The organism is Mesorhizobium sp. M0478 (genome assembly GCF_040321305.1).
Classification (GTDB): Bacteria; Pseudomonadota; Alphaproteobacteria; order Rhizobiales; family Rhizobiaceae; genus Mesorhizobium.
In genome coordinates this window covers 673,107-730,777 of the sequence record NZ_JAMYRH010000002.1, presented here as the reverse complement: position 1 = coordinate 730,777, position 57,671 = coordinate 673,107, and the positions used below count along the sequence as shown (strand labels likewise).

At 60.2% G+C, this 57,671-nt stretch carries 49 protein-coding genes (2 of these 49 cut by a window edge); 19 read left to right on the top strand and 30 right to left on the bottom strand.

Going from position 1 to position 57,671, the window contains the following annotated elements; genetic code table 11:
* Positions 1-212, bottom strand: the 5' portion of a protein-coding gene (locus tag NKI64_RS07935; RefSeq protein ID WP_352667373.1) for a hypothetical protein. The gene continues 82 nt to the left of window position 1, outside the view; 212 of the gene's 294 nt are visible here — the first part of the coding sequence; it begins with the start codon at positions 210-212; the stop codon falls past the left edge of the window.
* Positions 199-495, bottom strand: a complete 297-nt coding sequence (locus NKI64_RS07930) for a hypothetical protein (protein WP_352521950.1) — start codon at positions 493-495, stop codon at positions 199-201. Before NKI64_RS07930 ends, NKI64_RS07935 begins: the two co-directional genes overlap by 14 nt.
* Before the next feature lie 179 nt (positions 496-674).
* Here NKI64_RS07930 and NKI64_RS07925 point away from each other — a divergent pair, with 179 nt between their 5' ends.
* On the top strand, positions 675-1,187 hold the full coding sequence (locus tag NKI64_RS07925; RefSeq protein ID WP_023753040.1) for a response regulator: 513 nt from the start codon (positions 675-677) through the stop codon (positions 1,185-1,187).
* Between the two features lie 1,129 nt (positions 1,188-2,316).
* Here NKI64_RS07925 and NKI64_RS07920 read toward each other — a convergent pair.
* On the bottom strand, positions 2,317-2,580 hold the full coding sequence (locus NKI64_RS07920) for an aminotransferase class I/II-fold pyridoxal phosphate-dependent enzyme (RefSeq protein WP_352667421.1): 264 nt from the start codon (positions 2,578-2,580) through the stop codon (positions 2,317-2,319).
* Positions 2,581-3,265: 685 nt separating this feature from the next.
* Between NKI64_RS07920 and NKI64_RS07915 the strand changes: the two genes are divergently transcribed.
* Complete coding sequence (locus NKI64_RS07915; RefSeq protein WP_023701100.1) at positions 3,266-4,696, top strand: coiled-coil domain-containing protein; 1,431 nt, start codon at positions 3,266-3,268, stop codon at positions 4,694-4,696.
* 289 nt (positions 4,697-4,985) lie between these two features.
* Here NKI64_RS07915 and NKI64_RS07910 read toward each other — a convergent pair whose 3' ends face one another.
* The 9 genes from NKI64_RS07910 to NKI64_RS07870 form a co-directional block, all read right to left on the bottom strand.
* A complete protein-coding gene (locus NKI64_RS07910) occupies positions 4,986-6,323 on the bottom strand; it encodes an HlyD family type I secretion periplasmic adaptor subunit (RefSeq protein WP_023714701.1) in 1,338 nt (445 codons plus the stop codon).
* A 26-nt stretch (positions 6,324-6,349) separates the two neighbouring features.
* Positions 6,350-8,062 (bottom strand): type I secretion system permease/ATPase, encoded by a 1,713-nt coding sequence (locus NKI64_RS07905; protein ID WP_023689787.1) that lies wholly within the window; start codon positions 8,060-8,062, stop codon positions 6,350-6,352.
* Between the two features lie 334 nt (positions 8,063-8,396).
* Positions 8,397-9,311, bottom strand: a complete 915-nt coding sequence (locus NKI64_RS07900) for a class I SAM-dependent methyltransferase (protein ID WP_023714702.1) — start codon at positions 9,309-9,311, stop codon at positions 8,397-8,399.
* Positions 9,312-9,382: 71 nt separating this feature from the next.
* Positions 9,383-10,642 (bottom strand): polysaccharide biosynthesis/export family protein, encoded by a 1,260-nt coding sequence (locus tag NKI64_RS07895; protein ID WP_023714703.1) that lies wholly within the window; start codon positions 10,640-10,642, stop codon positions 9,383-9,385.
* Complete coding sequence (locus NKI64_RS07890) at positions 10,629-11,906, bottom strand: hypothetical protein (RefSeq protein WP_352667368.1); 1,278 nt, start codon at positions 11,904-11,906, stop codon at positions 10,629-10,631. Before NKI64_RS07890 ends, NKI64_RS07895 begins: the two co-directional genes overlap by 14 nt.
* On the bottom strand, positions 11,903-12,907 hold the full coding sequence (locus NKI64_RS07885; protein WP_023691489.1) for an SDR family NAD(P)-dependent oxidoreductase: 1,005 nt from the start codon (positions 12,905-12,907) through the stop codon (positions 11,903-11,905). The genes NKI64_RS07890 and NKI64_RS07885 overlap by 4 nt, the downstream gene beginning before the upstream one ends.
* Before the next feature lie 44 nt (positions 12,908-12,951).
* Complete coding sequence (locus tag NKI64_RS07880) at positions 12,952-13,596, bottom strand: sugar transferase (protein WP_023670905.1); 645 nt, start codon at positions 13,594-13,596, stop codon at positions 12,952-12,954.
* A 26-nt stretch (positions 13,597-13,622) separates the two neighbouring features.
* Entirely contained in the window at positions 13,623-14,774 is a 1,152-nt protein-coding gene (locus NKI64_RS07875; RefSeq protein ID WP_023681042.1) for a DegT/DnrJ/EryC1/StrS family aminotransferase, read from the bottom strand.
* 49 nt (positions 14,775-14,823) lie between these two features.
* The gene (locus NKI64_RS07870) at positions 14,824-15,552 is read right to left on the bottom strand and encodes a nucleotidyltransferase family protein (protein WP_023681041.1); all 729 of its coding nucleotides are present in this window, start codon (positions 15,550-15,552) and stop codon (positions 14,824-14,826) included.
* 633 nt (positions 15,553-16,185) lie between these two features.
* On the opposite strand from NKI64_RS07870, the gene NKI64_RS07865 reads away from it, so the two are divergent.
* Complete coding sequence (locus NKI64_RS07865; RefSeq protein ID WP_023681040.1) at positions 16,186-16,863, top strand: LuxR C-terminal-related transcriptional regulator; 678 nt, start codon at positions 16,186-16,188, stop codon at positions 16,861-16,863.
* 96 nt (positions 16,864-16,959) lie between these two features.
* Here NKI64_RS07865 and NKI64_RS07860 read toward each other — a convergent pair whose 3' ends face one another.
* Positions 16,960-18,678 (bottom strand): sensor histidine kinase, encoded by a 1,719-nt coding sequence (locus NKI64_RS07860; protein WP_023689782.1) that lies wholly within the window; start codon positions 18,676-18,678, stop codon positions 16,960-16,962.
* A 254-nt stretch (positions 18,679-18,932) separates the two neighbouring features.
* Here NKI64_RS07860 and NKI64_RS07855 point away from each other — a divergent pair, with 254 nt between their 5' ends.
* Positions 18,933-19,610, top strand: coding sequence for a helix-turn-helix transcriptional regulator (locus NKI64_RS07855; RefSeq protein ID WP_023689781.1), 678 nt, complete (start codon positions 18,933-18,935; stop codon positions 19,608-19,610).
* 160 nt (positions 19,611-19,770) lie between these two features.
* Positions 19,771-20,907, top strand: a complete 1,137-nt coding sequence (locus tag NKI64_RS07850) for an NAD-dependent epimerase/dehydratase family protein (RefSeq protein WP_352667363.1) — start codon at positions 19,771-19,773, stop codon at positions 20,905-20,907.
* A 49-nt stretch (positions 20,908-20,956) separates the two neighbouring features.
* On the opposite strand, the gene NKI64_RS07845 is transcribed toward NKI64_RS07850, so the two are convergent.
* The 6 genes from NKI64_RS07845 to NKI64_RS07820 form a co-directional block, all read right to left on the bottom strand.
* Positions 20,957-22,162, bottom strand: coding sequence for an acyltransferase family protein (locus NKI64_RS07845; protein WP_081731308.1), 1,206 nt, complete (start codon positions 22,160-22,162; stop codon positions 20,957-20,959).
* A gap of 221 nt (positions 22,163-22,383) precedes the next feature.
* Complete coding sequence (locus tag NKI64_RS07840; RefSeq protein WP_352667360.1) at positions 22,384-24,552, bottom strand: polysaccharide biosynthesis C-terminal domain-containing protein; 2,169 nt, start codon at positions 24,550-24,552, stop codon at positions 22,384-22,386.
* Positions 24,553-24,621: 69 nt separating this feature from the next.
* Entirely contained in the window at positions 24,622-26,823 is a 2,202-nt protein-coding gene (locus tag NKI64_RS07835; protein WP_352667357.1) for a GumC family protein, read from the bottom strand.
* 1 nt (position 26,824) lies between these two features.
* Entirely contained in the window at positions 26,825-28,822 is a 1,998-nt protein-coding gene (gene asnB / locus NKI64_RS07830) for an asparagine synthase (glutamine-hydrolyzing) (RefSeq protein ID WP_352667354.1), read from the bottom strand.
* Between the two features lies 1 nt (position 28,823).
* Positions 28,824-30,083 (bottom strand): O-antigen ligase family protein, encoded by a 1,260-nt coding sequence (locus tag NKI64_RS07825; protein WP_352667351.1) that lies wholly within the window; start codon positions 30,081-30,083, stop codon positions 28,824-28,826.
* Positions 30,080-31,306 (bottom strand): glycosyltransferase family 4 protein, encoded by a 1,227-nt coding sequence (locus NKI64_RS07820; protein ID WP_023824738.1) that lies wholly within the window; start codon positions 31,304-31,306, stop codon positions 30,080-30,082. Before NKI64_RS07820 ends, NKI64_RS07825 begins: the two co-directional genes overlap by 4 nt.
* Before the next feature lie 1,009 nt (positions 31,307-32,315).
* Here NKI64_RS07820 and NKI64_RS07815 point away from each other — a divergent pair.
* Positions 32,316-33,794, top strand: coding sequence for a M10 family metallopeptidase C-terminal domain-containing protein (locus NKI64_RS07815; protein ID WP_352667348.1), 1,479 nt, complete (start codon positions 32,316-32,318; stop codon positions 33,792-33,794).
* Between the two features lie 87 nt (positions 33,795-33,881).
* Positions 33,882-34,094, top strand: a complete 213-nt coding sequence (locus NKI64_RS07810) for a DUF768 domain-containing protein (RefSeq protein ID WP_023670889.1) — start codon at positions 33,882-33,884, stop codon at positions 34,092-34,094.
* A 79-nt stretch (positions 34,095-34,173) separates the two neighbouring features.
* On the opposite strand, the gene NKI64_RS07805 is transcribed toward NKI64_RS07810, so the two are convergent.
* Positions 34,174-34,899, bottom strand: a complete 726-nt coding sequence (locus tag NKI64_RS07805; RefSeq protein ID WP_352667344.1) for an AAA family ATPase — start codon at positions 34,897-34,899, stop codon at positions 34,174-34,176.
* A 338-nt stretch (positions 34,900-35,237) separates the two neighbouring features.
* Between NKI64_RS07805 and NKI64_RS07800 the strand changes: the two genes are divergently transcribed.
* Genes NKI64_RS07800 through NKI64_RS07780 form a run of 5 tightly spaced genes read left to right on the top strand, consistent with a single transcriptional unit; the run spans position 35,238 to position 42,867 of the window.
* Positions 35,238-37,988, top strand: coding sequence for an AMP-binding protein (locus NKI64_RS07800; RefSeq protein ID WP_502901368.1), 2,751 nt, complete (start codon positions 35,238-35,240; stop codon positions 37,986-37,988).
* The gene (gene nadE, locus NKI64_RS07795; protein WP_280790896.1) at positions 37,985-38,965 is read left to right on the top strand and encodes an NAD(+) synthase; all 981 of its coding nucleotides are present in this window, start codon (positions 37,985-37,987) and stop codon (positions 38,963-38,965) included. The genes NKI64_RS07800 and nadE overlap by 4 nt, the downstream gene beginning before the upstream one ends.
* A gap of 6 nt (positions 38,966-38,971) precedes the next feature.
* Entirely contained in the window at positions 38,972-40,999 is a 2,028-nt protein-coding gene (asnB, locus tag NKI64_RS07790; protein ID WP_352667338.1) for an asparagine synthase (glutamine-hydrolyzing), read from the top strand.
* Positions 40,989-42,545, top strand: coding sequence for a class I adenylate-forming enzyme family protein (locus tag NKI64_RS07785; RefSeq protein ID WP_352667335.1), 1,557 nt, complete (start codon positions 40,989-40,991; stop codon positions 42,543-42,545). The genes asnB (NKI64_RS07790) and NKI64_RS07785 overlap by 11 nt, the downstream gene beginning before the upstream one ends.
* 55 nt (positions 42,546-42,600) lie before the next feature.
* Complete coding sequence (locus NKI64_RS07780; protein WP_023701118.1) at positions 42,601-42,867, top strand: acyl carrier protein; 267 nt, start codon at positions 42,601-42,603, stop codon at positions 42,865-42,867.
* Positions 42,868-42,920: 53 nt separating this feature from the next.
* Here the strand turns inward: NKI64_RS07780 and NKI64_RS07775 are convergent, their stop codons facing one another.
* Positions 42,921-43,613: a N5-glutamine methyltransferase family protein gene (locus tag NKI64_RS07775; RefSeq protein WP_023697126.1), complete on the bottom strand. Its 693-nt coding sequence runs from the start codon at positions 43,611-43,613 to the stop codon at positions 42,921-42,923.
* Positions 43,614-44,099: 486 nt separating this feature from the next.
* Here NKI64_RS07775 and NKI64_RS07770 point away from each other — a divergent pair, with 486 nt between their 5' ends.
* Positions 44,100-44,471, top strand: coding sequence for a response regulator (locus NKI64_RS07770; RefSeq protein ID WP_023670881.1), 372 nt, complete (start codon positions 44,100-44,102; stop codon positions 44,469-44,471).
* Between the two features lie 372 nt (positions 44,472-44,843).
* Positions 44,844-45,047: a hypothetical protein gene (locus NKI64_RS07765; protein WP_155921622.1), complete on the top strand. Its 204-nt coding sequence runs from the start codon at positions 44,844-44,846 to the stop codon at positions 45,045-45,047.
* A gap of 173 nt (positions 45,048-45,220) precedes the next feature.
* Here the strand turns inward: NKI64_RS07765 and NKI64_RS07760 are convergent, their stop codons facing one another.
* From NKI64_RS07760 to NKI64_RS07720, 9 genes are all read right to left on the bottom strand, one after another.
* Positions 45,221-45,406, bottom strand: a complete 186-nt coding sequence (locus tag NKI64_RS07760) for a hypothetical protein (protein WP_023681021.1) — start codon at positions 45,404-45,406, stop codon at positions 45,221-45,223.
* Between the two features lie 188 nt (positions 45,407-45,594).
* Complete coding sequence (locus NKI64_RS07755; protein ID WP_023697124.1) at positions 45,595-45,789, bottom strand: hypothetical protein; 195 nt, start codon at positions 45,787-45,789, stop codon at positions 45,595-45,597.
* Positions 45,790-45,997: 208 nt separating this feature from the next.
* Positions 45,998-46,552 carry an NAD(P)H-dependent oxidoreductase gene (locus NKI64_RS07750; RefSeq protein ID WP_352667330.1) on the bottom strand — a complete coding sequence of 185 codons (555 nt, stop codon included), beginning with the start codon at positions 46,550-46,552 and terminating at the stop codon, positions 45,998-46,000.
* A 34-nt stretch (positions 46,553-46,586) separates the two neighbouring features.
* The gene (locus NKI64_RS07745) at positions 46,587-47,642 is read right to left on the bottom strand and encodes an aldo/keto reductase (RefSeq protein ID WP_023670876.1); all 1,056 of its coding nucleotides are present in this window, start codon (positions 47,640-47,642) and stop codon (positions 46,587-46,589) included.
* A gap of 20 nt (positions 47,643-47,662) precedes the next feature.
* The gene (locus NKI64_RS07740; RefSeq protein ID WP_352667327.1) at positions 47,663-48,610 is read right to left on the bottom strand and encodes an ABC transporter ATP-binding protein; all 948 of its coding nucleotides are present in this window, start codon (positions 48,608-48,610) and stop codon (positions 47,663-47,665) included.
* The gene (locus tag NKI64_RS07735; RefSeq protein ID WP_352667324.1) at positions 48,588-49,586 is read right to left on the bottom strand and encodes an ABC transporter ATP-binding protein; all 999 of its coding nucleotides are present in this window, start codon (positions 49,584-49,586) and stop codon (positions 48,588-48,590) included. The genes NKI64_RS07740 and NKI64_RS07735 overlap by 23 nt, the downstream gene beginning before the upstream one ends.
* A gap of 2 nt (positions 49,587-49,588) precedes the next feature.
* Positions 49,589-50,587: an ABC transporter permease gene (locus tag NKI64_RS07730; RefSeq protein ID WP_023815047.1), complete on the bottom strand. Its 999-nt coding sequence runs from the start codon at positions 50,585-50,587 to the stop codon at positions 49,589-49,591.
* Positions 50,588-51,574, bottom strand: a complete 987-nt coding sequence (locus tag NKI64_RS07725) for an ABC transporter permease (RefSeq protein WP_352667321.1) — start codon at positions 51,572-51,574, stop codon at positions 50,588-50,590.
* Between the two features lie 157 nt (positions 51,575-51,731).
* Positions 51,732-51,890 carry a hypothetical protein gene (locus tag NKI64_RS07720; protein ID WP_352667318.1) on the bottom strand — a complete coding sequence of 53 codons (159 nt, stop codon included), beginning with the start codon at positions 51,888-51,890 and terminating at the stop codon, positions 51,732-51,734.
* On the opposite strand from NKI64_RS07720, the gene NKI64_RS07715 reads away from it, so the two are divergent.
* The 5 genes from NKI64_RS07715 to NKI64_RS07695 form a co-directional block, all read left to right on the top strand.
* The gene (locus NKI64_RS07715; RefSeq protein WP_352667315.1) at positions 51,889-53,499 is read left to right on the top strand and encodes an ABC transporter substrate-binding protein; all 1,611 of its coding nucleotides are present in this window, start codon (positions 51,889-51,891) and stop codon (positions 53,497-53,499) included. The genes NKI64_RS07720 and NKI64_RS07715 overlap by 2 nt on opposite strands.
* A gap of 63 nt (positions 53,500-53,562) precedes the next feature.
* Complete coding sequence (locus NKI64_RS07710; RefSeq protein WP_023727397.1) at positions 53,563-54,747, top strand: LLM class flavin-dependent oxidoreductase; 1,185 nt, start codon at positions 53,563-53,565, stop codon at positions 54,745-54,747.
* Positions 54,748-54,756: 9 nt separating this feature from the next.
* Positions 54,757-55,794: an ABC transporter substrate-binding protein gene (locus NKI64_RS07705; RefSeq protein WP_023727398.1), complete on the top strand. Its 1,038-nt coding sequence runs from the start codon at positions 54,757-54,759 to the stop codon at positions 55,792-55,794.
* Positions 55,795-55,809: 15 nt separating this feature from the next.
* The gene (locus NKI64_RS07700; RefSeq protein ID WP_023727399.1) at positions 55,810-57,027 is read left to right on the top strand and encodes an acyl-CoA dehydrogenase family protein; all 1,218 of its coding nucleotides are present in this window, start codon (positions 55,810-55,812) and stop codon (positions 57,025-57,027) included.
* 8 nt (positions 57,028-57,035) lie between these two features.
* On the top strand, positions 57,036-57,671 hold the 5' portion of the coding sequence (locus NKI64_RS07695) for an FAD-dependent oxidoreductase (protein ID WP_352667310.1). It continues 627 nt past the right edge of the window; 636 of the gene's 1,263 nt are visible here — the first part of the coding sequence; it begins with the start codon at positions 57,036-57,038; its stop codon lies beyond the right edge, outside the window.

The following is a 57,671-nucleotide window of genomic DNA, read 5'->3' as shown; positions in this document are numbered from 1 at the left end:
GGCAGCTTCGTCGACCTCGGCTGCCATGTCTCGTCGTTGACGGTCTTGGTCTTGCCAAAACCGTCCATCGCCACACCGTCAAAGCCCTGCAGCCACGCGTCGGCATGTTCCTGCCAGTAAGCTGGCACCTCACGCTCCTTGCCATCCTTGCGCGCTTGGGCGCCGTACATGGCGTAGGTGGCGAGTTCCTGATCTTTCTTAAAAATGGCCATTTGCATCATCCTCCCGGAAATCCAGCAGCCTTGCGTGCCGCAGATTCTCTTCGCCTTTGAGGGTCTCGACCCAGCCAACCAGTCGGGGCTTCAGCCACTCGGCCTTTTCCTTTTTATGTCCCTTCGGGACCGGGCCGCCAACCTTGCCCTGGACACGATCCCAAAGCGCTTGCCGCTCATCGGCATTGAAGTTGACGAGTGCGCCGCCTTTGTAGAGGCCCTTTTCAGCCATGATCACCTGGGTAGCTTTGCCGCGCTCGCGCTGTGCACCGATGATTTGCATTTCCTTTTCCTCAAAGCACTTGATCTTGCGCCAAGCGCTCGTTTGCCGCTGCGATATGGACTGCCCTTGAGCTTCGAGACCATGCCTTCTAGCTCGTCTCGTCGACCAGGTGGCAAACGGCGTCACCAGTGCGGCATCGCTCCGCTGAATTGAATGCGCCCGCCGGCAGGGATCATTTCGTGCAGGATCTCGCCGCGATCTTCGGTCGGCATCCCGCGCAGGTCATGATGCGTGGAACCCTGCCGGTTGCTGACCGTTCTCCGTCAATGGAAGCCCCGAACCAACAGAGCCAAACGATCCTCGTGGTTGACGGCGACGTCATCGCCCGATGCGTCATCGCGGACTATCTCCGCCACTGTGGCTACAGGGTGATTGAGGCCCATTTCGCACGTGAGGCGCAACAAGCGTTGAACTATGCGGAGTTCGGTGTGGACACCGTCTTGTGTGACGTTGACCTGCCGGGCAACATGAACGGGTTCCAACTGTCGAAGTGGGTTCGCGAGAACAAGCCCGAGGTCAAAATAGTGCTTTCTGCCGCAGTAGAACGAACTGCGATCGCGGCGGGCGACCTTTGTCAGGAAGGCCCGCACCTTGCGAAGCCGTATGAGCCGGCCAACGTAGTGGACCATATCAGGCGACTGCAGCGTGTTTGGAGCTTACGATCCAGGAACCCTGGTGCAAAGCGCAATTGATCTCTGTCCAGACGCCGAGAGGCTCGTCTGCATACCAATGGTGATTTAGCCCTGCGAACTGGACGCCGCTCAAAGGAAGAACGGCGTATAAGCCGCAGTCCTGCGTGCGGCCGCAACAGTGGACGGTTGTCGCGCGCAGGACGGAGGAAATTCGCCCTCCTGCGCGGGCGGTGAACGGGATACCGTAGGAGCGTCAGCATAGCGCCGGCCACAGGATGGGACGCGGCACCGACTGTCCCCGTCCGGTAGTCCGCATGTTTTGGTCGAAGCCGACCGGCTGAGATCGTGCGCATTTTGGTTCTCGATGGTACGGCCGCTGATCGACGATGATGCGAGGACCGAGTTGCCTGGAAGAAATCGATCTGGTCTTGCACCTTTTTTGCTTCCTCATTCGCGGGGCAGCTTGTGATTTTCCAGCCTGACAGACCCTCCCCTGTCTATAAGAAATTTCCCGACGCATGAGCGCACGTCCAACACAGTGCGGGCTCCAATGCTCACCGGCAGCGCGAGAATGGTAACCACCTACCTTGAGGGGAGCGCCACGTGCGTATTCAACGATGCAGGCGCTGCCAACCTCGGCATCCCCGGGAATAGCAGGCTTATAAATGAATATATCGTTGATCAACGCTATCGGCGCAGCCGCCGGGAGATGGACAGACCGCGTTCCAGCTAGGGGGATCGATGTTCCAGGCTAAAGGCATTGGCATGCCCGAATTAGAAAAAAGACCTGAATCCCGTAAAGCAGCAACAAAATGCCGAAAGCTATCCAGAAGCCGGGTCGCGTAAGCAATGCCAGATCTTTTCTTAGCTGCTCCATTCACATCAACTAACATGGCCAAGCGTCGTTCCCGTCCGCTGGGGACAAATTTCAACTAAGCTGATCGTCGCATAATGGCCGCGCCACTGCGGATCGAGACACCTCAGCGCCCCGCATGAGCACGCGCAACTCGATCGGAGGCGCAAGGAGAAAGTTCGGAACGGTTCCAAGAACCCCAAGCAAATTGAGCGCCGCAGCGGACGATAAGGTTCACGCATATCCCCGGCGAACATCCGCACAGCATTGGTCAACATCAACGGCAGAAGGGCGTCCGAAAAGAAACGCATCTCTGCGTCACCGCCTCATCGAGAGTCACCGCTGCGGCATCCTGAATACGGTCGGCGATCCGAAGAGCATGCATTGCGCAAGATTTTCCAGATGAACTGATGCCGAGACCGGCCCAAGCGTCCACCCTAGCCTCCAGCCGGTCATTGCATGAGACTTCGACAGGCTGTTCACAATTATCGTCCGCTCTCTCATTCCGGGGATGGATGCTATTGAGAGGAACTCGCCGTTGAATATTGTGCTGCGGTAAACCTCATCGCTGATGATCCATAGATTGTGCCGCTCGGCAATGTCGCAATGGTTTCCAGATCCTCCTTGCCGAACACATATACGCCGGGATTGTTTGGGAGTTCAGCAAGATCGCCCGCCTTCGATCTCATACCGCTGATTGGACAATATTCTCGGATATCTCTGCCGCGCATTTTGCAGCGCTAGTTTGACGGGTCGGGCCACTGCTCCGCCGGCGCGTATTGCCGCTTCGTATGTAGATACCAAGGCTCAAGGCAAAGCACCTCGTCGCCAGCTCCGGCAACGGAAGCTTAGTGTGATTGGGCGGCCAGGCGGCCGGTCCCCAATTCGTTCGAATGATGCGCTTGCCTCGCCAAGGTCGCATGGTGAGTCAGCCGGCAAACCAAAACACTCAACCGCCGGTTAGGCCCGGCCGCCTGATGCGCCCCACAAGAGGCTGTGCCGGGCCGTTCGTCGGGGCTTCTGCACCTGAGCGTTAATGTGCCCAGGCAACACACCATCGACGCCAAGACGATGGCAAGAAGGGGAGTCGCGCAGTCCTCAAGAATAAGTCAGCAGGCACCTAGACCGATGTAGGGCCTTCCAATCGCAGCTCTCGGCTCCTCGCGGCGCCGGCGCCCTGGCATCGTTTGATTGAACGAAGACGCTGAGTTGAGCTCTCGATACAAAAGCATCTCAGTCCTCGTGCCTCAATGGTTCCGGGCATGCGGCTGCAGGGGATGAAGTCATGAAGTTCAGGGATTTGATCAGACGCGCCGAGGACAATGTGGAGAGGTCGTTCGACGATCTCGAAGCTGACTTGGCTAACGCTGTCGACCAGTGCCTCGATTTGGAGGATGTCGCCGACGTGCCAAACATGGCAGGCGACAACAACGAACAGGATGACAGCGTACGGAGTGAGGGCGGTGCCGGCGACGACGATGATAGCTCGCCGATACCAGCGCATCGGCTGACCTCACACACGCAGAGCCGAATTGCTGCCGTGAGCTCGTTTAACGGCTTGTTCCACGATGCCAAGCTCCATTTCGAGGACATCAACGCAAAAATCTCCGAAATTACAGGCACATGTCAACTGACGTTCGAGTTTTTTCACATCCTTCACGCGGACATTCTCCGTGCGAACGAACTGGAGCTGGCGAATCAAAATCTGATCGCAGATCAAAGGAACTTGTCGGAAACACTCAATGACCTGAACAGACGGTACTGTGAGCGTCAAGGCACCGTCGAGACATTGCAGCAGCGCCAGGCAAGCCTTGTTCAGGAGTGTGAAGTGCTCCGTGGCGCGTTGGCCGCGGCAAGGCTGGAGCTGGTCGAAGCGGCGAACACCACCACAAAGAACGAAGCGGAATTTGGCGACCTCACGAACATGCTTGCCGCCGCAAATGTCGAGGCCGACAGGCGCTCCCGAGAGAACAAACAGCTGCGTGAAAAGAATGTGAGCCTGTCTATTGACCTGGAAAAGGCCATGAAGCGGGAGGAAGAGGCACGGCATAGGCTGGATGCCTTCTCCACGATCCATGCCAACGAAGCTGCGCGAAATTCCGAAATGCTGAGTGCGCTCGGCAAGAGCGAAAAAGAGGCAATCAAATTGCACACCTCACTCGAGGTTGCGCAGGCGAAGCTATGGGAGGTGACCGAAGCAGCCAGGATTATGCAGGCGGACATGGATGGCGAGCTTAAACGCTGCCAGGCTGAGAACCGAGGATTGCGCTCAGAAATTCAAAGTCTCCAATCGCGCTTCGAACTCGCCTCAAACGCAAACAACGAGGCCGCGGCCGAGATCGCCAGGCTCCAGCTACAATGGAGCGACGCCCTGGCCGAAAAACAGGTGACCGACGAAAGGTTGGCCGCACTCACCGAGGAGGCCGAAACCAACAAGGTGAACCTTTCCAAGATCGCCGCAGATTTTGCACAGCTGTCCATGCAGCAGGCGTCCGATCAGATTGAACTCGATGTGAGACGGCAGGAATGCGAGGACTTGCGGGTCGAGATTGCCTCGGTCAATGCTCGGGTCAGGGAATTGCTGCCCTACAAGAGGTCGCATGGAAGCGCGAACGCCTTGCCGCATACATCTGACGTGGCAAATGTAGCGGTGACTGCAGACCGAACGGTGCATGCCGCACGCCGTGTCCGCCGCAGGGCCCTCGCCGCGTCGTAGGAGCAAAGAACCTCTCCTCGTGAGGCAATTGCCCATGTCGATGATCGTGGAACGGTATGCGCTGTTTGTTGCGCAAAAGATGACAGGACACTAACGCTGTTGTCGGGGCAGGACTTGGTGAGGCGGCCAGGAAAATCCTGTTGGGGCATCCTTGTAGCCGGGACAATGTCCCAGACGAGCCTCGCGCGTCGGCCGCAGGCGTCACCCCTGTGGCATCACGTCGCCTACCCTAATATGTCAGCAAGCACGCCTGCCGTGTTCCCGCGGTCGACCGCTCACAGCCGCCATGTCATTCCCGGAAAGCCCTCGACATCTGGTCGGTAAGCGGCTTCAGCAGATAAGACCAGACGCTGTGTTCGTCCGTACTTATGTGAACCTCCGCTGGCATACCGGGTTTGAGCACTTTGGCATCGGTCAGACAGGTGGACTTGTCTTCGACATTGATGCGCGCCGAGAAATAAGAAAGCTGGCGCTGTTGATCTTTTATCAGGTCCGCCGAGATGCGCTTGACAGACCCTTGGCAGGCAGGCGTAGTGCCGGCGTCGAAAGCCGGAAACCGGATCGAGACCCGCTGACCTGGACGAACGTCATCTATGCGCGACGGCGCAATCAGCGCGTCGACGACAAGGTTGCCGGTGTCAGGGACAATCATCATGAGAACCTCGCCCGCGGCAATCACGCCGCCGATCGTGTGAATGGAAGATTCCTGTACGGTTCCCGATTGCGGCGCGCGGATGGTGGTTTTGGCCAGTTCGTCCTGTGCCACAACCTTGCGCTCGCTGAGTTCGGTTTGCTTGGCTTCCGTTTCACGAAGTTCGCTCGTTACGTCACTACGCCTTTGTTCATCGAGCTGAAGAATCTGCAATTCGGTCTCGCTGATCCGGGCCTGCGCCTCGGCAACTGCCGCCGCGAGGCGCCCTGATTCTCCGTGCGCCCGGGTGGCATCCAGTCTGATGTTGCTAAGTCGCTCTTTGGACACCAGTTTCTTTGTAAAAAGCGCCTGTACATCGACAAGATCGCCATCCAGCAGGACCACGGATTGTTCTTCCGCGGTCTGTTGCGCCTTGAGGCCCTCAACTTGGCGTTCGAGTTGCTTTGAGCGGCTTTGCAATTGTGCCTTCTGCCCGTTGAGGGCCGTAGCGCGGCTGTCGAACAGCGTGCGCTCGCCGTTCACCAGCGCAGCCAGCTCCGGCTCGCCCATTCGCGCTTGAAGGCTGAACGGAAGCTGCATCTCCGACAGGCCTTGCCGCTCTGCCTCCAGCCGCACAAGCCGAACCGTTGCCCGATCAAGATCCTTGCTAATTATCAGCAGATTGGCCCGTGTCAGTGTGTCGTCCAACCGTGCCATCACATCGCCGGCCCGTACATGATCCCCGTCTTGCGCGAAGATGCCACCTATCGTGCCGCCCGTCAGATGCTGCACCTTCTTTATGTTGCTCTCGACCACCACGGTCGCCGGCGCAATTACCGCGCCAGCAATCTTGGTCAGACCGAGCCAGAGCCCGCCGCCGGCAAGCAACATAACCGTGACCGCCGCACCCAGGATCAGGTTGGCCCCGATTCCATCGCGCGTGCCCGAAATCGCGTTGCGCCGGCTCCCATTGCCGATCGGGGCCGATGGAGCCATCGTCGCCTCAGACAAAAAAATATCCCTCATGCGTGACCGCTCACCCCTTTGTGCATCGCGACGGCCGCTGCCGGGCGTTCAACCGGCGCAGCAAAGGGGCGGATGACGTTGGCCAGGACCTCCTCGCGTGAGCCGAAGGCGTGAAGCATCCCATTGGACATTACGAGTACCCTGTCGATGTTGGTAAGGGCAGAAGGACGGTGCGCAACTACGATGACGATGCCTCCACGTCTGCGCACTGCCAGGATCGCGCCGGCCAAGGCGGTATCGCCATCGACGTCCAGATTTGAATTCGGCTCGTCCAGAACGACGAGAAACGGATCGCCGTAAAGTGCCCTGGCAAGCCCTACGAGTTGCCGCTGTCCAGCCGACAACGCTGTTCCTCCCTCGCCCATGCGAGTTTGAAAACCGTTCGGCAATCGCAGGATCATTTTGTCGACGCCCGCTGCCTTGGCAGCTGCGAGCACGCCCTTGGCGTCGCCCTTCCCGCCAAATCGCGAAATGTTATCGGCAACCGTTCCATCAAACAGTTCGACGTCCTGGGGCAGGTAGCCAATATGTGCGCCAAGACGTTCTTGGTCCCATTGGTCAAGCGAGGCGTCGTCCAGCCTCACCGTGCCGCGAAGTGGCTGCCAGACGCCCACCAGCGCGCGCACAAGCGTGCTTTTGCCAGAACCGCTCGGGCCGACAACGGCCATTCCCGTCCCTGCAGCCAGGCGGAAGCTGACATTGGCTACCGTGGGTTTTTGCTGGCCCGGTGGCGCTATAGTCAGGTCCTCGACCGCAAGCTCCGCTTGGGGGCGCGGAAGTTCCATATGTTCGTCCCGGTCAGGAAAAGCGGCCAGGGCCGTTGCCAGTTGCGAATAGCTTTGCCGGAACGCGGCGAAGCCTCGCCAGTTCGCGATAGCGGCGTCAACAGGAGCCAATGAGCGGCCCAGCAAGATGGAGGATGCGATGATCACGCCTGGCGAGGCTTCGCCTCCTATCACCAGGTAGGCACCCAGTCCGAGAACGCAGGACTGCAAGGCCAAACGCAGTGCCCTAGAGAGTGCCCCGGTGGCGCCGACGACGTCGGAAAGCTTCTCTTGGTGCCTCAGATATGCGTTATTGATCTCGCCCCAGCGGTGGGCAAGCCGTGCGGAAAGGCCCATCGCGCGTACGACCTCCGCGTTGCGGCGTCCGGATTCGGCGAGATTGCGCTGCGACACCAGCGTCTCGGACGCGCGTGTCACCGATGTGCGGCCAAGAACTTCCGCCATGACCGTGAGCAGCACGACAATGATCGCACCGCTTGTGGACAACACACCGAGCGCGGGATGCAGGAAATAGATGATCAGCAGGTAAAATGGAATCCACGGCGCGTCGAAGATGACAGTCGGCCCCATTCCGGAAAGGAAGCCGCGTAGCTGATCGAGATCACGGAGGGGCTGTATCCGGTTCGCATCCTGCCCGCCAAAGAGCGGCAAGGACAGCGAGAGGCCGAACACCCTCTGCTTCAAATTCCTATGGACACGATTGCCCACTCGAACCAGCAGGCGCAGCCGCACGAAATCCAGCAGCCCGTAGACAGCGTAAAGACCCAGCATTCCGATGGTGAACCCGACAAGCGTCGGAACGCTCTGCGAAGGTAAAACGCGATCGTAAATTTGCAGCATATAGACCGAGCCGGTCAGGGCGAGAAGGTTTATGACTGCCGAGAAGACGCCGACGCCTACCAGGCCAGGCACGGTCCCAAGCATTGCGCCTCGCAGATCCGACGAACTCCTTCCACCAGGGTTCATGGGTTTCGACCTCCCGTGAGAGATCGTTGCGCAAGCTCACTGGCCCCACTGGGCACGGACATTCTCTTGCTGTTCAGGAGCGTATCCCCTTAGCCTTCTAATATTACGCCCCACTAACATGATTGGACTTTAGTCAAAATGTAGCAAAATCGTGGCGCTGACCCGAGAAACCCGGAACCCACATATTAAATCGGGGGAAAACTGCCGTTCCACCGTATTTAGACGGGGTTTCATGCCGGGCGAGCCACCCCAAGAAAACCGCTGCCTGCCGTTTTCGGGGCTTTCTCGGGATTTAGCGCTTCCTCGCAACAACCAGGAAGTGTTGCGCCAGCTGGCCAGGAACGCAAAGCCTTCTGCAGGCCTTCTCGACAGGCTGCATCATCATTTCACAGAACCCTGGCAACAGGTTTCCCGGCCGAGGCAGGTAACCGTACGGTATCGTCTGCTCGACGGTGAATCCCGAGGCAGTCAGGAGGGCCTTGAACCTCGCTGCGCTCAGCGTGTGGCGAATTGTGCGTCCAGACACTCGATTGAGCAGCCGGCACGCCAGGCCGACGGGCGACGTCGCATTCATGTGAACGTTGCACACAAGCCGCCCGCCATCTTTCAGGTGCTCATTGATCGCTTTCAGTGCATGCCATTTCAGTTCATCCTCTGCGTTCAGGAAAAAACGAAATGCGGTTACCACATCGAACGTCATACCCAACTGCTCCCTTGTAACGTCGACGTGACGCAAACTCACATTGGGCGGTACTTGAGCGCTGTCGAGCATAGTTCTGGAAACGTCGGCGCCAACCACCTCGCTGAAGAGGCCGGCGGCTACCTCGGCGATGCGACCTGTTCCGCATGCGAAATCGAGGCAGTTTCGGCTCGCTCCGCTCAAGGGGCGAAGAACGTCGAGGATCAGGGGCTTTTCGATGTTCCCCCAAAGCGCGCCATAATAGCCGGAACTGTGCGTTTTGTTGTAATGTAGGCCGTAGCCGGGCGCGCAATGGCTGGTCCTGTAGCCGTCCGACACCCAGCCGCCCTGCGCATTGCTCTCCTTGCTGGACGTAAATTCATGCCAATTTCCGGACTCACCGGCGCGCGACCTGGACCGCACAATTCGCGCTGACGGCATATGGGAAGCATAACTTGCAGACTGCGTCATCTGATCCGCGTTCGTTGAGGGTGTCAGGGTCGCTCCCTGGTTGAAAATGCGCCTCACCTTGGATCTCCGTTCAGTTGGGTTCGCCCCCCGATAGAACAGTAAGCTCCGCACGGACTGCGGCTGACGCCCTATTGGACCGCCACACTTTGCAGTTCACTGCTGAATCTGGCTTCGACAGTATCCCCCGGCAGCACAATGGCATCTTCGTCAGCCAACAGCTTGCGCCATTCATTGCCGATCTTGCGCACGATGGTCACCTGGGCCCGTACCGTTTCGCCGGCAATCGGCAATGGCTGTGTGGATGCTCCAGTCGGCTGCAGCTTCTCGCTGGCGGCATGGAGCCTGGCGGTGACATCCGCCAGCCGGGCGTTGGTGTCCTTCAGATCCGTCAGCAAGCCAATCCTCCTTTGATTGTCGTTGCGTTCGTGCTGTCTGACAAAGTCCTCCTGCTGGCGCCGCGCCCTCATCAGCTCGACCGAGGTTTGAAGCGCGCCGCTTGAAGACAGAAGCAACGCGCGCCTGACATCCGCGAGCCGGGTGTTGGTCAGATTGCCTGCATCGAATGCCTTCGTCACTCGCGCCAAATCTTGCTCATCCGCCTTCACGCTCTCGCCCTCTACTCGTTCGCGTTTCTGCAAAACGTCAATCTGCTCGGCAGCGTCCGTCCGGCCCTTCTCCAGAAAATCCTGTTCCTGCCGGAAATCGCTCAGCGCAACCTTCAGCGCCTCTGCTTCAGCCTGTGCCATCGCGGCTACAACGCTCGGCGAAAGAGGTGATCCCTGTGGTGTCTTCTTGTCGAAATCCGCCTGGCCCTGAAGCTCGGCGCGAATGCGGGCAGCGTGAAGGTATTCTTTCGTGTAATCTCCCCAGAGCATTTCGTAATCGCGCTTGAGATCAACCGGATCAGGCCCGGCCTGGCCTGCCCGTGATCGCAAAAGACTGAAGCCGCCGGAAACGGCCAGCGCCTGCCGTACAGTCATGAGCGGACGGTAGGCCTGTTGTCCCGGGGTGAGCACATCGCCCGTTACATAGATCGGGCGATAGTCCGCTATGATCGCTGTGACATCGTCGGGCTCGACAGTAACTGTCTGCTCCCGCCCATCAGTCAGACGCACGTGAAAAATCTTGCTTGGCAAGACCTCTTGCATGCGCCTTTGCAGTTGGGACGCCGTCAGGCCTGCGACCATGATCATTCCAGCCTCCGGAAGGGCGATATTGCCATCCATCTGGACTACGGCGCGCTGCGTCCGATCAGGGATCGGCGCTATTCCTATCTCGACCGTATCGCCAGGTGAGAGTTGATAGGGCTCGACCTCGCCTGCGCAAGCCATCGAGGTTAGCGACATCATCACGACTGCGCCAAGAACGTATCGTCTACTGAAGGTCATTTGCGACAATCTCCTCCCGGTCGAACACCGGCTTCAAAGGCCATTCAACACGACTAACGAAATCATATACCGGGCCACCGGGCACGCCCCAGTTGCTGGACCAGACCACCTGGGAGCCGTCCGGAGAGGGAGAGGCATGCGTCTCGCTCCAGTAGTCGAAGGGCGCGTTGTGCGTGTCTGCGACACGGCGGACCTCTCCACTGCCGTCTAGACGCAGAGCAATGACTTGCTGAGCGTAAGGCGCCCAATCCGGGTGCTGCGATAGTTCGGCTGGCGTGCCGCCATAACTCAGAAACACCCAGCCGGGCCTGCCGAGCGACCTGAGTGACGCATGCATGGCCTCGCCATATTTCATCAGCGAGGTAGCCTTGCCATCAGCCAAGCGGCGCTTGATCACCTGATATTTGTCAGGATCCGATTTGCTGATCCCGACATAGATTTCGCTTCCGTCGGAATCGACCGTCATGTCGCCATGGCCTGGTCGATGGTGCTCCATCCACTTCTGGCGCAATATGCCGTCTATGGAGAAGACGAAACTCGCTTCAATTCCGTCCGGTAATTGCTGGGAACACACTATGTTGATTCCGAGTGGTGAGATTGAGCAGGAGCCGGTTGTTCCCGGGAATTCGGCAAGATCGATATCGGGGAATTTCCGCCGTAGCTTTAGATCGTAGCCAAAGACCACCGCTCTGCCGTCATTGTTCGTTGCACGCACCGCAATCCGGCTGCCGTCGCGGCTCGGATTGCCTTTGTTGGGTCCAAATTTGAGGTTGGAGTACGCTGCGGAGGCAAACACGACGTCCTCATGATCGGTACGTGGGGCCCATGTCGCAATCTGCCGGCCCCCGACACAGATCATCAACTCGGGATCAGTGGGATGCCATTCGCATTCGGTCGCGCGGTTGCGGTGGAACAAAGGCAAGTAGGTTTGTCCGTCGAGAAAGCACAGGCCACCGCAGCCATTGGCGATCAGGAGCAGGCTCTGGTCGGCATTCCAAGCCTGTGCGCTTGAGTAACGGTGGGTGCAGTACTTCTTCCCGCATACACCCGCCCCGCCGAGAACGCCCGGTCTGGTGATCCGTGCGAAAACCATGCCAGACCAAGGATCCCTTGTTTCGGGCACATGGCCCGGCAGGTTGTCCACAACCGCGGTGGCCGCCGCCTCCGCTGCCTTGCTTTGACGGCCACCGGCAACGTAGATGTTGGGAGATATGGCACCGGCAGCCAGCAACAGCGCCAACGCATGACGGCCGCCCAGGGTCATGTCATGTAACCCACTTCGCGCCGTACCCGGCCTTCACTAAGGCGCTCGCGCCACCACGTGATTGTTCGCTCCAGCCCATCGCGCAGGCTGGTCTGTGTCCGCCATCCAGTCTCGCGTTCAAAGCGCGAGGAGTCGGCGAGCAAGGCGCGAACTTCGGAATTTTGCGGCCTCAGGCGCCTTTCATCACGACGGACCGGCTTCTTGCAATCGGTCAACTCAAGAACAATGGCCAATACGTCCGAGACGGTCGCAGCGCGTTGGCTGCCAGCGTTGTAGGCGTGGCCGAACTCGAGCTGGGCGAGACCTGCGGTCAGGAACGCTGTCGCGGTGTCTTCGACATAGGTCAGGTCGCGGATCGGGCTGGTATCGCCGACCATGATCGCAGGACATTTCGGGTCGAGGACTTGCCGGATAATGGTCGGCACGATGGCGCGCTCACTCTGGCGCGGGCCATACGTGTTGAAGGGTCGCATGATGACCACAGGGACATCGAACGACCTGGCGTAAGACTCCGCCATCATGTCAGCGCCGATTTTGGATGCCGAATATGGTGACTGTCCCTGCAGGGGGTGTGTTTCGCCGATCGGCATGGTTTGGGCAGTTCCATAGACCTCGCTCGTGGAGGTATGGATCACCCGCTCCGTCTCCCATAGGCGCGCCGCTTCGAGGACGTTCACCGTGCCCAGGATGTTGGTTTCCACATAGGACTGGGCAGCGGCGTAGGAATATGGAATCGCAATAAGCGCCGCCAGATGAAAAACCGCGGCTTGGCCGCGCATGATCCGGTTAAGGAACGCACTGTCGCGGACGTCACCACGGACGAGCCTCAACTGGCTGCGGATGGTGTCCGGCAGATCGTCTAGCCATCCATGGCTGTCGAAGGAATTGTAAAGGGCAAGGGCTGTGACATCTGCCCCGTTGCGAACAAGCGCCTCGGTGACATGCGAACCGATGAATCCGTCCGCGCCGGTCACCAGGACTTTCTTTCCATTGTAGCTCATCACTGCGCATTCCCTTGGCTGTTTGGAACGCTTCCCTTGGATATTCAAACGTCGATCGGCGGTACCGGAACCCAACCGACCACTGCCAGCACTCCCCGCACCATCCACGCGAGGTCGGAGACGATGGTGCGTCGCGGATAATATGAGAGGTCCAGTGTTGCCTTGGCGGGGAACATGACTTCCCGGTAGAACACGATCGGATCTACGGATTGGGGGAAGTAATGCGCTTCGTGCCGAAAAACGACCTGGGCTGGTCCCAGCAGGCCTGGCTTGTATTGCAGCACGGCCCTAAGCTCGCCCCGGAAACAATCGGCGAAAGCCAGGCTCTCGGGCCGTGGGCCGACGATCGCCATTTCGCCTTTGAGGACATTCCACAGCTGCGGTAGTTCGTCCAGCTTCGTCGCTGCGAGAAAGCGGCCAACGGTGGTCATGCGTGTATCGCCCACGACCGTCAGCGCAAGGCCTTGAGAGCCGCAGTTCACACCGAATTTGCGAAATTTGTACATGCGGAAGGTTCGGCCGCCGGCCCCGATGCGGGTCTGAGCGAACAAGATCGAGCCACCGCCCTCGAGCAGAAGCGCTCCGGCGATCAGCAGCATCAATGGCGCCAATGCGACGGTAGCGATGCCCGCCACCGCAAGATCGATTGCGCGTCTCGCAAAGCCGTGATCAGGATTTGGAACGAACATCCGGTGAAAGGCAGGGTCTAACGCATTCATGCAGCAGTTCCTCTTTGGGCGCCTGCTTTGAGCGCGCCTGTTTTGAGCGCGGCTGCCAGGGCAGCCACGACTGATTCGGCGGCGGCGGAAGTGATCTGGGGGTGCAGCGGAATTGTGAGCTCTCGCTCAGCGAAATCCTCTGTTCGGGGCAAACTCACGCCGGGAAAGCGCTCGCGGTAGAACGTCATTTGGTGCACCGGCGGGTAGTGGATGGTGGTCTGTATGCCCTGTGTCCGCAGCTCGTCGATGACATCCTGCCGGCTCGCGTAGCGCGGCAGGACGATCGGCATGATGTGGTAAGCCGACGTCCGGGGTTCGCTAAATGGAATGACAATGGCTGGGCAACGGTCCGCGATCAGGCGTCGGTACAAGACAGCTATGATACGCCTGATTTCGTTCCACTCTTGCAGGTTCTGCAACTGAACCAGCCCTATTGCCGCTCGCATCTCGTCCATTCGGTAGTTGAACCCGAGCATCGTGACATCATATTGCGGCGTACGACTGTTCAGCCGCTGATGCGTCCCCGTGGTCATTCCGTGCCCGCGGGCCAGGCGAACCCTGTCGAGCAGATCGGGGTCACGTGCGATCACGGCGCCCCCTTCGGCCGTTGTCATGTTCTTGTTGCCATAGAAGCTGAACGCGGCCGCGGCGCCGAATGTCCCGACTTCCCTAAGCCCGGGCGCGTGCGCAGCGTCCTCGATGATATGCAGCCCGCGAAGCCGGGCGAACCGCTGCCATTGTTCCCGATCGGGGAGATACCCGGCGAAGTGAACGAGAATGACCGCTTTCGTGCGCGTCGTGCACCGCGCTTCGGCTTCCGCAACCGAGATCAACGGCACGTCGACGGACTCGATATCGACGAAGACCGGCGTCGCCCCTACATACAGCACCGCATTCGCCGTCGCCACGAACGTCAGCGAAGGAACCAGTACTTCGTCGCCAGGGCCGATGCCCAAAGCATGGAGGAGAAGATGGAGCGCTGCGGTGCAGGAACCAACCGCAACGCAATCTCGCGCGCCATGCATGCCGGCAAAGGCCTGTTCGAACTCTCGTACCCTGTCCCCCATCGTAAGCCAGCCGCTATCAATCACCTGCGACAGGGCTGCCTTCTCTGGCACGCCTAGGATCGGGGCGCTCACCAAGAGCATTTTGACCTCCTGAAAGCCTTGTTAGTGGCTAGACCTCTGCATCAGACTTTCATGCGGCTGCAGCGGCAGCCGCGACCTCGATTGAGGACGACTGATCTTCCCAGGCAATTGCCTGTGCATTCTGGAAGTCATCGACACGACCGATGTCGAGCCAAAGACCGTCATGCTTGTAAACATGCACGGTCGTGCCGCCCTGCATCATCTGCAGCATCAGGTCATCGAACCCAAATGGGATCCCGGACGGAATGAACCGCAGGACATCTGGGTTCATGCAGTAAATCCCCATGCTGACGAGATGGGAAAGCGTCGGCTTTTCCCGGAAGAGCTGGACGGTATTGTCGATCTCGTCGATGACCCCGAAGTCCATCTTGATATGACGGCACGCCGTGGCAATCGTAACGGGATCCCTATGCAAGCGGTGCGCGGCTACAAACCGGCTCAGGCTTAGATCTGTGAGGACATCGCCGTTCAGAACGACAAATGTTTCGTTCAGTTCATCCCTAATCAGAGAGAGAGGTCCGACGGTGCCGAGTGGCTCCATTTCCTGGGTATATTTGATCTTCAAGTTCCATTGCGATCCGTCGCCGCAGACGCTACGGATCAAATGTCCTAGATACCCTGTCGTAATATATACCTCTTCAATGCCGTTGCGCCGCAGCCACTTCAAAAGCAACTCAAGAACAGGCCGGGCCCCTATCGGCATTAATGGTTTCGGCAGGACCGATGTAAACGGTCGAAGGCGCGTACCCATCCCACCACATTGAATCACCGCTTTCATTCGATCCTCCTGATCTGCAGTTGGCTTTGTTCGGGATCGGTGTTCCATTGTCCGGCCAGGGCACCCCCTCAAATCCGGCCAAACCTCGGCGGCAATCCGAACATCATATGCGAAAAGGTATGTGACAGCCGGGGCGGCTGTCGTCGTGCATTCGAATGGTAGGGATTCAAAACGTTCAAGGTATTAGATGGCCACGAGATCAACAGCCTACAGAAGCGCGATTGGGCACTGATCATGACGCCGATAAAACGAAAGCAGTTGCTTTCAAGAAAGCTGCGATCCGCCAGGGCCGGACCGGCCTACAGGTCCGGCGACAGCGGGTGGCGACATAACAGATGCCACATGATTACGATGGTCCTGAACAGCTGGCTTGGACCCAGAGATGGGAAACCGGCATCGTTTTGCGGACAGGCACCGCACGCCAGGGTTAAAAATCTATGGATGAGCTTCGCAATTTAGTATTATATTAGACGTTCTGGATGTGCGTGGATGGGACGCTGCGGACATCACTGTGATGCGTTGACCAGTGGATGGCCGCCATTTTAGGACCACCACGGATTGTCGATCATAGGCGAATGGGAGGTTCCAGCGGGTTTTCTCGTCGGGAACCGAGTAACGCGTTGGGGTAGTTGCATGGCTCGGATCGTCATTGCCGACGATCACGGCTTATATCGGCGTGGTCTCCGGCTGGCACTCATGGCTGGAATTCCAAGCGCCGAAATATTCGAAGCTTCGTGTTTCGATGCCGCGGTCAATCTTTTAGAGGAGCAGGCGTCCATCGATCTTGCGATCCTCGATCTGAACATGCCTGGGCTGTTCCATCAGGAAGTGCTCAGCGACTTTATGGCTGCCTATCCTGACACTCGCTTTGCGATCGTTTCCGGGGATGATTCCCGCTCGGAGATACTGACCGCGCTTTCGATCGGACTTCACGGGTATATCGTCAAATCGCAGAGCGACGAAGAAGTCGTGCTGGCTGTAAACGAAATCCTCGCTGGCCGGATCTATGTGCCATCTCTCCTATCTCGAACGTCTGCCGACCAGAGATCGCATGCCCCCCCACCTCCGGTTCAAAATGCCAGCCGCCGGCACGAGGGCTCGGGCGACGTCGCTAGGCTGACGTCTAGACAGAAGGACGTCCTCAAGCTGATGGCAGAGGGGTACTCGAATAAGGAGATTGCCCGCAATCTGGACATTGCCGAGGCGACAACGAAAATCCATGCCGCAGCCGTGCTGCGTGAGCTTGGGGTTAGAAACCGTACCGAAGCAGCTGTGTTGCTCCAAAGCTGGCTTACGAGACAGGCGAGTTGACGCATGCCCCTCGAACCGGCCCGAGTTTGCTTGCAGGAAATCGCAGCAAAGGGCCCACACCATCGGTTAATTGGTCGGCTTCGACTTGGAGGGGCTCTATTGCAGTCCAAATTCCTCAATTTCTTTGCGCGATACACGCAGCGAATATCGAAGGCCATCTTCGGTTATTTCCATATTCGGGGAATGCCCGACAAGCGGCGTGCTGTCCACACCGATTATCAGTGACCCGAACCCGCGGCGTACGACTTTTGAACTCTTCCGTCGGCCCGATTCCACCCAATCGAACACGAGGTCGTCGCCTTCGTCCTCGGATGCAAATCGCCACTTAACTTCGACCTTGCCATTCGGGTCACCCAGCGCACCATGTTTCACCGAGTTTGTCGTCAACTCGTGAAGGATCATCGCCAAGCCCTCGGCGGCGCCGCTTGGCACAGTGAGGGAAGGTCCACTGATCGTAATGTCGCGTGTCTCCTTGAAGGGCTGCAATTCCCGGTCCACGAGTTCATGGAGCATCCCTGACAGGTTGGCATGACGAGAAAGGATGCGATGGGTCGCCTCCAGTGTTCGAATCCAATCGATCAACATCTCCTTGTATTTGGCAACATCATTGTCGGGAGTATCGATCATGTTGACCAGAGCTCTAATCACTGGAAACACATTGCTGAACCGATGGCGCTCTTCGCGCATTATGCGCTCGCGTCTCTTTACGGCGGCGCGAAGCAAAGTTGTTTGTCGACGTTCGGTCAGATCCGCCGCCACCCCGATGCGCATTTTGCGGTCGCCGTGCTCTTCCTGCCGTCCACGCAATGCAATCCAGCGTGTGTGACCATCCACTTGCCGGACGCGAATCTCGACGTCAAAGTTCAATGCCGATGAAGGCTTTGCCGAGGCGGACAACTTCGGCCAGTCGACGGGATGGATTACGGCCGAGAGTTCTTCCAAGCGGCGGACTGGGGCCGGAGGCAGACCAAGGATGTCCCAGAACTTGCCGGAGCCGGCGACTGTCCCATCCTCAATGTCTATTTGCCATGTGCCCAGGCGCCCGGCAGATACGGCGAGATCGAGCCATTCCTTCTGAGCCCGAAGGGCCTCGCGTGCCGCTTGTCGCTCGGAAATATCGTCAACCACCACGAATACGCTCTCATTTGGCGCCTCGTCCGGCCGCGACGAAGACAGGGCCAGGTGAGCCCAAAATGCCGTGCCATCCTTGCGCAAAACGCGGATATCCGTCGCCGACGCGGTCCCATTGCCCAAATCTTGCAAAAGCTTCCGCACAGTACCTCGATCGTCGGGGAAAATGAGTTCCTCCAGCTCCAGTTGGGCAAGTTCCTTGTGCGCGTAGCCGGTCATCTCCAAAAGCCGTCTGTTCGACTGCAGCAGTTCGCCATGGCGATTGGTATTAGCAAAGCCCAAGGCGGCAGCATCGATGGCAGCGAGCCTCGCTTCTGCCACCCTGAGCGCGCCGTGCAGATCTTGTCGCAGGCGGTGGAACACGGTTGCGATCAGGCTACCCGAACCCAGAAGGAAGACGGCCCCGGTCCAGTCTCGACCAGTGAGGTGACCGTCCAACAGGTGTCGCATCCACAAGCCGGCGACCGCCATCAGAAGCGTTGCTGCGATGGCAACAAAACGGCCCTCAAGATACACGATGACAACGGTTATGGGGATAAACGCAACAAGCGGCAACGGCTGGCCGCCATATACCGTACTTATCGCCTCGAATGCTATCGATGCTGCAAACACCAAAAGCGAAGCTAGATGAGCCCACGTAGTGCTCGACACATTCGATTTGAGCCAGCGCAGGTCCGAACCCATGCGCAAAGACTACAACTTTCGGTCTAGTCCGTCGAGACTAGGCCGAAGGGGTGGCACCTAATCCCAATGCCCGATTGCCATGACTTTGCCGGCGAATAAAATCATGGTGTCAGGAGCGCTCTTCAGAAAGATATATCCAAGAGACGCTGCGGAAAAACCATTCGCAGATTTCTCGCAGTATGTGGAAATTCAAGTTGAAGCAGCAACTTCATCAGATTTGATTTGCGTCAGTAGCAATGGGTTGGGTGGAAGCGATGACACTGATTGAAACGCGAAACGATGCGCTTGCAGGCAGGCAATACATTGTATTGAACGATACCCGCCACGAAAGGCCGATAAGCCTTGTGGACCGACCGGACGCAAGGGTCGGCGGATCTCGACGACGCAGCCTGGAATCCATCACCGGCATGCTTGATCGTATGGGTTGCGGCTATCTCGTCCTGGACCGAGACAAGAAAGTAATAGAATGGAACGCTGCCGCTCGGGACACCCTCGCACGCCAGGGCGAAGCAACTGATACAGCCGTCGAGCTTGCTGCCGGGTTGAGGCGGCTGGTCGCGAATGTTCCGGTCCACCTCCAGCCGGGCTCACTCTCATGGGTAGTGATCCACAGCAGAGGCGACAGGCCGGTGACCATGAACGAGACGGGCGTCGTTACACCGGACGGGACAACCGTCGTCGCATTGCTGGACCGGGATAACAAATCGGCGGCCAACCCTCGCACGTTGCAAAGGATGTTCGGTTTGACCAGCGCGGAAACGCAGTTGGCGCTACGCCTCGCCCATGGCGACGCGCCCCTGGAGATCGCCCGTAGCTGGCATCTCAGTCGCACGACTATTCGCTCTCAGCTCGCCTCGCTGTTCGCCAAGACCGACACGAGGCGTCAGGCGGAACTAGTGGCTCTTTTGGGGCGCATTTCGGTTTTGCCATGAGAAATCGACTGCTGTCTGCATCCGCTTTGATTCAGACAGCGGCGGCCCGCATTGAGCGCGCTGTCGCGTAGATCACAAGGCCGGCGGCGCCATTTCCGATCGTTCAAGGCGCTGCCGAGATAGCGCAGAACGCGGAACCTGGAAACGGGAGTGACTTGCCATGGCCGAAGCAGATTCGAAGGTCAACAAGCTGGCGGATATCGTTCACGCGCTGCAGGATGGTGCTGCGTCGAACCTTACGCACACGGGGCCGATCATCGTCACGGGCGCCGCTGGGTTCATCGGATTTCATGTTGCGTCACGCCTTTTGCGGCTCGGCGCCGAGGTCATCGGCGTCGACAACTTCACGCCTTACTACGACCTGAAGCTGAAGGAGGCGCGATTTACACGGCTCTGCGCCGAGCCGAGGTTCACGCCGAAGCGCTTCGACCTGGCGGACCGGTCGCTGGTGAAAGCGCTGTTCTGCGAATTCCAGCCATCGCACTTCGTGCATCTGGCCGCCCAGGCCGGGGTGCGTCATTCGCTCGTCGACCCGCATGCCTATGTGGAGTCAAACATAGTCGCATTTCTCAACGTTCTGGAGGGCTGCCGACACGCGGGCGTCAGCCATCTCGTTTATGCCTCGTCGAGCTCCGTATATGGCGCCAATCGACGCATACCCTTTTCCGAGCATCATGGTGCCAATCATCCGGTGAGCTTCTACGCCGCCACCAAGGCCGCCAACGAATGCATGGCGCATTCCTACAGCCATCTGTTCGGCTTCCCCGTAACCGGACTGCGCTTCTTCACCGTCTATGGCCCCTGGGGCAGGCCCGACATGGCAGTCTATACTTTCACCCATGCCATCGCCGAGGGCCGAACGATCGAAATCGCCAATGCCGGGCGCGTATGGCGGGATTTCACCTATATCGACGACATCGTAGAGGGGGTTGTTCGCGTGCTCGCCAAACCACCGTGTCAGGATCCCGGTTGGGACGGTCGCGCTGCCGATCCTGCCACCAGTTCGGCGCCATATAGGCTCTACAATATCGGCAATGATCGGCCGGAAGAAATCAACCATCTGATCGCGCTCATCGAGACGGCCCTTGGTCGCCGCGCCGTTCGCGTCAACGTACCTTTACCGCCAGGTGACGTCCTGGAAACCCGCGCCGATGTCAGGGACCTCCGCCGCGCCGTTGGCTTCGCACCGGCGACAACACTGGAGGACGGCGTGCAACGTTTCGTGGAATGGTATCGGGAATTCCATGCACGCCCTGTGGGGCAGGTGCGACCAGCTGGCCTTCCGGCAACGGCATAGTGAGCACAACGCCGCCATTTCCTTGGTGTGACAGGGTGGCGGCTCGCCTTCAATCTGTCTTGGGATACGCCGGCACTGGAAGGGGCCCAAGCTGCCGTCCTGTACTGTGCCCGACCCCCAAAAGGCGCCGCGCATAGCGGGTGAGCGGCTTCTCGAACAGACGATGGGTGATAAATGCCACGCCGAGGGTTATCGCCAAGGCCGAACCGATGAAGGCCCACGGACCGAGCACAAAGATCAACCCTGTACGCCAGAACAATATGCGCATGGCGCGGATCACGAATGGATGCATGAGGTAAAGAGCGTATGACGCATCACCAACGCCAGCGGCCCACCTCGCCGCCACGCTGTCATGCCTCAGTTTACCCGGCGGTGCCAAGGCAGCACTCCAAACAATTAGAGACGCCGGAATGCCATACACGACAGAGCGACCAAAGCCGGCCGAGATATCGGGAAACGCCGCCGCAAGCATCAGGGCACCCAGTCCCGTTGCGGCCATACAGGCCCTGATTGGGCCGGAAGGCCGCAGGCCTGAGGCGCACATGACCCCGATCATCGCGCCGAAAGCGAATTCGAGGATGATCGGATTGGTCCAGAAACCCCAGGGCTCAGGCAAAGGAGCCCCAAGAGCGCCCGAGAGCACCATCCCAACCAGGATCGCGAGCAGGACCGTAACTGCCCACCGCATGGGCAGCACGATCGTCGCCGTGAACAGCACGTAAAACAGCATCTCATAATTGAGCGTCCAACCCAACTCGTAGACCGGCTGAACGACGCCGTCAGGGCGACTGGCCGGAACGAATAAGTAGGATTCGACTACAAACCTGAAATCGACGTAGCTCTGGTTGAGAAGATTTGGGGCGGCCACCGCTACCGCAATGTAGAGCGAGGTGAGCGCCCAATATAGCGGGACAATTCGCGCGATCCGGCGGGAAATGAAGAGACGCGCGCCCCCGGGCTTTGCGAACAGCTGTCGCGACGTATGCACCATGATAAGCCCGGAAATCACGAAGAAAATATCGACTCCAGCGCTCCATGGTATCGGATTCCAGCTCTGAAAGGTGCGGCCGGCCTGTAATTCCAGGGTGGCCGCATCATGCTGGGCGTGTCGCAGCGCGACCGAACTAGCCGCGAGGGCGCGCAGGACCTGGACCTGGGTGAGGGTTTCGCGTTGGCTGCGCTCGACAGGCGTCGATCTCTCCGAGCGACGGCGCACTGCAGGCGCCGAGGCGCTCGCCATTCGGGCTTGTTCCATGGATGCTCCGCAGATTGTGAGCACACCGTGGTGCACCTCCGAAACTGATGCATCCTTCAAATGACGGACACCGCCCGCAAAGTATCGGCTGCCCGCGGGGACGCGGGTGTCCGGAACAGGTATACGCCGAAGCGTCTGCGCAGCCCTATGGCCTTTGTGCGATCCGGGCTTCGTGACTTCCTGCCCGAACGACGGCGATCACCGTAGCGAAAACAGTGGTCTCATTTGCTCGCCCTCAAGAACCAATGCCATTGACGGGCATCGACCGCGCTCGGCCTGATCGACAGCAAGGCAAAAACCAAGCCTGGCATGATTTTCAGTCGCTTGCGGATATAGACGGCCATGGCAATGCTCCAGATGCTCAGTGCAAGTGCCACACCCACCGCAGCGCCAAGCAGGCCGTACACCGCAACTCCGGCTGCACAGGCAATTATATTGGCCACAGCACCCGCTACCATCGTCGTTGCCGCAGCCCATTCATTTCCAGTCATGGTCAGGAGATTCTGTTGGGGCCCGCACAGCGCGACAAAGACATATCCCAAAATCAGAACCCGTGCGATCGGCGCTCCCGCGCTATAACCCTCACCGAAATAGCTCAAGAACGGCTCGACTATCACCATCATTGGGACGGCCACCAGGATGGCACCGCCAGCAGAAAGCAGGGTTGCGCGCGCGAACAGCTGTTGTAGGCCTCTGCGATCGCCTCTGACGTAGAGATCGGCTGCTGTTGGCGAAAACATGGTTGCCACGGCGATACGGGACAGGCCCACGAGCATCGCGACATTCAAGGCCAGCGCGAAAATACCCGCTTCAGCAATATGGCTTGTCCAGCCCAAAACCAGGACTCCTGCCCGACTGACGAAAACATCGAGCCCAGTGATGAGCATGAGCGGGGGGACGGCAAGCCACCATTCCCTCGAGGCATAACTTGGCTTGGCGTGTCCCAGGCCGGGTGGTTCAAACCTCCTAGCGATGATGAACACCAGCGCCGCTGTGAAAGCGGAACTCACAAGCACCGCCAGCGTCACCGAGGGCGCATCCACTGTTCGAAATCCCGACAATGCCAGGAGCGCTACCAACACGAGCAGGAGCCCGTCTCGCATGATGCGCTCCGGCAACAACGCCGAGACAACGCCGCCGAAAGCACGCACAAGCGTGGCTCCGAGAGCATAGGCCGTAACCAAGGGCACAGCCATCATGCCGAGCACGATGCTTGTCTCAAGCCCTCTTTCCGTTGGATCTGAAAGGAACAGGACGGACGCAGCGCCGATCATCCCGAACAAGGTTGCCGCTATCAGCGATCTCTGCAGCGCAAATCTTATCACGCCGCGGGCCAGATCAAGCCTGCCACTGGCCCTATAGGCCGGGAGGAAACGCAACAATGATACATTAAAACCAAGCGTTGCCAGATAGGCGAGCACTGACGTCCAAGCCTGAACGTAGGAATAGATGCCGTAGTTGTGAGGTCCAATAAGGCGTGCAATTGCCAACTGGGCAAGACTGGTCAAACCAGCGCCACCAATATAGATCAGCAGGGCGAATATGCTTGCCCAAGCGAGCCGCGAGCCCATGTCCTTGTTGCGCGGCGGTGCGGTTGCTGAACCAGTTACATCTGCGCGATGAGCCGGCAACTCAATTTGCTTTTCGCTGACCGCCCTATCGAAGCGCGACAATGCAGAAAGTATTTGTCTCTCAATCCGACAAATACTTTTAAAGGTCGATGGACCATCGGTGTTTTCGACGGAGATGATTTCCCGGCCAGATGTTGTCAGGAGGTCATGCATCGCTTCAAAAACGGCGAACGAGCGCATGTTCACGTTCAAGTCGGCCTCGAAAATCCGTTCCGCCGGCGGCTCAAGCTCCATCCGCCGACGAAGGCGACTTTCCACGACCGCAGCTGGCACCAAGAGCCTGACGGTGAGATCGGCCGCCGGTGCGAGGCTGAGCGCCTTTTCCAGCGCTCTGGGGTTGGTGCTCCCATTAAACATCGCAAGCGAACCAATCGCTTGAACATATCCTTGATCGAAAATTATAATTTCGGGCGATTGCTCAGCAGACTTCCAGCAACGCGAAAGGTGCAGGATGTATCGCCAGATTCGCGCGCGCCAAATTCGGTTTCTTGGCGGTATCATCCTCACCATTGCAAAGGAATTGGAAATATCATCGGCTCGCCCTGCCGAAAAAAGCAGTATTCTGGAGGTTGAAAATATCGCCGATACGATCCGTGATATGAATAGCAAGATTCCGAGGTCATATTTGGCGGCCCTGGTGCTTGGCTTGTAGCTGAGAGCGACCTTGGCGTGATAGCCTTTCCCGCGCAGCTGCTGCGCAAGCGCATGTGCGAAGGTTGTTTTGCCGGATCCTGGAGGTCCGAAAAATTCAATGATCATCGTGTAGCTGGCTCGATTTAGGGGCGCGATCGCTCCCTGGAGCTTCTGTTGAAGATCGCACACGCATCTTCAAACCCTCTCCAACAGAAGATCGGCGTTGTCTCCGAGCCTGGAGCCGGCTAGCCTCTTCAGGTTCACCCGGGTGAGCACACTCCCTACTGGAACGGTGGCGGATCCGCCGGCCCCTATTGCATCCAGAGCACCACGGGCAATGCTGCGCCTCGTCCTTGCCCAGCGAACGGCAAAAAGCACCGAATCGGCCCAGCGCTTAAGCAGCCTGGTTTCAGGCCCCCCGAGGCCCAGGGGACCGTTCATGATGACCACGTCGTAGGCCGAACGCAGCTCCTCGGTGAACTGGCATTTGTCGACGGTGGACAGAAGCGTCAGGAGATCATCGGAAGGTGCTGGAGCGGCCATGAGGTCGATACCGATTTCCGGCATCCTCGTAATTGCATCCTTCAGCACGCAACGTTCATTCACATAGTCGCCGAAGGAGTTCCGGGCCTTGTCGGTGCTGAATTCACCACGAAACCCGTTCGTGAGCCGTACATCCTTGCGATCGAGATCGAGGAAAAGCACTCTTCCTCCCAGCCGCGTTGCCGCCAGCGCCAGGCTCCATGCCAACTCGGTCTTGGCATCGTCCTGGATGCTGGACGTCACGAGAATGATATGCGGCGGCTGCCCCTTCCCCTGAGTTGGCGCCGCAGTGACGAGCAGCGAAGTCACGGCGCGGCTGAACGGCAAGTTCTGCTGGCTCAGAACCAGATGCCGCAGCTTTCTGGCATTAAGTCCCGCAACCCTGGGAAGCAGTCCTACGCACGGGACCCCAAGCTCGGCCTCGGCTTCGGCTTCACTGCGCAAGGTTTGGTTGAAACCGTTGCGGACCAGGACAATGACCGCCCCCATGAGACCAAAGACGACCATGCCGGGGGGAATCAGGAAAATCGGCGACAATGTCACGGGGGTCGACGGCGGCCAGGCGGTCGAAAGGACCGCTACGCCTGGCGAAGGAGCGGCGATGCGACGTATCAGATCCTGCTGCCGGCTCAGGAGTTCGTTGTAATGCTGCGTCACGATGGCTACCCTAGGCTCAAGGGAACGCAGCCCCGAAAGTTGGCTCGCCGTGTCGGCCACGGCCGCGTCGAGCATCGCCTTGCGACTTTCAAGAGCCGTAGCCTGAGACCGGTAGACATTTGCCTCGGCAGCGATTCGGGCAACGCTTTGCTCCATTTCGCGGGCGATCGCGTTGCGCAGATCGCCGTCGGCGGCGGCACCCGACTGGCGTGTCACCAGGTCCGTCAACACGGGCGACCCGATTTCTTCAGCGATGGCCGTGACCGGGGCGCCCGCCTTGCGCAGGTCCTCAATACGGCGAAGGCGCGCTTCCGACGCGGAAAGACTGGCTTTCGATAGGAATATCTGCCGGCCGAGTTCCGCTGTCTCACTGGCTGCGTTGTTGGCCGCAGTCTGATCGACGGCGCCATGCGTGAGCCGGTATGTCTCCAGCCGATCTGTCGCTTCGACAAGATCCCTTTGTACTTGCGGAAGGCTGGCGACTATCGAATCCAGATGAACCTGATCCGATGCCCGGCTTTTTTGTACCAGATCTTGAATGTAGACCTGGGCAAACGTGTTCGCGACAAGTGCCGCACGCGCCGGATTTGGATCGGTGAAGCCGATGGTGATGACGCGCGATCGCAGCTCTTGTCCGACCCTCATTCCGTTGCGTAGCGCCTTCAGCTCGGGCGCGTCCGCTGCGTCCGGATTTTCCGCCACCGAGTTATCCTGTCTCCAGGCCCTGTTCAGGAGATCGATGAGGAACGAGCCAGCCGCGGGCGGGACGGCATTGACGACGGTCTTTCCGTTACCGTCGACTGGTTGGGCTTTGCGCAGTGCTGCCAAGACCCGACGCAGGTGGCCTTGCGAGGAGAGCATCGTCAGATGATCATCGATGTTCGATTCCAGCGAGTCCTGGGCGGATGCCACGCCGCCCGAAGCACTGCTGCTCGGGGCATCGATAATGACCTGGGTCGTTGCCTCGAACAGCACCGGGCGGGTGAAGCCTGCCAGTCCGGCCAGGATGCCGCCCAGAAGGGCCATGGCAAGCAAGAACCATTTTCGCGTCGTCAGGATGATGACGAGCTGGTGGAAGGGTGACGATTGCGTTGGCTCGCGTGGCGGCCGCATCAAGCGCAGATTGGTTTCAAGCGTCCCAACTTCCATCTGCTTGGCGCGCGGACGCCGGGCGCGGTTGGCTATGGAACCTTCCATCTCAATCCCCTGTCAGTTCGATTTGGTAAGAAGGGTGCGTGGCGACCGTCGATGGCCGCATGGCTTCGTTGCGCCACGCCTGAAACATGAGCACCGGCCACAGGTCGCGGAAATTATCTTGGCTTCCATGCAGATGATTGCGCCAGCATGCGTCGACCTTCTCACGGTCGATGATCCCGTCCCCGGAGCGGCCGATCGTGGCAATGATATCGGTTGCCCAGCCGCGCAAGGGCCCTTTCAACCAAGTCCCGACCGGAACGTCGAAACCTTGCTTGGGCCGGTCGACCAGTCGGCGTGGTACATAACGTTCAAGCAGTCGGCGAAGCAACCATTTGCCCTTCCCGTTTCGGACTTTGGCACGGGCTGGCAACCGCCAGGCGAATTCAACGACGCGATGGTCCAGGATCGGGCATCGCCCCTCAAGGCTGTTGGCCATGGTGGCTCGATCGAGCTTCACCAAAATGTCGCCCGGTAGATAGCCTGTCATGTCGGCGAATAGGAGACGCGAGAGCAGGCCGTCGAGCTTTGTGGTGTCGGTAGGTGCTGTCGACGGCTTGCGATGAACAAGGTCGTTGGCTGAAGATTTTGTCAGTTGCAGAAAGAGTTCGTCCTCATCTCGCGCCGCGAGCAGGCGGGCAAGGCGAGCCAGGCGGTCACCGCGCAAGCCATGCCGCATATTCGCCGAAAGCGGCAGATTGCCGAAGATATCTTTCTGAGAGGCCTGGGCCAGCAACCCAGCCCCCGATGCCAACAGCCGGCGAAATGACAATGGCAGCTCATGCTGCTTTGTGAGGCGGGTTGCCAGGAAGTGTCGAGAATAGCCTGCGAAGCACTCGTCGCCACCATCGCCTGAAAGCGCCACGGTTACGTGTTGCCGCGCGAGGCGCGACACCAGCAGCGTCGGTATCTGCGATTCATCGGCAAACGGCTCGTCCCAAATCCGGGGCAGCTCCGGAACGACCTCAAGCGCGGCGGCCGGCGAGAGATGAAGTTCCGTATGATCGGTGCCCAGATGCCGAGCAACCGCGGCCGCATGGGGAGCTTCATCAAACCCACCTTCGCCGAACGCTATGGTGAACGTACGGACGGGGCTTCGGGACTGTGCCTGCATCAGGGCGACGACAGTCGAGCTGTCGATTCCGCCGGACAGAAAGGCGCCCAGCGGCACATCTGCAATCATTCGTTGCTTGACGGCCAGGCGGAGCAGGCTGTCGAGCTCGGTCGCGAGGTCCTCGTCGCTGGCAGCTATCGGATCGCGCTGTCCCTTGCTGGCGACATCGGCCAGCGACCACCAAGGGTGAATGCGATGCTCAAGCGAACCGGTGCCGCGGGCGTCGGCGAATTGCGCCGCAGTGACCGACAGGATTGAACCAGGCGGCAGCTTGAACACGCCTTGCCAAATGCAACGGTCATCCGGCACCCAGCCGTTGGAAACCATCGTCGTCGCCGCATCGACATCGAGTTCCGGGGTGAAGCCTGGGAAGCAAGTGATCGCCTTCAGCTCCGAGGCGAAGACAAGCGCGTCACGTGTCAAGGCGACATAGAGTGGCTTCTTGCCCATTCGGTCGCGGGCAAGCTGAAGCGTTCGGTTCTCCAGGTCCCACAGCCCGAAAGCAAACATGCCAGCGAAGCGCGCGAGGGCTGCATCAAGGCCCCAGCTTTCGATCGCGCACAGCATGACCTCCGTGTCGCTGGCGCCGCGGAAATGATGGCCCGCCCCTTCCAGTTCACGGCGCAGATCGCGAAAATTGTATATCTCGCCATTGAACGTGATGACATACCGACCGCTCGCGGAGAGCATTGGCTGGCGACCCGCTTCGGACAGGTCGACGATGGCCAGTCGCCGGTGGCCGAAGGCTACCCCCCCTTCACGGCTCACCCAGAAGGCCTCACCGTCAGGTCCGCGATGACGAAGCGCCGTCGCCATCGGCCCGATGGCCCTGAGCGCACTTGCGTTGGCTGCATCGGGCGCCAACAAAATTCCGGCGATCCCACACATTCTAGCATCTCCTCTGGCGAACAATCGCGGGGATCGCTTCCGGCGTCCCAGCGGCAAGGCAGAGGGTCAGACAGAACCACACGATCGGATGGCGGATGACCAAATGCGGAGCACTGAAAACGGCGATGGATGCCACGAGCGCCACCAGAGCGTCCAGCTTCGCCCGCCAGGCGGACAACGCAGCCGAGCCGAAGATCCACATCAGGGCTAGAACCGAAATCAGGCCGCCCTGAGTGTAGAGATCCAGGATGGTGCTGTGCGCCTCGAAGGGCCGCGGCAAAAACTGTTGATTGACCACGGGCGGACTATCTAGATGCGGGCCTGGACCCAGTCCAAGCGATCCCGATCGTGCCCCCTTCTCCAAGGCTGCATTCCAGAGGTAGAGGCGAAGCGCCGCGGTTTGGGCAGTCGCTTCCCCGCCCTTGTCTTTGGTCAGGCTCTTGGCGAAGTCTTCGGCGCTGGAGGCCTCGCTGAGGGCATAGGGCACTATAGACAGGGCCAGCGGCAGGAAGCCAACGGCCATCAGGACGGCAAGCTGCCTTGAAAGGCTCGCCTTATTGCCGTCGCTCGTCAGCCAGGCCCGGACCCGCAGCCCGAGAAGGATCAGACAAGCCAGGACCGTGGTATAAAGGTAGGTATCGCTTTTTGTCAGCCTTCCGACGTAAACGGTGAATATGAGGCTGCATAGGGCAAGGCATCTTCCCCATTTATTGCTGGTGGTTGTGGCAAGATGCAAGGCCAGTGGACCGAGTAGGGCGCAGTAGAGCGCAAGCTGGTTCGGATTGTCGGACCATCCGCAGAAGCGGTCCCAGTACCAGGGCTCGACCCCAGCCTGATGGAGCCAGCCGAAGCCAAGCCCTACCTGAATGATGAAGCCCGCATTCGCGATAGCAACCATCCACCAGGCGATACGACGCAAACGGAAAGACGCGTTGGGCTCCGCAGCGGCCAGACAGGTGACGCACGCCAACAGCACATAGGCCAGCGTGTCGTGCAACAACGGATCCAGGAACAACGTGGTTGTCAGAAAACCGATGATGTAACCCACGCCCATGGCAAGCGCCAGGATCAGCCAGAAAAGCCCAAGCTTGGCCAGGGCCGGCGTAACCTCCAGTTGGCCGCCAGCAAGGATTCGCGTCATCGACAGCATTATCCAGAGCGTGAGGCACAGTTCGCTGTAGCCGAAGGGCAGCCCTGGGATGCTGAGTTGCGCCGCGTAGGACATCGCGACGCCGAAGGCCAGAAGCGCATCACGCATCATTGCCGCGCCTCACCCAGTCGATGGGGGCTTGGCACCGCCTCTTCCCTCGGATTCGCCTGCGCAGCTTGAACAAGCCTGCTGCGATATCTGCCACCCAGGATTGTCTTGTACAGGTCGCAATACTGGTCGATCACCCACGACAGCGAGAACCGCTCCCGCACGAATCCGACGGAACGGCTGCCCATCGTCTTGCCACGGGCGGGGTCGGAAAGAAGATCGACTATCCGGGAGGCCAAGCCATCCGCATCGCGCGGCGCCACGAGATAGCCGTTCCAGCCATCCTCAACCACATCGTTGCAGCCCGGCATATTCGAGGCGACGATCGGCAATCCGGACAATCCCGCCTCCAGCAGGACACGCGGAATTCCCTCGCGATATTGCGTCGGAAACGCAAAGATATCCGCCATGCCAAGGAGGGCTGGAATGTCGCGCCTTGGCCCCAATGCGACAACGTGGGGAACATGGCGCTCGATATCGGCTCTGCTGACGGCAAACGGACCTTCGGAGTCTTGCGGGCCGACAAGTACGAAACGCGCGTTGGGCCTCTCGCGGATAACGCGAGGAACCGCCTCGATGAGGGTTGGAATCCCCTTCTGCCGCGTGAGCCGGCCGACAAATATTATGACCTGGGCCGATTGTAGGCCAAGTTCCTCGCGCATCGTGGCAGCCGAAGGACCACGATACCTTGCCATCGAGAATGCATCGGGGTCGATGCCAGAACTCCGGATCAGTCGCCCTTTGCCGCGAGCCACCAGCCGGTAGCGCTCGAAGAAGGCCTGATCATCACTATTCTGGAAGACGGTCATGGCTGTCCAACGAGACGCCACCCCCTGAAGGCCGCAAAAGAAAGGACGCAATGCCAGGGCCCGCGGCTCCCGCGACGAGAATGTCCAACCAAGCCCGTTGATGGTGCGAACGACGGGAACGTGCCCGCGCACCGCCAGTGGAGTTAGGAGATTGGGCTTGGTGTCGAAACTTTGAATGATGTCCGGACGCAGTTCGGACATCAGTTCACGGATCGCGCTGACAGCACCCCATTCTGCACCGCCGCTGCCAAAGCGGTCGAACCCGAATCGGCGATGGGCAATGCCATGGGGTGAAAAGGCGGCTCCGAGATCACTCGAAACGGCAGTGACTTGAAAACCCCTTTCGCGAAGCGCCAAAAGAAACGGGATTCTTAGTCTATGATCCTCGCCTCCAACGCAAACCAGATGCGGACTCATCCTGTCGCTCCTGGATGCGATACCAATCGCGTAAAACAGCTGATCCTATCCGCGGTTTCCATGGCCGGTTTCATCGCCCCTGAACACACAACAGCCAGTCCCACGCTAGGAGCACGCTTTCGTGCTGTCCTCGTCTGTTTGCATGAAGCAAGCTGATCAACGATGCGGCAATGCAGCCACAACCGCTGTCGCCTCGGTCAGTGAGTTGGGTTCATCCGGTCTGACGGTGCAAGGACGACATCTTCGCGTACGACACGGCGGGCCGGATATAAAAAAGGGCTGTGTTCGAAAGGTCCGCGCGCCGCGTTCAAAGCAACTTCCGCCCGCCTTCTCTCGCCGGATCAACATCGCGACCAGGCGGTGTGATGACTCGCACCGCCAATTCTCCCGATCGCTTCGTCTGGAAACAGGCTTTCACCCGGTCTCTGGATATGGTCGGACCCACCAGCCGCATCTTCCCGCGGCTAGGCGACCGCGTTGCCATGCTCGCCGTCATCCGGACCGGCACGCCCGCCTTTCCGTTGAACCCGGTGGGATCCAGTTCAGTGCCTCTCCGCAATTGCCAGCGGCGCGCTCCTCGCATGACCTTGTGGAGTACTGCCTTGCTCATTTTGGCGCCGAGGCTTTTTACGAGGAGCATTGAGCGGCTGCAATGGGAGGGCTTCGCCAGGACGCGGTTCCTTTTGCGGTCTGAGCTCGAATAAATCCTGCGGAAGCGCGCATTTGGCGGTGGCTCGCGCAACCGAAGCGCGCATTGGCCGATTGCCGCCACTGCAAATGCGCAGGCGCTCCGGCAGACTTCGCTGCAATGCTTTCGTTGCAGGCTTGAGCGCCCGACATACTTGGATCATCTACATACCTCTGAGGCAAGCGTAGCATCGAGGCTGTTGTGTTTTTCGGACGCTGATCAAAGATTCTATCAAGGGGCGCCGGTATTTGATTTGTCGCTAATGGATCCTTTCCCTAGGCAGGTGTGGGGCGCCTACCGAATCGGACGAAGGGTATGTCAATGACAACACTCCATTACGCCTCGGGCGGGTCGGCCTCCGAGGTCGCGAAAGCCGGATTCAATCTTGTTGATGTATCTTCCTTGGACCAGCTCAACGCCTTGCCGGCCGGCCAGAAAGGCCTGGTGTGGCTCAATGAAGCAGATGGTGCAACCTCCTCCTTTATCCAGAAGGTCACGCCCTTCATCGGCAATCCGAAAGTGTTTGGCTTCTTCCTCGTCGATGAGCCGGACCCGACCGGCAAATGGGGAACTTATGCCACCGCCGCTGATCTGAAGGCGGAGTCAGACTGGATCCACAGCCACCTGCCCGGCGCCAAGACCTTCATAACAATGATGAACATGGGGTCTTCCGCTAACCCCGACTTTTCAAACACCTTCAATCCTGCCAACACGCATATCGACTATTACGGCTTGGATCCCTACCCGGTACGGACCGGAACAAGCACGATTGATTACAACATGATCGACAGGACTGTGGCGGCGGCCGTCGCCTCGGGCATCCCGCTCAGTCAGGTCGTTCCCGTGTATCAGACCTTCGGCGGCGGCGACTGGACGACCGACACGGGCGGTCGCTATGTCCTGCCCAGCGTTGCTCAGGAAAAGACCATGTTGGACCACTGGGCCAAGGTAGCGCCTTCGCCGGCCTTCGACTATGCCTATGCTTGGGGTTCTCAACAGGGCGACACGGCGCTTGAGAGCTCGCCGACGCTGCAGGCTCTGTTCCTTCAACACAACCAGGGCACCGCAAGCGGTCCTTCGGCCAGCGAACCGACGCCGCCGCCTACCAGCACAGCGCCTCCGCCCACAAGTGTCCCTCCGACCAGCACCGGCGATCACATTTTCTACGGCACGGGTAGCGCGGATGTGCTTCGCGGCACCGCTGGCGCGGACACGATGATGGGCCGCGGCTACAACGACACCTACTATGTCAACAACGCCGGCGATAAGGTGGTGGAACTGCGGCACAGCGGCAACGACAGCGTGCTGGCATCGGTGAGCTACGCGCTGTCGGCCGGCTCGCAGGTCGAGCATCTTGCGACCACCAGCAAATTGGGAACTGCCGCTATCAAGCTCACGGGAAACGAATTCGCCCAAACCATCGATGGCAATTCCGGGAGCAACACTATCAACGGCAGTGGCGGGAGAGACGTTCTGACCGGACATGGCGGCAACGACGTCTTTGTCTTCGATTCGGCTCTCAAGGTCGGCAATATCGACAAGGTCGCCGATTTCAAAGTGGGCCACGACAAGATCCAACTCGACCACACCGTGTTTGCCGGCCTGCATACAGGCGCCCTTCCCTCTTCGGCGTTTTACGCCGGCAGGGCCGCGCACGACAGCGGCGATCACATCGTCTATAACAGCACGACCGGCGCGCTTTCCTTTGACAGCGACGGCTCGGGCGGCGCACATCAGATCCAATTTGCCACTCTATCGCCACATCTGGCTCTGACGGCGTCCTCGTTCATCGTGACGTGACCGTGGGACGTCAGCCTGAGCAAGATGGTCTGACGTTCTTGAATATGGCTGACGGAACCAAGAAGCCCCGCCGAGCTTGTACTTGGTATGAGCGCGCGCGGCATCGAATTCCTGCAGAAATGGGTAGAGGATAAGATCCCACTCTACACCAAGGCCGATCCGGCTCTTGCGGCGAAACTTGCGGACCAAGCAACGGCGGATGCCATCAGAGCGGGAATCCGCCCCGAGGAAATCTCTGAGGAAGTCGGAAGCATGTTGACGACCATGCTCGAAGTGCTCGATCAGCACGATTCGACATGATTGCACGCTTGGCGGCAGATGCTGCCCGGCTTGGCGCCAAATGCATAAATGTGTCATGGATCATAGGTCATGGGCCAGCCTAGGCAGCATGACCAACATGCTCTCCCAGAACGCGCGCGACGACCCCGTCCACCTCGTGAGGTTCAGCACCATTGACTTGTATCAACGGCCATCGGTCCTGGCGCAGGCACTCGCCGACCTCTCTTGAGATTTCGGCCTGCCTTAATCCTTTGTCCACGCCAAGTTCGAACAGCATAACCTCGAGGAGCGGTTGCTGCGCATGCCTATCCACAAGACGGCGGCGTAACGTTTCCTGGGGCGCGTCGAGTTGCACAACGAGATCCGGCCGCGGAAGAAACGCCAGGCACTCGCGGACCGCGTCGAGGCTTGGAGTTCTAGCCAGCACACCCAGCGCACACAAAGCCTGAATCATGCCCTCTTCGAAGATGAAGCAACCGGGCGACTCCCGCGCTTGGCGCCAGGACTGGCACAGTTGGGCGATGTCGACCTTCATTCGCCATGACCACACGCGGCTTCGAAGAGGGATCGATGCCAGAAGCCGGGCCGCGACACTGTCCTTTGGCAAGGTCGACAGCAAGATAGGACCGGATGTGGCAATCTTTTTGCCAATTCTTCCTATGCCATGGCGGATTTCCGGAGCGTCATCCTGAGCCGATCCAGGTTCAATCAGGCGATACCCATTTACTGTCTTCACATTGATGCCGTGTCTCGCCAGCCCTTGGCAGAGGCCGCGAAGCAGCGTGGTTTTACCCGCGCCAGGCGGCCCAAACAACTCGATGATCATATGCTCAAGCGTCTCCGAACGAGCAGTCATTCCCCTACGGATCAAGCTTAGCCGGATTTCAGATCACACCAACGTTCATTTGAATGATTGTTCCAGTCAGTGAATCTACCGAGCCCGGATTCTAGCGGAGATGCCGATCGCATCCGTTCGCCTGGGCAAGCCGTCTTGCGCTCCACGGAGCTTGCAAGGAAAAACGACCGGTGCTGGACACAAATGGCAAAACTTCTGAAGGACGCTCGGGAAGCGCTGGCTAGGCAAGATCGAGGCATCATCCGAATGATTGATGAAAAGATCTCCGCGGCGAGCGATGTTCGACCGACAGCTTGGCGGGGCCCTGAATGTCCTCAGTGTGTTTGCATTCGGAAGTGGCAAATCAAAACCTACAGGTGGATCTGCGACCCACCCGAAGGTGGTCAGTCGTTCCCGAATATGACCTTGACCAAGGGGGGCCAGTCTGGCGCCGTTACCGACAGATGGGTGCCAAATTTGCAGACATTCCAATCTTCGACCACCTTGGAGATGTCGCCAGGGGGCATCCTGACAAGCTCGCAATCAGCGACGGCGCGAACCGCCTGACTTTTTCTGAGCTTTTCCGTGCGGTCGAGACGCTGGCAACTCATATCGCTGCCGTCGTCCCCGAAGGGCAGGCCATCGGCATCCTGCAAGCAAACTCCGCTTGGTATCCTGTGGCGATGTTGGCGACCATGGCGGCGGGACGGCCTTCGGTTCCGCTCAACACAAGAGATCCCGCCTCTCGCATTTTCGATATAGTCAGTGCCGCGGGGCTCGGCGCGATTATAGGCGCCGAAGATGTTCGCCCGGTCGAATTGGCCCAAGAGATCATCTGGATCGAAATTGCGGCCGCCCTGGCGTCCAACGATCAACACCCAGAACAGCAGCATAAGCCCCCTATGGTTTCGGTCGATGCGCCCGCATTGGTGCTTTACACTTCGGGCAGCACCGGGCGCCCCAAGGGAATCGTCAACAGCCAACGCAGCCTGCTATGGCGGGTCCGGCAATATGTCGATGCGTGCCATATCACCGCGGATGACGTTTTCCTGCCGCTGACCGGGCCAGCCACGATCGCCGGTTGCCGGGAGATCTTTGCGGCGCTGCTGACGGGCGCCACGTTGCATCTTCTCGAGGTGGAGGCTGTCGGCCTGCGCGCTACGCGCGCTCGATTGCAGTCCGAAGGTGTGACGATCGCCTATCTTGTGCCGGCACTGCTTCGAGCCCTCCTGGCTGAGGCGCCCGCCGACGCTTCCTGGCCGCTCAGAGTGGCGCGGATCGGTGGGGAGAAAGTGTCATGGACGGACATCGCTTTGCTGCGCAAAGCCGTTTCGGACCAGTGTCTGATCCAGATCGGCTACTCATCGACTGAAACCATCGGTTCGCAATGGTTCTTGCCGCCTGACTGGCCCGAGCAAGACGCGTCGGTTCCCGTCGGCAGGCTGCTCCCTGGTATGACATTCGCTATCGTCGACGAAGCGGAGCGCAATGTAGGGCCAGGCGAAAGTGGAGAGCTTCTTATCAAAAGCCGCTATGTCCTGCTTGGTCATTGGGAGAACGGTGTGGTCGTTCCCGCGCAGCCGGACCCCGACGATCCCGAGGCTCGGCTTTTTTCGACCGGGGACCTCGTTCGGCTCGACGATGATGGCATCTTGAGGATCGTCGGCCGCAAAGGGCGCCAGATCAAGATCAATGGTCGACGCATCGAGCCCGCCGAACTCGAACGGGTCTTGCGTTGCGCGCCTTCGGTGGCGGATGCCGTGGTGATGGTAACTGCCGCGCAGGAACTCATCGCCTTCGCGGTTCCCCAGCGCTTCGCAGGCGGCGCTTTTGCAGACGACCTTCGCAAGCTCCTCAGAATGACCTTGCCGGCACCATTGCGTCCCTTGCGATTGCACACCGTTGACGCAATCCCACGCCTGTCGGGAGGTAAGGTCGATTTGGCAACACTGGCTGAGATAGATCGTTCGCACGGAAGGAGGGCGCGAGCCGCCCGGTCGTCCACTCTCGATGCTCCGCCCGCCGGAGGAGCAAAGGACACGCGTCAAATAGTGCAGCACGCGTGGACGCAGGTTCTCAACACAGGCACTGCCACGGGAAACTGGGATGATGCTGGAGGAGATTCGCTGCAGCTGCTGCACTGCGTCATGGCGATCGAAAACGCCATCGGGCAAGAGCTGGGCCTCGAGGCATTCACCGTCGGCATGAGCTTGGACGAGATGGTTGAGGCGGTCGTCTCTGCACGGTTAGGCGAAGGGCGCGAAAAGAAGCACCACCCACCGATTCTTTTCCTGTTTCCAGGGTCCGTCGGCTATGGTCCGAGCCTGGCTGCGTTCGCAGCCGCCATGGGAAAAGTCGCCCGTGTAAACCCGATCCGATATCCGAGCCTTGCGGCGATACTGGACGGACACAACACCCTCAGCGCCATGGCTGGCGCCGCACTCGAGCAGATAAGCCGCATCCAACCTGCGGGCCCCGTGCGACTTCTCGGCCATTCTCTGGGTGGCGCGGTTGCATTCGAGGTTGCCGCACGGCTCATGAAGGCCGGGCGAACGGTGCGGTTCCTGGGCATCCTCGACACGAGCCTTCTGGACGAGCCGAGCAACCATTGGGAGACTCTTACCCGTACGTTCTATCGTATTCGCACCAACCGCATATCCGCGCACCGGATGGCTTGCAGAGCCCTTGCGAAGATCACCGTCGCCGTGGGCGGCGAAGCGCGTCTGGCCAGGATTCTGGACAGATTTGCCAATGGAGAGTTCAACCCGACGATCTTCAGGACCAAACTGGAACTGCAGGAGGTTTTAAGGGCGAAGTCATTCTTCCAGTGGCTTGAGGCACCGAAACCGGCTCTGCCCCTCTCCGGTACCTTGTTCCGATGTCGCAGGGAGGGAATGCCGCGGGCCTTGGGCTGGGACAGCGTCTTGGCACGCATGGACGTCATTTCGATCACGGGCAGCCACATCGACCTTGTCGTCGAACCAAACCTTGCCACCAACCGTCCGCTTATCGAGACGGCCATCGTGCAGACCTATTCCCCCGCCGAATCTCGCAAAAGGGAGGACTTGTCATCGACATAATTCCGGAATTCAGCAAGGACATGCTGACGCTCGATGCCCGCGCGGAGGTCGATCGCATCGTTGACACCTTGCGCACTCAGGTTCTCGGCACCCTGCATCGTCGCGGCGTGGTTGTCGGTCTTTCCGGCGGTATCGACAGCTCCGTCGTCGCGACCTTGTGCATGCGCGCGTTCGGGAAAGACAAGGTCCTGGGACTGTTCATGCCGGAGCGGGATTCTTCCGGCGACTCCCTGAGACTTGGCCGCCGCGTCGCGGCACAGCTTGGCATTGAAAGCGTCCTTGAGGACATAGCACCGGCACTGGAGGCCATTGGGGCCTACCGCCGGCAGATCGATGCGATCCAGACCGTCGTTCCCGACTATGGGGAAGGGTGGAAATGCAAGCTGGTGATCGCGTCGGTTCTGGAGAGCAGCGGGCTCAATATAACCCGCCTCACGGTCCAGGATCCGCAGGGTAAAGTAGATACCGTGCGTCTGCCGCCAGCTGCCTATCTGCAGATCGTTGCTGCGACAAACTACAAGCAGCGCCTGCGTAAGATGACGGAATACTATCACGCCGACCGCCTCAAATACGCGGTTGTCGGCACTCCAAATCGCCTCGAGTACGACCAGGGCTTTTTCGTCAAGCAGGGCGACGGAGCCGCCGACGTGATGCCGATCGTTCACCTTTACAAAACCCAGGTTTATCAACTCGCGGAATATCTCGAGGTAGATGATGAAATCCGGCGGCGGCCACCGACCACCGACACTTTTTCCATGGCCCAAAGCCAGGAAGAATTCTATTTCGCGCTGCCCTATCACCTGATGGATCTATGCCTCTACGGCCTGAACCACGGGGTCGCCAGCAATGAGCTCGCGGCGGTTGCTGGCCTCACCGAGCCCCAGCTTCAGAAAGTGTTCAAGGACATCGAAGCGAAACGAAGGGCGGCCCACTATCTTCACGCGCGGCCTTTGCTGTCCGCCGAAGGCGGAGATTAACCGAGCATGTGCGGCATCGCTGGAATCGTGGCGCTGAATGCCACAGCGGCTTCTCCTTCGCGGCAGGCGCTGATGCAGATGATGGGCGTGCTGGCGCATCGCGGTCCCGACGGGCGCGGTCTCTACCGGGACAGACGCGCGGGGCTGGCGCATGTGCGCCTGTCCATCGTCGATCTTTCCAGTGGCCAGCAGCCGATGGCGGATACAGGCGATACGACGTGGATCGTGTTCAACGGCGAGATATTCAACTACGTCGAATTGCGTGAAAAACTCACGGCGCTCGGCCACCGCTTCCGAACCCGCAGCGACACGGAGGTCGCGCTGCACGCCTATCGTGAGTGGGGAGAAACGGCCTTCGAGCGGATGAACGGCCAATGGGCAATTGCGATCTGGGATTCAGTGGCCAATCGTCTCGTATTGTCGCGCGACCGCTTCGGCATTTGCCCGCTGTATTTCAGCGAGCATGCGCACCGGCTTTATTTCGCCAGCGAAGTGAAAGCCATTTTCGCGGCCGATCGAACCATCCCTCGCGCCTTTGATCCCGCCGGCATCGATCAGACGTTCACGCTCTGGACGGTCGTTCCGCCGCAAGGAGTTTTCCACGGAATCAACGAACTCGAGCCGGGTCGTGTCCGCATCTATCAGGATGGCACCGTTCGTGAGCGGATTTTTTGGCAGCCTTCCTATCCCGACAATTTCGGATCGCGGCAGGGCGAGTTCCCCGGGTCCTCCAACGACGCGGTGGACCGCGTGTCTAGCGCTCTTGAGGCCGCGACGGCGCTCAGAATGGTGCGCGCCGACGTGCCTGTCGGGTGCTACCTCTCCGGAGGGCTGGACAGTTCGCTTGTGGCCGCGCTCGCGAGGCGCTTCGCGGGCGATCGCTTCCAAACCTTCTCCTTGCGTTTTGCCGACGCCGAGTATGACGAGACCCGCTTCCAGCGAATGGTTGCCGAGGCGATCGGCAGTGAGCACCATGAAGTGGTCGTTTCGCGCAGAGATATAGCCGGAATCTTTCCGGAGGTAATCCAACACACCGAACGCCCGATCCTGAGGACTGCCCCGGCGCCACTCTTCCTGCTCTCGCACCTGGTGCGCGAGCGTGGCATCAAGGTCGTGCTGACCGGCGAAGGCGCTGACGAAATGTTCGCCGGCTACGACCTGTTCCGCGAAGGCAAGGTCCGCCGCTTCTGGGGGCGCCACCCGACTTCGACACGACGCTCTCGGCTCCTGGAACGCCTTTACCCCTATCTCACCCGCTCGCCGGTGCAACAGCAGGCGATGGCGCGTCAGTTCTTCGGGCGAAATATTCACGCTTACGACGCGCCGGGCTTTGCTCATGAAACACGCTGGCGAACCACCAGTGCCATCAAGCGCTTGTTTACGGCCGATATGCGGGCTCGAACGGAGGGCCGCGACGCCGTGTCCGAGTTGCTCGCCCGTCTGCCCGCGCAGTTTGCCCGTTGGAGCCCCCTTGCGCAGGACCAGTATCTCGAGGTGCAAACACTGATGTCGGGCTATCTGCTCTCCTCGCAAGGCGACAGGATGCTGATGGCTCACTCCGTCGAGGGGCGCTTCCCGTTCCTGGACGATGAACTTGTGAGGCTCGCGAATTCGCTGCCACCCTCCTTCAAACTCCGCGGCCTCGACGAGAAGCACGTGCTGAAGCGCATGGCGGCACCCATCCTGCCCTCCGAGATCATAGCCCGCAAGAAGCAGCCCTTCCGTGCGCCCAACGCGCTTTGCTTCGTCGGCGCAGACGCTCCGGATTACGCACGCGAGGCGGTTTCGCAGGCGGCCCTGCGCGAGGCGAATGTCTTCGATCCAAAGGCGGTCACGCACCTGCTTGCCAAATGCCAGGCCAGAACTGGCGATGGCGACCTGTCCAATGCCGACAACATGGCGCTGGTCGGCGTGTTGTCGACCCAACTTCTTCATCAGCAGTTCGTCGCGGGTTGTCCCAGTGCAACGCTCGAATGCACACTCAGCGTCGACGTCGACTGCGAACATCGGGAAGAGCGCCTGCATGTTGCATGATGCCGTACCATTGCTGCATGACTACCTCGCCCATTCAGCCGTCCGACACGGAAGTAAGGTGGCGCTGGTGTGCAACAGGCAGCGTGTTACCTACCTCGAACTCGAAACGCGAGCCAACGCGATCGCCCGGGACCTGGCCGCATCCGGAGTCGTTCGCGGTGATCGCGTGATGATCTTCGCCGACAACACCGTCGAGACGGTGGTTAGCTTCTGGGCGGTGCTAAAGGCGAATGCGGTGGTGTGCATCGTCAACCCGCTCACCAAGAGCGACAAGCTCGATTATCTGCTCAACGACTGCCGGCCGACGGCGCTCATCACGGACGGCCATCTGCACGCGATCTTCCGCGAGCCGGCGCGCGGCTGCCCGTCACTTCTGCGGGTGATCGTATCGGGACCGATCGACGACGTCGAACTCGCCCAGCTGCCGTTTGCCGTGCGCTGGGACGCCGCCCTCGCCAATGGCGCGGATACGCCGCCGGCACGGCAGTGCATCGATGTTGATCTGGCAGCCATCATCTACACGTCCGGGTCGACGGGCGAACCCAAGGGCGTGATGCTGACGCACAGAAACATGATGACCGCGTGCGCGTCTATCGCTTCCTACCTCGCGATTGCCGAGGACGAGGTGATCCTCAATGTCCTACCCCTCGCCTTCGACTATGGACTGTACCAGATGATCATGGCTTTTCGTACCGGCGCCCGGCTGGTGCTGGAACGCTCGTTCGCTTTCCCGGCTCAGGTCCTGGAGTTGATCAGGCAGGAGGGAGTTACGGGCTTTCCCGGCGTGCCCACAATCTTTGCCGCACTCTCCGAACTCAGGTCCCTCAAAGACCAGGATTTCTCGAGCATCCGCTACGTCACAAACACTGCGGCAGCCCTACCCCTCAAGCATATTTTCATGCTTCGCGAGCTGTTTTCGGGTGCACGCATCTATTCGATGTACGGTCTCACCGAATGCAAACGTTGCACCTATTTGCCGCCAGAGGACCTCGAGCGAAAGCCATTGAGCGTAGGGATCGCAATCCCGAATACGGAGATGTGGATCGTTGACGAGCATGACAGGCGGATAGGCCCAGGCGTTGTCGGCCAACTCGTCATTCGCGGCGCAACGGTGATGAAGGGGTATTGGGGCAAGCCCGAGGCAACGGCCAGGAAGCTCAAACCCGGCCCGCTGCCCGGCGAGCAGGTCCTATACACCGGCGACTACTGCCGGATGGATACGGAGGGTTACCTCTACTTCGTTGGCCGTGGGGATGAGATCATAAAGTCGCGAGGCGAGAAGGTGGCGCCAAGGGAAGTGGAAAACGTACTCATGGACATTCCAGGAGTCCGAGAAGCGGCTGTCATCGGTGTTCCCGACGAGCTCCTCGGGCAAGCGGTGAAAGCCTTTGTGGTGATGGAGCATGGAAGAGCCATTGGCGAAAGGGAACTGCAGAAGGAGTGCCAGAAGCGTCTGGAAAACTTCATGGTCCCGAAATCCATCGTCGTTGTGGCGAACCTGCCGATGACGGACACGGGAAAACTCAAGAAAACGGCGCTGTCATGATGCGGGGCCAGAACCAAGTCGCTGATTTAATGGTGACGCCACGGAGGACGAATTCATGTTGACCATCAAGGAACGCGCCGGAATCTACAGCGAGCAGATTCGTAGTTTCTTGGTTTCAAATTTCTACGTCAGCGACGTCAAGGCATTGCTGGATGACGCATCCTTGCTCGATCAAGGCATTGTCGACTCGACGGGTGTGCTTGAGATTATCGGCTTCATCGAGGAGACCTTTGGCATTACCGTCGAGGATAGCGAACTTCTGCCTGAAAACCTCGATTCCATCCAGGGGATCGAGCAATACATCATCCGCAAAATGAACTGATGGGTAAGCGTTACGCCCAGAGCAGCCCGTATTTGGTCTGACTGTCGCAGGATTCATGCCTGCGACTTGACTTGCCCCAGAACCACCCGGCCCTCGCCCGCTTCGTTCGAGACCGAACGGATGTTCTCGAATGCCTTGCTGCGTTCCAGCAGACCCGCTACCTGTCGGTCTTGGCCAAGCCCGACCTCGAAGAGCAGGATGCCGCCACGCCGCAGGTATCGCGGTGCGTCTTTCAGTACGCGCATATGAATGCTCAGGCCGTAAGGGCCGGCTGCGAACGCCTCGCGCGGCTCAAGCTCGATCAGATGGGCGCGGTCGCCCTCGAGCCGCTTTTCAGAAATGTAAGGCGGATTGCAGACGATTACGTCGATAGTTCCGTCTAGCCCAAGGCCGATGAGAGAGTCGAACAAGTCGCCCTGAAGCACCGAAAGACGCTCAGCCATGCCGTGATGTGAGGTGTTGCGGCGTGCCGTTTCGACGCATTCATCGGTGAGATCGCTTGCCCAGACAAGGGCGCTGGGCACATGGTAGGCGATCGCGCACGCCAGATTCCCAGTGCCGCAGCACATATCAACTATGCGCGGAGCCGGCAGGTTCATCTGATGCAACACACCAAGCGCGGTCTTGCCGAGCAACTCGGTCTCAGGTCTGGGGACGAGCGCACCGGGCGAAACCAGCAGTTCAAGTCCCATGAACATGGCGCGGCCGGCGCCATAGGCATCAGCTACACTGAACTCTTTGCTCATGGCCGACCCCATCGCTTGATCTCCCCAGTATAGATCTGCGGCGCTCATGCGCCAGCCAAACCTGCTCCGAAATCATGAATTCTCAAGCCTTTCCTTCGAAAAACTGCAGGCACAAACTCGGTGCATCGCACTTCTGACGCTCATTGACCGATTGCAATCTCAGGTCGCCCAAGATGGAGAGAGAGGTGCTGCTCATGCTTTGAAGAGCCAATGGCGCGGAACGGCGGCTTTTAGATTTTGTGGATCGTGGAGAGGGGCAAACGCCTATCCAACTCTGATGGAGCGGAGGCGCGGACCGCAGCTCCATTGACGCGCTAATCTTCGGCTCCGGTAATTCAGCAAGTGGTCGGTGGAAGCGCCTCCGCTCCAGCATCAGCCTCACCTTGCTGCATGGAGAGGTTACCTATAGGTTTGCGGACATGTCGAAACAACTGTCCGAAGGTCTCGGATCGACATCTCATTTCCGGTCAATCGCAGAGAGGGGCCGTGAGCGAAAGCGTGAGTGTTCTGATTGTTGAGGATCAATGGCTAGTCGCGCAGGACACTGCCGCGCGGCTGCGTCGCGCCGGTTATCAGGTGGTCGGACCTGTGCCGTCGGTATCCGCCGCTCTGCGTCTTGTTGAATCGGACAAGATTGACGTGGCGTTGCTAGACATCCAGCTGAACGGTGAAACGGGTCTGCCCGTGGCGAGGATATTGCAGGCGCGAGGCATCCCCTTTGCTTTCTTGTCGGGATTTGGCCCCGCCGACGTTCCCGCGGCTTTCCGCGACTGCAGATTCCTGCCGAAGCCGGCAACCGATGCTGTCATCCTTGCTGCTGTCAGCGAGTTGGCGTCCCTGCGCACAGCTTCGCGCTGACATTCGCTCCGACCGTATTATTGCCGGAGTTGCGCCCTGGCGACCTGGTAGGCCGGGCGAGGTCAGTTTCACAAAAGGCAACATTGGCGCTTTGGCCACGAGGACGGCGGACTACGACCGGCGAGCACGGAAATTCAGCGTTCAAAAAGCATCCGCCGGGGTTCCACTTCTCGGCCTGTTGGCGGCGATTTGGACTTAGGTCCGAACCCGGTCGCCAGAGGTCGGATTGCGGAACATCTGCCAAGGACCCACGTTCGGGGTTTGAGCACGGAGGTGCCGGCCGATCTCGAAGCGCAAGTTTCACGGGCAACTGTTGGGGAGTGTCGTAGTGCCGATTTCAAACGATATGGGGGACGAGTACCTGGAACTGGAATGTCCAAACTGTTCTCATGTCATCATAAAAAAGGGATCGTGGTTGAAGGTGATATCCAACTTCAACTGCACCCAATGCCATGCAAAAATCAGAATTGGTTATATGACCAAGCTCGCGCTTTTCGAGAAAAAAAGGCAAAGCATGAACCCGGCTGCGCAGTGAGCGTCCTGGCGGCCCGTCAGTCGTTTGGGGTGGTGCGTTGAACCGTCGGGCCTGACCGGCCCGATGGCGGGGGAGCCAGGCCGGCTGGGTGAATCGTATACATTAGATCGTGCTTATCAAGCCCAAATACGCGGCGCGACATCGCTTGGTGACGCAACGGTGAACCCCGCGCCCGTATACGCGCTAGCAGGAACGTCGGCGGTCAACATGCCGCTCATTCGTAGAGAGTGCGAACAGCTTCATCAAACAGCTCCACCTCGGCTTCAACCTTTTCAGCCGCTTTATCGACCTTGTCGAAACGCTTCAGCATTCGATTGTGGAGCATGGACAAGCGTGCGGCATGGTAGACCACGCTGCGCTTGTAACCTTCAGAGTCGAGTGGTTCGAACAACATTGTCATGGTAGAAATCCTCAATGTTTTTCGTCCTGCAATCCTTCCCTAGTAAACCGCCAATTAACTCTTTCGTTCCGCTGGTGATGCGACGGCGCCCGAATGAATAAGCCGTTGCGCTGTCTCCAGACTGCACGAGCGTGCTTCGTCTGTCTGCGGTTAGGCCCCAAGGCTTGCGCTTGCCTCGCCTGTTCGGCTCATGCTGCGTCAGTCACGACATCGACGGCCAGCTTCAGTTCAATCGCTTTGGGCGTGAGTTGAATACCGGCGCTGCCAAGAATTGCCGAATGATCATCCTGCTGTGGTGGGACCGCCGAACCCGTCAGGAGCGACGAACCGAGCCGGCTTGGATAGTCGCCCCGCCGCAAGGACGCGAGCGGATCGAAGATCACGTCGGCAGGTGCTCTGCCCTCTCTGGGAAGCCGGCGCCGCGCGCACTTACTGAAAAAACCCAAACAGAATAAGAGCGAGAAAGGCAAACAGCAGCGCTGCAGCCGCTAGCAACACACCTTTGTTGGAGCCCCGCCGAGGTTGAGGGTCAGGCACGAGTTTTTTCCGGTTTGGGAGTTCATTCATTGGACATTAATTTGCGGCTGCAAATTAGGTTCCGCTCATGCAACGTCGCGAACTGGTCCACGGCCTGTGCGGCCAGCCCAGGACCGTTGGATCCAAAAGCTTGCCGTCGGCAAAATCGCTGTCGCTGCGATAGACGGCGCTCGGCACCCTCAGCGCCGAATAGAAGCCGAACGGCGGGCGAAGCTGGTGTTCGACCACCAGCGCGTGGCGCTGGCCGCCTCCCGTCGCGCCGATCAGGACTGGGCGATCGACGAGTGCCAGCGGATTGATGAGGTCGAACAGGCCAGCATAGGAACCATTATAGACCGGCGTCGTCACGATCAGCGCGTCGGCTTGTTCGACCGCGGCCACCACATCCAGCGCCTCCGGCGTCAATTCCTTTCGCGTGAACGCAGCACCCAGACCGCGGCCGGCATCGACGAGATCGAGGAAATTCACTGTGACCGACAGTTTTTCGCGCAGTGCCTCACCCAGGTGATGCGCCAGCCTCCGTGATTTCGACGGCCTATGGGTGTTGCCTGACAACACGACGATGTTCTGGCGCAGCCGTTCGACATGGAAATTCGTGGTCTCTCTCATCTGTGCGAAATGATTGGAGACTCACAGCTGACCGTCAGGCGGCGCGCAGAGGCCGCGTCAGCGGGATCGGTGCGGCCGGCTCGGAACGCGGCACACGGCCTTCGACCGGATGGCTCGGATCGTTGAACCCATGCGTCGAGGCATGGCCGGCGGTGACGAGGCGGTCGACAAAGGCCTCGTCCTCGGCGGTCAGCCTGAAGTCCAGCGCCTTGGCGTAGCTGTCCCACTGTTCCTCAGTGCGCGGACCGGCGATCGCCGCCGTGATCAGCCGGTTGTTGAGCACCCAGGCCAGCGCGAAATCGGCGGCCGAGACACCGCGCGACTTTGCGTGCGCCGCGATCTGCCTGGCGATCTCGATCGATTCCGGGCGCCACTCGGTCTCGGCGATACGCTTGTCGCCACGCCCGGCCCTAGTGTCGGCGGCTGGCGCCTGGTTGGGCTCGTATTTGCCGGTCAGCACGCCGCGCGCCAGCGGGCTGTAGGAGACGACACCAAGACCAAAATAGGCTGCCGCCGGCAGTTGCTCGGCCTCGGCGGTGCGGTTGACGATGTTGTAGAGCGGCTGGCTGGCCACCGGCCGGTCGATGCCGAGTTCATCGGCGAGATGCGCGACTTCGGCGATGCGCCAGCCACGGAAGTTCGACACGCCGAAATAGCGCAGCTTGCCCTGGCGGATCAGGTCGGCGATGGCCCGCACCGGCTCCTCCAGCGGCGCATCGAAGACGGCGCGGTGGAAATAGAACAGGTCGATGTAGTCTGTTCCCAGGCGCCGCAGACTGTTCTCGACGGTCTGGATCACCCATTTGCGTGAATGGCCGCCGAGATTGGGACCCTTGTCATGCGAGTTGACGAATTTGGTCGCCACCACCCAATGATCGCGCGTCGCCTTGATGCCGCGGCCAACAACTTCCTCGGACTTGCCATTGTGGTAGACGTCGGCGGTGTCAATGAAATTGACGCCTTGCTCGCGCGCCTTGTCGATGATGCGGTGCGCGACCGTCTCCTCGGTCGGCCCGCCGAACATCATGGTGCCAAGGCTGAGCGGGGAAACCTTCAGGGCGCTGCGGCCGAGATAGCGGTAATCGGACATTGTTTTGCTCCGTTGAACTTTCAGTTGAGGGTTGGTTCGGCGTAGTGGCAAGCGACGTGATGCCCCGCCGCGATCGCCCGGAATGCAGGCTCCTGCGAACGGCAGAGATCCGTCGCCAGCGGGCAGCGCGTGTGGAAACGGCAACCGCTGGGGATGTTCTGCGGGCTCGGCAGATCGCCATGGATCGGCGCTGCCTGACGCCGGCGCGCCGGGTCCGGCACGGCGTCCATCAGTGCGCGCGTGTAGGGATGTTTTGGCGAGGTCCACAGCGTCGCATTGTCGGCGCTTTCGACGATGCGTCCGAGATACATGACCAGCACCCGGTCAGCGAAATAGCGGACCACCGACAGATCATGCGAGATGAACAGGTAGGACAGGCCGAGCTGCCGTTTCATGTCGACCAGCAGGTTGAGGATCTGGGCCTGGATCGAAAGGTCGAGTGCCGACACCGGCTCGTCGCAGACGACCAGTTCCGGATTGAGGATCAGTGCCCGGGCGATGCCGATGCGCTGGCGCTGACCACCGGAAAATTCATGCGGGTAGCGGCCAAGCGAATCCTTGGGCAGACCGACGCGCTCGATTATATCCTCTACAATCTTGCGCCGCTCGGCCTTGTTGCCGATGCTATGGACTTTCAGCGGCGCGGTCAGGATGTCGCCAATCGTGTGGCGCGGGTTGAGCGACGCGAACGGATCCTGGAAAATCATCTGGATGTTGCGGCGCGCCGCCTTCAGCCGGCGGGCGTCGAGAACGGTGATGTCGGTGCCGTTGAACTCGATCTTGCCGCTGGTCGGATCGACCAGCCGCATGATCGTCTTGCCGAGGCTCGATTTTCCGCAGCCGCTTTCGCCGACGAGGCCAACCGTTTCGCCGCGTCCGACCTCGAGCGAGACGCCGTCGACGGCGCGCAACGCACCACCCTGAGCATGGAAATGCGTGGAGAGGTCAGAGACCGAGAGCAGCGCCATGCGCAACCTCCGGAATGAAGCTGTAGGGGCAGGCGACGAGGCGATCCTCGCTCACCTCGACGAGGTCGGGCACGAAATGGGCGCAGCTATCGCGCGCCACCGCGCAGCGCGGCCGGAACGGGCAGCCTTTCTCGCCAGCGGCCGAGACGATGCTGCCGGGTATCTCCGTCAGCCTGGCGTCGCGGTAGTGCAGATTGGTCTTCAGCCTTGGCGAAGCGGCCAGCAGGCCGCGCGTATAGGGATGGAGCGGGGTTCTGAACAGCGCGCCGGGCAGCGCCTGTTCAACCTTGCGTCCTGCATACATGACGACGACCTTGTCGGCCCACTGCGCGACGACGCCGAGATCGTGGGTGATGAGCACGACAGCCATCCACAGTTCGCGGCGCAGCGTATCGAGCAGGTCGAGCACCTGCGCCTGGATGGTCACATCCAGCGCCGTCGTAGGTTCGTCGGCAATCAGCAGGCGCGGACGGCAGGCAACGGCAATGGCAATCATGACTCGCTGGCGCATGCCACCGGAAAGCTGGTGGGGATAGTCGTCGATGCGCCGCTGCGGATCGGGAATACGCACCAGATTGAGAAGCTCGATGGCACGGTTCCGCGCTGCCTTGCCGCGTATGCCTTCGTGCAGCGTCAGTACCTCGGTGATCTGCCGGCCGATGGTCAGCACCGGGTTGAGCGACGTCATCGGCTCCTGGAAGATCATGGCGATCTCGCGCCCGCGCAGGTTCCGCATCGCCTTCTGGTCGAGACCGAGCAGATCCCTGCCGGCGAACTCGATCCTTCCATTGGGGATCTTCGCCGAGCGCGGCAGAAGCTGCATCAGGGCAAGTGCTGTCAGCGATTTGCCGGAGCCCGATTCGCCGACGATCGCCAGCGTCTCGCCTTCGCCGACGTCGAAACTCAGCCGGCTGACCGGCTCGGTGCTCGGGAAGCGAACCGTCAGATTGTCGACCTTGAGCAAAGCAGCGGCCATCTCTAGCGCTCCTGCAAGAAGCGCGGGTTGAGCGCGTCGTTGAGGCCGTCGCCGATCAAGTTCAGCGCCAGCACGGTGAAGACGATCGCAAGCCCCGGCAGTGCTGTCAGATACCAGGCGGTGCGGATCAACTCCCTGCCCGCTCCTATCATCGAACCCCAACTGACGACATTGGGATCGCCGAGGCCCATGAAGGACAGCGCCGATTCCATCAGGATTGCGGTTGCCACCATCACCGACGAGGTCACGATCAAAGGCGGCAGCGCGTTTGGCAATATCTCCCGAAAGATGATGCGGGCATGGCCATAGCCGAGGCTGCGCGCGGCCATGACGAAATCCTTTTCGCGAATGGCGCGGAATTCGGCGCGGGTCAGCCGCGCCACCGTCGGCCAGGTGATGACGGCGATCGCCACCGTCACGACAAGCGCCGTCGGTTGCGCGATCGCCACCATGACGACCAGAAGCACGAAGCTCGGTATGGTCTGAAAGATCTCGATCAGGCGCACCAGCACGTCATCGATCCAGCCGCCGAAATAGCCGGCGGTGGCGCCGACAAGGATGCCGAAGCTCAGGCCAAGTGCTGTCGCCACCAGGCCGACGAACAGTGAAATCCGCGCACCGTGCAGAATGCCGGAAAGCACGTCGCGGCCCATGGAATCGGTGCCCAGCGGGAAGGCAGGATTCTGGCCTGGCCACAGGAAGGGCCGCGCCACCATCGACAGCGGATCGGCCGGATAGAGGACGGGCGCCAGCAATGCCGCCAGCACGACCAGCGACAGGAACACCACGCCGAACATGGCGTTGGGATTGCGCAGGAAAATCCTCAGCGCCCGGCCGCCGGCTGCAATCGGTACCGACGCCGCAGAGGCGGAGCGCGCGTCGGGCGCGTGAAGATTGCTCCAGCTCTTCGCCTCGGGTTCAGCCGGTGCCGCAGGCTCGCGAGCCTCGGCATAGGCGCGGCGGGAGCGGGCGTCGCCCGCGACGAAATCGGTGGAAGCCATTCAGCGCACTCCGATGCGGGGATCGAGCCAGGCGTGCAGCAGATCGACCGTCGCATTGGCGACGATGACCAGGAGCGACGACAGCAGCAGGATGCCGAGCAGCACCGTGAAATCGCGGCCCATGACCGCCTCGAAGGCGAGGCGCCCGAGGCCGGGCCAGGAATAGACGGTCTCGACAACCACGGCGCCGCCGAGCATGCCGCCGACATGCATGCCGGCCATGGTGGTGATGGGGATCAGCGCGTTGCGCAGGACATGGCGGATGGTGATGATGGTCGGCGACAGGCCCTTGGCGGCGGCGGTTCGCACGTAGTCCTGCGACTGGACTTCCAGCATCGCCGCCCGCGTCAGCCGCGCATAGATCGCCACGTAGAACAGCGCCAGCGACAGCGCCGGCAAGATCATGTAGCGCACCTTGTCCCACACGCCGGCAAGGCCGGTCAGGTTGCTGCCTATGGTTCCCGAACCGCCGCTCGGCAGCCAGCCGAGCTTGACCGAGAACAGCACGATCAGCATCAACCCGATCCAGAAGCCCGGGATCGAATAGAACAGCAGCGAAACGACCGAAAGCAGACGATCCGGCAGGTGTCCCGAAAACACCGCCATCAACGATCCGAGGACGAGACCAAGTGCGATGGCGATGGTCAGCGCCACCGCCATCAGCAACAGCGTTCCCGGCAGCCGTTGGCCGATCAGGTCGGCGACCGGCATGCCGTAGCGCGGCGAAAAGCCGAGGCTGAAATGCGCCAGGTTGTAGAGATAATTGAACAACTGGACGAGCAGCGGATTGTCGAGCCCGAAGCGCTGGCGCAGAGCGGCCATGGTCTCCACCGTGGCCGAGCCGGCCTCGCCGGCCATGACGTCGGCGGCGTCGCCGGGCGCAAGCTGCAGCAGAAAGAAGTTCAGGATCACAATGCCCAGAACGGTCGGCACCGCCTGGATCGCGGTGCGTCGAAACGTTCTGCCAATGCGCGTCAGGGTCGACATCGTTTTCGCTATCCCGGCTGTGGCTGACGATGCGGGTTTACTGTTTCCCGGAAGTTCCGAGCTTTTTAGTTGACAAGATTTATAGACATTGTCAAACCTGATCTAAGAAATTTTGTTCTGCAAATGGCGAAACTGCAGAATAGATTTTTATTTCATGCTACAAAAAAAGCCATTTGAAGTATGAAATCTTAAGTGCGGGAGCGCGGCGGCCAAATCTTTTCACAAACGGGCCGGCTCTTGGAACGATGGATTTTTTCACCCGGCTGCCGACGACCGGCCGATTGATGCCGGCAGCAAAAAAGGACCAGGGCACCATGTCTCATTTCCTCACTCCGAACCGCCGCAGGTTCCTCGGCCTTTCGGCGACAGTGCTCGGAGCCACCCTGTTGCCCGCATCGCGCAGTGCCTACGCAGCCGAGCCGAAACAGGGTGGGACGGCGACGCTGCTGCTCTCGGCCGAGCCGCCGGTGCTGACGACGATCGCCCACACCGCATTCAATTCGGTCTACGTCTCGGCAAAGACCACCGAGGGCCTGCTGACCTATGATTTCGATCTCACGCCGCGGCCATCGCTGGCCAGGCAGTGGTCGGTCAGCGACGATGGCCTGCAATACACATTCAAGCTGCGCGAAGGCGTGAAGTGGCATGACGGCCAGCCATTCACCGCTGCCGACGTCGCCTATTCGATCGCCACGATCAAGGAGGTTCATCCGCGCGGCCGCAACACCTTCCTCAACCTTGTCGATATCCAGACGCCGGATCCGCTAACCGTGACGCTGGTTCTGTCGAAGCCGGCACCTTACCTGATCACGGCGCTGGCCGCGGCCGAAACGCCGATCGTGCCGAAGCATCTTTATGACGGCAGCAAGGCCGCCGAGAATCCGGTCAACACGGCTCCGATCGGCACCGGCCCATTCGTCTTCAAGGAATGGGTTCGCGGCAGCCACATCGTCTACGAACGCAACCCCGGCTATTGGGATGCACCGCGCCCCTATCTCGACCGGCTGATCGTGCGTTTCATTCCGGACGCCTCGGGACGCGCACTGGCGCTCGAGACCGGCGAGATCGACCTGGCGCCGGCAACGCCGATCCCGTACAGCGATTTGCAGCGCTTCGAAACGCTGCCGCATATCGGCTTCGAGAAGCAGGGTTACCAGTATTCCAACGGCATCAGCCGGGTCGAGTTCAACCTGGAGAAACCCTATTTCCAGGATGTTCGCGTCCGCCGCGCCTTCGCCCATGTCGTCGACCGCGACATCATCCGCGACACCATCAACTACGGCTATGGCGCGACCATTCCGGGCCCGATCAATCCCAATCTGAAGAAGTGGTTCGTCGCCGACCTGAAGACCTATCCGGTCGACATTGCTGCCGCTGAGAAACTGCTCGACCAGGCAGGCTTGCCGCGCGACGCCGACGGCATCCGGCTCAAGCTTGTCCACGATTATGTTCCGAGCGGTGAGACCTACAAGCGTGGCGCTGAATACATCAAGCAGGCGCTGTCCGCGGTCGGGATCGCGGTCACCGTGCGCAGCCAGGATTTCGCCACCTACACCAAGCGCATCTACACCGACCGCGATTTCGACTTCACCTTTAACGGCATGAGCAATCTGTTCGACCCGACGGTCGGCGTGCAGCGCCTCTACTGGTCGAAGAATTTCAAGCCGGGCGTGCCGTTCTCGAATGGCTCGAAATACAGCAACCCCAAGGTCGATGAACTTCTTGAAGCGGCCGCTGTCGAGGTCGACCACGAAAAGCGCTTCGAGCAATGGGCCGCGATCCAGCAGATCCTGGTCGAGGACCTGCCCGACATCGGCATTGTCAGCCAGCCGGAAATCACCCTCTACAACAAGCGCATCGCCGACCACACGGTGGGCGCCGAGGGCAATGCCGGCTCCCTCGCAACAGCCCACATCGTCGCCTGATCCGCCAAACCCGTGCGCGGTCTTCACGCACGGGTTCCCTGCCTCCATCCGAGAAAGTTCGCCATGACGCTCGCCCATAAGCCTGGTTCCATCGTCGGCACGCCCTTCTTCAGGGCGCCCACCGATTATCCCGACAGCCCGCTGTCGAAAGCGCTTCAGCAGCCGGTGCTGCTCGGGCTGTTCCTGCCGATCCAGGCTGGTGGTTGGACCAACTCGACCCTGGAGCGTTCGACCGACTGGCGCTTCGACTACAATCGCGACCTGACGCTCAGGGCGGAAGAGCTTGGCTTCGACCTTGTCTTTGCGCTCAGCCAATGGCTGCCCAAGGGTGGTTATGGCGGTGTCTTCAACGGCCAGGCGCTTGACAGCTTCGTGTCCATCGCAGCCATGGCCGCGATCACCAAGAGGATCATGCTGATCTCGACCATGCATGTTCTCTACGGCCCGTGGCATCCGCTGCATCTGGCGAAATTCGGCGCTACTCTCGACCACATCTCCGGCGGCCGCTGGGGCATCAATGTGGTCACCGGCCATCGCGCCGTCGAACACGAGATGTTCGGCTGGAACCGCATCGAGCATGACCGCCGCTACGAACTCGCCGCCGAGTTTGTCGAAGTGCTGCAGCGGCTGTGGCAGGACGACGAGAATTTCTCCTTCTCCGGAGAATCGAGCTGGAAGCTCAATGGCGGCTTTGTCACGCCGAAGCCGAATTACGGCCGGCCGATCCTGGTCAACGCCACCGGCTCCGACGCCGGCATTTCCTTTGCCGGCCGTTACTCCGACATCGTCTTCGTCACCAGCCCGGCCGGCTCAGACATAGCCAGCGCGCTGGAGGCGCTGCCGGCGCATACTAAGAAGGTAAAGGACGCGGCCCTCGGTGTCGGCCGCACCGTGCGCACGCTGCTCAACCCGCTGGTCATCAGCCGTCCGACCGAGAAGGAAGCCTGGGCGGTCGCCGACCAGATCGTCGCCCATGCCGACAGCCGCACGCCGAAAGGCTTCCAGACCTTCAACAGCGACGCCCAGGCCTGGAAAGGTCGAGAAGGCCGTGACGATCCCTACGCCAAGGTCGGCGGCAACATCTATCTCATCGGCACGCCCGAGCAGATCGTCGACCAGTTCGTCAAGCTCAAGGACGCCGGCATCGACGGACTGCAACTGTCCTTCTTCGACTTCAAGCCGGATCTCGAATTCTTCGGCGAGAACATCCTGCCGCTGATGAAGCAGGCCGGCCTGCGCAACGCCTGAGGAGCAATCATGACCACGACTGCGATCTCCGAAATCTGGTACACACGCTGCCCGGTGCCGACGCCTGTCGGACTTGCGGCACAACTCGGGCTTCTCGACGAAACCTTCCGCAAGGAAGGGATCGAATTGAAATCGATCATCGACTCGCCCAACCGCGACATCCGCCAGAGCCATTTCAACCACACGCTCGACTGGTCGTTTCGCCACGGCGGCAACGTGCCGCCGATCCGTGCCCGCTCCGAAGGGCGCAAGACGCGCCTCGTCGGCATCACCTGGACGGACGAGTTCCAGGCGATCATCACCTTGCCCGGCACCGGCATCAGAACAACCTGGGATCTGAAAGGCCGCCGGTTCGGCATCGCCCGGCGTCCGGAAGGCATTGTCGACTTCATGCGGGCGACGGCGCTGAAGGGCCTGGTATCGGCGCTGTCGCTCGAGGGCCTCAGCCATGCGGACGTCGAGATCGTCGACATCGCGCTGACCGACAGTGTGCTCGACAGCCAGGAAGGGCCATCGTTGTTCGGCCTCAAGCGCAAGCAGGCCTATGGCGAGGAGGCAGCAGCCCTGATCCGTGGCGAGGTCGACGCCATCTATGTCAAGGGCACGGCCGGCATCAATGTCGCCAATCTGATCGGCGCCATCCAGGTCGCCGAATTCGGCTTCCACCCGGAGCCCAATATCCGCATCAATTCCGGTTCGCCGCGCGTGCTGACCGTCGACGATTTGCTGGCCGAAGAACGCCCCGATCTGGTCGCTCGGCTGATCGAGACGATCCTGCGCGCCAGCGCCTGGGCCGAGGCGCATCCCGACGAGACGCGGCGCTTCGTTGCCCGCGAATCCGGCGCAACCGAAGAGCAGGTGCTGGCGGCCAACGGTCCGGATGTCCACAAACATCTCGGCCTCGGGCTGCAGCCCGAGCTCATCGCGGCGGTTTCCCACTACAAGGATTTCCTGTGCGACTGGGGTTTTCTCGCCAGCGATTTCGACGTCGAGAAATGGGTCGATCGCCGGCCGCTCGATCTGGTGACCATTCGCGCCGCCGCCTGAGAGGAAGCCAGCTTCATGACCTCGACCATTCCCGAGTTTCCACAACTCCTCGACACGGCAGCCGGCCTTGCCAACGACTTCGCGCTGACCGCCGCGCATCACGACGCGACCGGGGATTTTCCGTTCGCCAATTTCGACCGGCTTCACCAGGCCGGGCTGCTTGGCCTGGTGACGGCGCGCGAGCATGGGGGCCTCGGTGGCGGGCTGATGGAAGCCCAGGCAGTGATCGCCGAGATCGGCCGTGGCGAGCCGTCGACGGCGCTGGTGCTGGCCATGCATTACAACAGCCAGTACGCGCTGCGGAAATCCGGCAAATGGCCGCGCCATCTGGTGCAGCGGATTGTCGAGGCCGGCCGCCTCGGCCCTGCTTTGATCAACGCCGCGCAGGCCGAGCCGGGGATCGGCTCGCCCGCTCATGGCAAGCCGCCCGAAACCATTGCCCGGCGCGACGGCAATGTCTGGCGGATATCCGGCCACAAGAATTACGTCACCGGCATTCCCATTCTGAAATGGGTGAACTTGCTGGCGCTGACCGACGAGCCGCAACCGCGCCTCGCCTCGTTCCTGGTGCCGACCAATGCGCCGGGATTGCGCGTCGAAAAGACATGGAATGCCGCCGGCATGCGGGCCACCGCCAGCGACGATGTCATCCTCGACAATGTCGTGGTGCCTGCCGAAGACATTACCGAGGCACAGCCGGCGTCTGAACCGCTGAGGCGTGAAGAAGGGCCGACAGCGTTCTTCTTTTCGCTGATCGGCGCTGTCTACCATGGTGCGGCCCGCGCGGCCCGTGACCGGCTGGCCTCCTTCGTCACCACGCACGCGCCGGCGAGCCTCGGCGCGCCGCTATCGACGGTGCCGCACATCCAGGCGGGGCTGGGCGACATCGAGGTTCGGCTTGCGACCAGCACGCGGCTGCTGCGTTCGCTCGCCGAAGATGTCGATGCCGGCCGACCGGTCGGCACCGACGGCATGACGGTCAGGCATGTCGTCATCGACAATGCCGTTGCAGTCACCTCGCTGGCGCTGGAGCTTGCCGGCAATCCCGGCCTCAACAGAGACTTCCAGCTCGAGCGCCACCATCGCGATACGCTGACCGCGCGCTCGCATGCACCACAGAACCACATGATCCGCACGATCGCCGCCAAAGCGGCGCTCAGCCGCCACGCTGCCCCTCAGGTAGCCGAGCCGCCGGCTGTTGCTGTCAAACCCAGGCTCAAGGCGGTCGGGTGAGCGGCGTCATGCCATCCGAACATGTCGAAGTCGCCATCGTCGGTGGAGGCCCTGGCGGCCTGACACTGGCGCAGGGCCTGAAGAAGAACGGCATCGGCGTCGCCGTCTTCGAGAAGGATCGCGCCCGCACCGACTATGTCCAGGGTTTCCGCCTGCGCATCCGCCAGCGCGGCATCGATTCGCTGATCGCCAATCTGCCGCCGGAACTCTACGAAGCCTTTGTCGCCACGCTCGGCCAGGCGCCGGACCGCAACATCCTGCTCGACGAGAATTTCGAAACCTTGGGCGAGGATGCCTGGGGTGGCGGCAATGCGCAGGGCGAGGTTGACGACACGCATATCGAAAAGTCGGTGAGCCGCATCACGCTGCGCCAGGTGCTGCTGTCCGGCCTCGACGGTGTCGTGCGCCATGGCAAGGTCTTTTCACGCTACGAGGAGCAGCCGGACGGTTCGGTAACAGCGCATTTCGAGGACGGCTCGACAATCCATGCCGATGTGCTGGTCGGCGCCGACGGCGCCCGCTCGCGCGTGCGCCAGCAGTTGGTGCCGCATGCGCGAAGCTTCGACACCGGCGTCAGGCGCTTGGCCGGCAAGATGACGCTGCATGCCGCAGCCCTTCACCAGATCTCGCCGCTGCTGCTCGAC

What these genes read in the sequence shown, in the direction of transcription:
- NKI64_RS07930 (WP_352521950.1), bottom strand. Translation starts at nt 495, where the DNA reads ATGCAAATCATCGGTGCACAGCGCGAGCGCGGCAAAGCTACCCAGGTG.
- NKI64_RS07915 (WP_023701100.1), top strand. Translation starts at nt 3,266, where the DNA reads ATGAAGTTCAGGGATTTGATCAGACGCGCCGAGGACAATGTGGAGAGG.
- NKI64_RS07910 (WP_023714701.1), bottom strand. Translation starts at nt 6,323, where the DNA reads ATGGCTCCATCGGCCCCGATCGGCAATGGGAGCCGGCGCAACGCGATT.
- NKI64_RS07905 (WP_023689787.1), bottom strand. Translation starts at nt 8,062, where the DNA reads ATGCTTGGGACCGTGCCTGGCCTGGTAGGCGTCGGCGTCTTCTCGGCA.
- NKI64_RS07895 (WP_023714703.1), bottom strand. Translation starts at nt 10,642, where the DNA reads ATGACCTTCAGTAGACGATACGTTCTTGGCGCAGTCGTGATGATGTCG.
- NKI64_RS07890 (WP_352667368.1), bottom strand. Translation starts at nt 11,906, where the DNA reads ATGACCCTGGGCGGCCGTCATGCGTTGGCGCTGTTGCTGGCTGCCGGT.
- NKI64_RS07885 (WP_023691489.1), bottom strand. Translation starts at nt 12,907, where the DNA reads ATGAGCTACAATGGAAAGAAAGTCCTGGTGACCGGCGCGGACGGATTC.
- NKI64_RS07880 (WP_023670905.1), bottom strand. Translation starts at nt 13,596, where the DNA reads ATGTTCGTTCCAAATCCTGATCACGGCTTTGCGAGACGCGCAATCGAT.
- NKI64_RS07875 (WP_023681042.1), bottom strand. Translation starts at nt 14,774, where the DNA reads ATGCTCTTGGTGAGCGCCCCGATCCTAGGCGTGCCAGAGAAGGCAGCC.
- NKI64_RS07870 (WP_023681041.1), bottom strand. Translation starts at nt 15,552, where the DNA reads ATGAAAGCGGTGATTCAATGTGGTGGGATGGGTACGCGCCTTCGACCG.
- NKI64_RS07865 (WP_023681040.1), top strand. Translation starts at nt 16,186, where the DNA reads ATGGCTCGGATCGTCATTGCCGACGATCACGGCTTATATCGGCGTGGT.
- NKI64_RS07860 (WP_023689782.1), bottom strand. Translation starts at nt 18,678, where the DNA reads ATGGGTTCGGACCTGCGCTGGCTCAAATCGAATGTGTCGAGCACTACG.
- NKI64_RS07855 (WP_023689781.1), top strand. Translation starts at nt 18,933, where the DNA reads ATGACACTGATTGAAACGCGAAACGATGCGCTTGCAGGCAGGCAATAC.
- NKI64_RS07850 (WP_352667363.1), top strand. Translation starts at nt 19,771, where the DNA reads ATGGCCGAAGCAGATTCGAAGGTCAACAAGCTGGCGGATATCGTTCAC.
- NKI64_RS07845 (WP_081731308.1), bottom strand. Translation starts at nt 22,162, where the DNA reads ATGGAACAAGCCCGAATGGCGAGCGCCTCGGCGCCTGCAGTGCGCCGT.
- NKI64_RS07840 (WP_352667360.1), bottom strand. Translation starts at nt 24,552, where the DNA reads ATGATCATTGAATTTTTCGGACCTCCAGGATCCGGCAAAACAACCTTC.
- NKI64_RS07835 (WP_352667357.1), bottom strand. Translation starts at nt 26,823, where the DNA reads ATGGAAGGTTCCATAGCCAACCGCGCCCGGCGTCCGCGCGCCAAGCAG.
- asnB (WP_352667354.1), bottom strand. Translation starts at nt 28,822, where the DNA reads ATGTGTGGGATCGCCGGAATTTTGTTGGCGCCCGATGCAGCCAACGCA.
- NKI64_RS07825 (WP_352667351.1), bottom strand. Translation starts at nt 30,083, where the DNA reads ATGATGCGTGATGCGCTTCTGGCCTTCGGCGTCGCGATGTCCTACGCG.
- NKI64_RS07820 (WP_023824738.1), bottom strand. Translation starts at nt 31,306, where the DNA reads ATGAGTCCGCATCTGGTTTGCGTTGGAGGCGAGGATCATAGACTAAGA.
- NKI64_RS07815 (WP_352667348.1), top strand. Translation starts at nt 32,316, where the DNA reads ATGACAACACTCCATTACGCCTCGGGCGGGTCGGCCTCCGAGGTCGCG.
- NKI64_RS07810 (WP_023670889.1), top strand. Translation starts at nt 33,882, where the DNA reads ATGAGCGCGCGCGGCATCGAATTCCTGCAGAAATGGGTAGAGGATAAG.
- NKI64_RS07805 (WP_352667344.1), bottom strand. Translation starts at nt 34,899, where the DNA reads ATGATCATCGAGTTGTTTGGGCCGCCTGGCGCGGGTAAAACCACGCTG.
- NKI64_RS07800 (WP_502901368.1), top strand. Translation starts at nt 35,238, where the DNA reads ATGTCCTCAGTGTGTTTGCATTCGGAAGTGGCAAATCAAAACCTACAG.
- asnB (WP_352667338.1), top strand. Translation starts at nt 38,972, where the DNA reads ATGTGCGGCATCGCTGGAATCGTGGCGCTGAATGCCACAGCGGCTTCT.
- NKI64_RS07785 (WP_352667335.1), top strand. Translation starts at nt 40,989, where the DNA reads ATGTTGCATGATGCCGTACCATTGCTGCATGACTACCTCGCCCATTCA.
- NKI64_RS07780 (WP_023701118.1), top strand. Translation starts at nt 42,601, where the DNA reads ATGTTGACCATCAAGGAACGCGCCGGAATCTACAGCGAGCAGATTCGT.
- NKI64_RS07775 (WP_023697126.1), bottom strand. Translation starts at nt 43,613, where the DNA reads ATGAGCAAAGAGTTCAGTGTAGCTGATGCCTATGGCGCCGGCCGCGCC.
- NKI64_RS07765 (WP_155921622.1), top strand. Translation starts at nt 44,844, where the DNA reads ATGTCCAAACTGTTCTCATGTCATCATAAAAAAGGGATCGTGGTTGAA.
- NKI64_RS07760 (WP_023681021.1), bottom strand. Translation starts at nt 45,406, where the DNA reads ATGACAATGTTGTTCGAACCACTCGACTCTGAAGGTTACAAGCGCAGC.
- NKI64_RS07750 (WP_352667330.1), bottom strand. Translation starts at nt 46,552, where the DNA reads ATGAGAGAGACCACGAATTTCCATGTCGAACGGCTGCGCCAGAACATC.
- NKI64_RS07745 (WP_023670876.1), bottom strand. Translation starts at nt 47,642, where the DNA reads ATGTCCGATTACCGCTATCTCGGCCGCAGCGCCCTGAAGGTTTCCCCG.
- NKI64_RS07740 (WP_352667327.1), bottom strand. Translation starts at nt 48,610, where the DNA reads ATGGCGCTGCTCTCGGTCTCTGACCTCTCCACGCATTTCCATGCTCAG.
- NKI64_RS07735 (WP_352667324.1), bottom strand. Translation starts at nt 49,586, where the DNA reads ATGGCCGCTGCTTTGCTCAAGGTCGACAATCTGACGGTTCGCTTCCCG.
- NKI64_RS07730 (WP_023815047.1), bottom strand. Translation starts at nt 50,587, where the DNA reads ATGGCTTCCACCGATTTCGTCGCGGGCGACGCCCGCTCCCGCCGCGCC.
- NKI64_RS07725 (WP_352667321.1), bottom strand. Translation starts at nt 51,574, where the DNA reads ATGTCGACCCTGACGCGCATTGGCAGAACGTTTCGACGCACCGCGATC.
- NKI64_RS07715 (WP_352667315.1), top strand. Translation starts at nt 51,889, where the DNA reads ATGTCTCATTTCCTCACTCCGAACCGCCGCAGGTTCCTCGGCCTTTCG.
- NKI64_RS07720 (WP_352667318.1), bottom strand. Translation starts at nt 51,890, where the DNA reads ATGGTGCCCTGGTCCTTTTTTGCTGCCGGCATCAATCGGCCGGTCGTC.
- NKI64_RS07710 (WP_023727397.1), top strand. Translation starts at nt 53,563, where the DNA reads ATGACGCTCGCCCATAAGCCTGGTTCCATCGTCGGCACGCCCTTCTTC.
- NKI64_RS07705 (WP_023727398.1), top strand. Translation starts at nt 54,757, where the DNA reads ATGACCACGACTGCGATCTCCGAAATCTGGTACACACGCTGCCCGGTG.
- NKI64_RS07700 (WP_023727399.1), top strand. Translation starts at nt 55,810, where the DNA reads ATGACCTCGACCATTCCCGAGTTTCCACAACTCCTCGACACGGCAGCC.